The organism is Reichenbachiella faecimaris, from assembly GCF_900176375.1.
GTDB classification, from domain to species: domain Bacteria; phylum Bacteroidota; class Bacteroidia; order Cytophagales; family Cyclobacteriaceae; genus Reichenbachiella; species Reichenbachiella faecimaris.
In genome coordinates this window covers 1,038,090-1,095,760 of record NZ_FWYF01000001.1, presented here as the reverse complement: position 1 = coordinate 1,095,760, position 57,671 = coordinate 1,038,090, and the positions used below count along the sequence as shown (strand labels likewise).

Annotated in this window: 48 protein-coding genes and 1 tRNA gene (2 of these 49 cut by a window edge); 31 read left to right on the top strand and 18 right to left on the bottom strand. The window is 39.3% G+C overall.

Translation table 11 applies throughout. The annotated features are described in order from the left end of the window. Positions 1 to 529, top strand: the 3' portion of a protein-coding gene (mgrA, locus tag B9A58_RS04565; RefSeq protein ID WP_084371230.1) for an L-glyceraldehyde 3-phosphate reductase. It extends 464 nt beyond the left edge of the window; only the last 529 of its 993 coding nucleotides appear in the window; its start codon lies off the left edge, out of view; the stop codon is at positions 527 to 529. 57 nt (positions 530 to 586) lie between these two features. Here mgrA and B9A58_RS04560 read toward each other — a convergent pair whose 3' ends face one another. Then, complete coding sequence (locus B9A58_RS04560) at positions 587 to 2,038, bottom strand: flotillin family protein (RefSeq protein WP_084371229.1); 1,452 nt, start codon at positions 2,036 to 2,038, stop codon at positions 587 to 589. Further along, positions 2,038 to 2,625, bottom strand: coding sequence for a hypothetical protein (locus B9A58_RS04555; RefSeq protein ID WP_084371228.1), 588 nt, complete (start codon positions 2,623 to 2,625; stop codon positions 2,038 to 2,040). Before B9A58_RS04555 ends, B9A58_RS04560 begins: the two co-directional genes overlap by 1 nt. A gap of 150 nt (positions 2,626 to 2,775) precedes the next feature. Between B9A58_RS04555 and B9A58_RS04550 the strand changes: the two genes are divergently transcribed. Together B9A58_RS04550 and B9A58_RS04545 are read left to right on the top strand one after the other, a co-directional pair. Next, complete coding sequence (locus B9A58_RS04550) at positions 2,776 to 3,603, top strand: alpha/beta fold hydrolase (protein WP_084371227.1); 828 nt, start codon at positions 2,776 to 2,778, stop codon at positions 3,601 to 3,603. A gap of 3 nt (positions 3,604 to 3,606) precedes the next feature. Beyond that, positions 3,607 to 4,500: a 3-hydroxyacyl-CoA dehydrogenase gene (locus tag B9A58_RS04545; protein WP_084371226.1), complete on the top strand. Its 894-nt coding sequence runs from the start codon at positions 3,607 to 3,609 to the stop codon at positions 4,498 to 4,500. A 92-nt stretch (positions 4,501 to 4,592) separates the two neighbouring features. On the opposite strand, the gene B9A58_RS04540 is transcribed toward B9A58_RS04545, so the two are convergent. Further along, positions 4,593 to 5,276 carry a TPM domain-containing protein gene (locus B9A58_RS04540; protein ID WP_084371225.1) on the bottom strand — a complete coding sequence of 228 codons (684 nt, stop codon included), beginning with the start codon at positions 5,274 to 5,276 and terminating at the stop codon, positions 4,593 to 4,595. Between the two features lie 19 nt (positions 5,277 to 5,295). Continuing rightward, positions 5,296 to 6,171, bottom strand: coding sequence for a TPM domain-containing protein (locus tag B9A58_RS04535; protein WP_084371224.1), 876 nt, complete (start codon positions 6,169 to 6,171; stop codon positions 5,296 to 5,298). Positions 6,172 to 6,213: 42 nt separating this feature from the next. Between B9A58_RS04535 and B9A58_RS04530 the strand changes: the two genes are divergently transcribed. The 14 genes from B9A58_RS04530 to B9A58_RS04460 all read left to right on the top strand — a co-directional run bounded on the left by B9A58_RS04530 (position 6,214) and on the right by B9A58_RS04460 (position 17,233). Continuing rightward, a complete protein-coding gene (locus tag B9A58_RS04530) occupies positions 6,214 to 6,807 on the top strand; it encodes a LemA family protein (protein ID WP_084371223.1) in 594 nt (197 codons plus the stop codon). Between the two features lie 96 nt (positions 6,808 to 6,903). Beyond that, positions 6,904 to 7,200: a thioredoxin gene (gene trxA, locus B9A58_RS04525; RefSeq protein ID WP_084371222.1), complete on the top strand. Its 297-nt coding sequence runs from the start codon at positions 6,904 to 6,906 to the stop codon at positions 7,198 to 7,200. Between the two features lie 59 nt (positions 7,201 to 7,259). Continuing rightward, positions 7,260 to 7,691, top strand: a complete 432-nt coding sequence (locus tag B9A58_RS04520) for a rhodanese-like domain-containing protein (RefSeq protein WP_084372003.1) — start codon at positions 7,260 to 7,262, stop codon at positions 7,689 to 7,691. After that, a complete protein-coding gene (locus B9A58_RS04515; protein WP_084371221.1) occupies positions 7,691 to 7,987 on the top strand; it encodes an antibiotic biosynthesis monooxygenase family protein in 297 nt (98 codons plus the stop codon). The genes B9A58_RS04520 and B9A58_RS04515 overlap by 1 nt, the downstream gene beginning before the upstream one ends. 57 nt (positions 7,988 to 8,044) lie before the next feature. Beyond that, positions 8,045 to 8,116 (top strand) — tRNA-Arg (locus B9A58_RS04510). Positions 8,117 to 8,285: 169 nt separating this feature from the next. Then, positions 8,286 to 9,467: a site-specific integrase gene (locus B9A58_RS04505; RefSeq protein ID WP_176214672.1), complete on the top strand. Its 1,182-nt coding sequence runs from the start codon at positions 8,286 to 8,288 to the stop codon at positions 9,465 to 9,467. 2 nt (positions 9,468 to 9,469) lie between these two features. Then, positions 9,470 to 10,246 carry a hypothetical protein gene (locus tag B9A58_RS04500; RefSeq protein ID WP_084371219.1) on the top strand — a complete coding sequence of 259 codons (777 nt, stop codon included), beginning with the start codon at positions 9,470 to 9,472 and terminating at the stop codon, positions 10,244 to 10,246. Between the two features lie 88 nt (positions 10,247 to 10,334). Beyond that, a complete protein-coding gene (locus tag B9A58_RS04495) occupies positions 10,335 to 10,616 on the top strand; it encodes a hypothetical protein (RefSeq protein ID WP_084371218.1) in 282 nt (93 codons plus the stop codon). Between the two features lie 82 nt (positions 10,617 to 10,698). Beyond that, on the top strand, positions 10,699 to 11,127 hold the full coding sequence (locus B9A58_RS04490; RefSeq protein ID WP_084371217.1) for a hypothetical protein: 429 nt from the start codon (positions 10,699 to 10,701) through the stop codon (positions 11,125 to 11,127). Between the two features lie 51 nt (positions 11,128 to 11,178). Continuing rightward, positions 11,179 to 13,509 carry a primase-helicase family protein gene (locus B9A58_RS04485; RefSeq protein WP_084371216.1) on the top strand — a complete coding sequence of 777 codons (2,331 nt, stop codon included), beginning with the start codon at positions 11,179 to 11,181 and terminating at the stop codon, positions 13,507 to 13,509. Between the two features lie 397 nt (positions 13,510 to 13,906). Continuing rightward, positions 13,907 to 14,131: a helix-turn-helix domain-containing protein gene (locus tag B9A58_RS20775; RefSeq protein ID WP_084371214.1), complete on the top strand. Its 225-nt coding sequence runs from the start codon at positions 13,907 to 13,909 to the stop codon at positions 14,129 to 14,131. A gap of 85 nt (positions 14,132 to 14,216) precedes the next feature. Continuing rightward, positions 14,217 to 15,212, top strand: a complete 996-nt coding sequence (locus tag B9A58_RS04470) for a hypothetical protein (protein ID WP_139793740.1) — start codon at positions 14,217 to 14,219, stop codon at positions 15,210 to 15,212. A 122-nt stretch (positions 15,213 to 15,334) separates the two neighbouring features. Next, positions 15,335 to 16,000: a hypothetical protein gene (locus B9A58_RS04465; protein WP_084371212.1), complete on the top strand. Its 666-nt coding sequence runs from the start codon at positions 15,335 to 15,337 to the stop codon at positions 15,998 to 16,000. A 60-nt stretch (positions 16,001 to 16,060) separates the two neighbouring features. Continuing rightward, positions 16,061 to 17,233 carry a M16 family metallopeptidase gene (locus B9A58_RS04460; RefSeq protein WP_084371211.1) on the top strand — a complete coding sequence of 391 codons (1,173 nt, stop codon included), beginning with the start codon at positions 16,061 to 16,063 and terminating at the stop codon, positions 17,231 to 17,233. Between the two features lie 48 nt (positions 17,234 to 17,281). On the opposite strand, the gene B9A58_RS04455 is transcribed toward B9A58_RS04460, so the two are convergent. After that, the gene (locus B9A58_RS04455) at positions 17,282 to 20,758 is read right to left on the bottom strand and encodes a PIN domain-containing protein (RefSeq protein WP_084371210.1); all 3,477 of its coding nucleotides are present in this window, start codon (positions 20,756 to 20,758) and stop codon (positions 17,282 to 17,284) included. An 88-nt stretch (positions 20,759 to 20,846) separates the two neighbouring features. Further along, positions 20,847 to 22,382, bottom strand: a complete 1,536-nt coding sequence (locus B9A58_RS04450; protein ID WP_084371209.1) for a Fic family protein — start codon at positions 22,380 to 22,382, stop codon at positions 20,847 to 20,849. A gap of 397 nt (positions 22,383 to 22,779) precedes the next feature. Between B9A58_RS04450 and manA the strand changes: the two genes are divergently transcribed. Next, complete coding sequence (gene manA / locus B9A58_RS04445; protein ID WP_084371208.1) at positions 22,780 to 23,976, top strand: mannose-6-phosphate isomerase, class I; 1,197 nt, start codon at positions 22,780 to 22,782, stop codon at positions 23,974 to 23,976. Between the two features lie 50 nt (positions 23,977 to 24,026). Here the strand turns inward: manA and B9A58_RS04440 are convergent, their stop codons facing one another. The 4 genes from B9A58_RS04440 to B9A58_RS04425 form a co-directional block, all read right to left on the bottom strand. Then, a complete protein-coding gene (locus B9A58_RS04440) occupies positions 24,027 to 27,251 on the bottom strand; it encodes a M43 family zinc metalloprotease (RefSeq protein ID WP_084371207.1) in 3,225 nt (1,074 codons plus the stop codon). Between the two features lie 201 nt (positions 27,252 to 27,452). Next, complete coding sequence (locus B9A58_RS04435) at positions 27,453 to 28,703, bottom strand: cation:proton antiporter (RefSeq protein WP_084371206.1); 1,251 nt, start codon at positions 28,701 to 28,703, stop codon at positions 27,453 to 27,455. A 123-nt stretch (positions 28,704 to 28,826) separates the two neighbouring features. After that, positions 28,827 to 29,456 (bottom strand): response regulator, encoded by a 630-nt coding sequence (locus B9A58_RS04430; protein WP_084371205.1) that lies wholly within the window; start codon positions 29,454 to 29,456, stop codon positions 28,827 to 28,829. Continuing rightward, a complete protein-coding gene (locus B9A58_RS04425; protein ID WP_139793739.1) occupies positions 29,453 to 31,204 on the bottom strand; it encodes a sensor histidine kinase in 1,752 nt (583 codons plus the stop codon). Before B9A58_RS04425 ends, B9A58_RS04430 begins: the two co-directional genes overlap by 4 nt. A 96-nt stretch (positions 31,205 to 31,300) precedes the next feature. Between B9A58_RS04425 and B9A58_RS04420 the strand changes: the two genes are divergently transcribed. Then, positions 31,301 to 31,828, top strand: a complete 528-nt coding sequence (locus B9A58_RS04420; RefSeq protein ID WP_084371203.1) for a PH domain-containing protein — start codon at positions 31,301 to 31,303, stop codon at positions 31,826 to 31,828. A 2-nt stretch (positions 31,829 to 31,830) separates the two neighbouring features. Here B9A58_RS04420 and B9A58_RS04415 read toward each other — a convergent pair whose 3' ends face one another. Beyond that, positions 31,831 to 34,968 (bottom strand): WD40/YVTN/BNR-like repeat-containing protein, encoded by a 3,138-nt coding sequence (locus tag B9A58_RS04415; protein ID WP_139793738.1) that lies wholly within the window; start codon positions 34,966 to 34,968, stop codon positions 31,831 to 31,833. Between the two features lie 148 nt (positions 34,969 to 35,116). Here B9A58_RS04415 and B9A58_RS04410 point away from each other — a divergent pair, with 148 nt between their 5' ends. Beyond that, positions 35,117 to 36,604: a hypothetical protein gene (locus B9A58_RS04410; RefSeq protein ID WP_084371202.1), complete on the top strand. Its 1,488-nt coding sequence runs from the start codon at positions 35,117 to 35,119 to the stop codon at positions 36,602 to 36,604. 365 nt (positions 36,605 to 36,969) lie between these two features. Here the strand turns inward: B9A58_RS04410 and B9A58_RS04400 are convergent, their stop codons facing one another. The 5 genes from B9A58_RS04400 to B9A58_RS04380 form a co-directional block, all read right to left on the bottom strand. Further along, positions 36,970 to 39,369 carry an ABC transporter permease gene (locus tag B9A58_RS04400; protein ID WP_084371200.1) on the bottom strand — a complete coding sequence of 800 codons (2,400 nt, stop codon included), beginning with the start codon at positions 39,367 to 39,369 and terminating at the stop codon, positions 36,970 to 36,972. Between the two features lie 265 nt (positions 39,370 to 39,634). After that, entirely contained in the window at positions 39,635 to 40,810 is a 1,176-nt protein-coding gene (locus tag B9A58_RS04395) for a hypothetical protein (protein ID WP_139793737.1), read from the bottom strand. Positions 40,811 to 40,925: 115 nt separating this feature from the next. After that, positions 40,926 to 41,468, bottom strand: coding sequence for a GNAT family N-acetyltransferase (locus B9A58_RS04390; protein WP_084371198.1), 543 nt, complete (start codon positions 41,466 to 41,468; stop codon positions 40,926 to 40,928). Beyond that, entirely contained in the window at positions 41,468 to 42,946 is a 1,479-nt protein-coding gene (locus tag B9A58_RS04385; RefSeq protein WP_084371197.1) for a Na+/H+ antiporter NhaC family protein, read from the bottom strand. The genes B9A58_RS04390 and B9A58_RS04385 overlap by 1 nt, the downstream gene beginning before the upstream one ends. Position 42,947: 1 nt before the next feature. Then, positions 42,948 to 43,466, bottom strand: coding sequence for a TlpA family protein disulfide reductase (locus B9A58_RS04380; protein WP_084371196.1), 519 nt, complete (start codon positions 43,464 to 43,466; stop codon positions 42,948 to 42,950). A 96-nt stretch (positions 43,467 to 43,562) separates the two neighbouring features. Between B9A58_RS04380 and B9A58_RS04375 the strand changes: the two genes are divergently transcribed. The 4 genes from B9A58_RS04375 to B9A58_RS04365 all read left to right on the top strand — a co-directional run bounded on the left by B9A58_RS04375 (position 43,563) and on the right by B9A58_RS04365 (position 46,582). Beyond that, complete coding sequence (locus B9A58_RS04375; protein ID WP_084371195.1) at positions 43,563 to 44,141, top strand: YceI family protein; 579 nt, start codon at positions 43,563 to 43,565, stop codon at positions 44,139 to 44,141. 295 nt (positions 44,142 to 44,436) lie between these two features. After that, positions 44,437 to 45,930: a sodium-dependent transporter gene (locus tag B9A58_RS04370; RefSeq protein ID WP_084371194.1), complete on the top strand. Its 1,494-nt coding sequence runs from the start codon at positions 44,437 to 44,439 to the stop codon at positions 45,928 to 45,930. After that, positions 45,927 to 46,037, top strand: coding sequence for a MetS family NSS transporter small subunit (locus B9A58_RS20175; RefSeq protein WP_139793736.1), 111 nt, complete (start codon positions 45,927 to 45,929; stop codon positions 46,035 to 46,037). Before B9A58_RS04370 ends, B9A58_RS20175 begins: the two co-directional genes overlap by 4 nt. A gap of 74 nt (positions 46,038 to 46,111) precedes the next feature. Then, positions 46,112 to 46,582, top strand: a complete 471-nt coding sequence (locus B9A58_RS04365) for a pyrophosphohydrolase domain-containing protein (RefSeq protein WP_084371999.1) — start codon at positions 46,112 to 46,114, stop codon at positions 46,580 to 46,582. A 116-nt stretch (positions 46,583 to 46,698) separates the two neighbouring features. On the opposite strand, the gene B9A58_RS04360 is transcribed toward B9A58_RS04365, so the two are convergent. After that, the gene (locus tag B9A58_RS04360; protein WP_084371193.1) at positions 46,699 to 47,835 is read right to left on the bottom strand and encodes a glycosyltransferase family 4 protein; all 1,137 of its coding nucleotides are present in this window, start codon (positions 47,833 to 47,835) and stop codon (positions 46,699 to 46,701) included. A gap of 282 nt (positions 47,836 to 48,117) precedes the next feature. On the opposite strand from B9A58_RS04360, the gene B9A58_RS04355 reads away from it, so the two are divergent. From B9A58_RS04355 to B9A58_RS04345, 3 genes are all read left to right on the top strand, one after another. After that, positions 48,118 to 49,236: a phospholipase D-like domain-containing protein gene (locus B9A58_RS04355; protein WP_084371192.1), complete on the top strand. Its 1,119-nt coding sequence runs from the start codon at positions 48,118 to 48,120 to the stop codon at positions 49,234 to 49,236. Between the two features lie 96 nt (positions 49,237 to 49,332). Then, positions 49,333 to 50,286 carry a CDP-alcohol phosphatidyltransferase family protein gene (locus B9A58_RS04350; RefSeq protein WP_084371191.1) on the top strand — a complete coding sequence of 318 codons (954 nt, stop codon included), beginning with the start codon at positions 49,333 to 49,335 and terminating at the stop codon, positions 50,284 to 50,286. 78 nt (positions 50,287 to 50,364) lie between these two features. Further along, a complete protein-coding gene (locus B9A58_RS04345) occupies positions 50,365 to 51,099 on the top strand; it encodes a phosphocholine cytidylyltransferase family protein (RefSeq protein ID WP_084371190.1) in 735 nt (244 codons plus the stop codon). Here B9A58_RS04345 and dinB read toward each other — a convergent pair whose 3' ends face one another. Then, on the bottom strand, positions 51,100 to 52,185 hold the full coding sequence (dinB, locus tag B9A58_RS04340) for a DNA polymerase IV (protein WP_084371189.1): 1,086 nt from the start codon (positions 52,183 to 52,185) through the stop codon (positions 51,100 to 51,102). Between the two features lie 252 nt (positions 52,186 to 52,437). Between dinB and B9A58_RS04335 the strand changes: the two genes are divergently transcribed. From B9A58_RS04335 to trxB, 4 genes are all read left to right on the top strand, one after another. Beyond that, positions 52,438 to 54,189, top strand: coding sequence for an LptF/LptG family permease (locus B9A58_RS04335; RefSeq protein WP_084371188.1), 1,752 nt, complete (start codon positions 52,438 to 52,440; stop codon positions 54,187 to 54,189). A 71-nt stretch (positions 54,190 to 54,260) separates the two neighbouring features. Then, positions 54,261 to 54,536, top strand: a complete 276-nt coding sequence (gene rpsO, locus B9A58_RS04330; protein WP_084371187.1) for a 30S ribosomal protein S15 — start codon at positions 54,261 to 54,263, stop codon at positions 54,534 to 54,536. 119 nt (positions 54,537 to 54,655) lie between these two features. Beyond that, positions 54,656 to 56,803 carry a polyribonucleotide nucleotidyltransferase gene (pnp, locus tag B9A58_RS04325; protein WP_084371186.1) on the top strand — a complete coding sequence of 716 codons (2,148 nt, stop codon included), beginning with the start codon at positions 54,656 to 54,658 and terminating at the stop codon, positions 56,801 to 56,803. A 216-nt stretch (positions 56,804 to 57,019) separates the two neighbouring features. Next, positions 57,020 to 57,671 carry the 5' portion of a thioredoxin-disulfide reductase gene (trxB, locus tag B9A58_RS04320; RefSeq protein ID WP_084371185.1) on the top strand. Its footprint extends 299 nt past the window's final position, so only the first 652 of its 951 coding nucleotides appear in the window; its start codon is at positions 57,020 to 57,022; the stop codon falls past the right edge of the window.

The window sequence follows — 57,671 nt, the reverse complement described above, 5'->3', positions numbered from 1 at the left end:
TGCAGTGAAGCAAGGAAAGTCTTTATATGTTGGCGTGTCGAACTATCAGCCAGAGCAAACAGCAGAAATTGCTAAGATTTTCAAAGAGTTGCGTACTCCATTTATCATTCATCAGCCACGCTATTCTATGTTTGACAGATGGGTGGAAGATGGCTTGCTGGATACACTGGAATCCAATGGAATTGGAAGCATTGTTTTCTCTCCTTTGGCGCAAGGCCTTTTGACTGATAAGTATTTGAAAGGTATTCCAAAGGATTCGCGAGCAGCTAAAGACTGGGGCTTCTTGAAAAGTGATCACGTAACTGAAGAGAAAATCAACAAAGTATTGGCTTTAGAGAAAATCGCAAAGTCAAGAGGACAGGAAATTTCTCAGTTGGCCATTGCTTGGTTGCTACGCAATGACGTAGTGACTTCAGTACTCATTGGAGCCAGTAGTGTGGAACAGCTAAAACAGAACTTGACTAGTATTGATAACATCGAGTTTACTAGCCAGGAGTTGGCTGATATTGAAAGTATTTTGAAAGGGTAAAAAAGTGCCTGTTTCATTTTTATATGGAACAGGCACTTTTTTTTTGTTTTGAATATCTTATTCTACAATATCTACTGGAGCATCTCCCTCATTCTTATCATTTTTCTTTGACTTTTTAGGTGCTGTAGCTTTTGCTTTCTTCGATTCAATTATCGCTTGAACCTCTTCAGGCGACTTGCCTTTTAAATATTCTGGTAATTCCATACCAGCCATGTTAAACATTTCCTGCAGAGGAGGGACTGACTTATAAAGTCCAGAAATAAAATTCGCAGTCGAACTTTTATCTGACCCGTTATTTCCACCGTCCCAGACAGTGATTTTATCAATCTTAATATTCTTAATTGCCTCTGCCTGAGTTTTAACCAATTCAGGAAGTTTGTCTGCTACTAAAAGAAGAACAGCATCCTTCGAGTTGTCTCCGGCAGCACTTACGATTTGTTTTAAACCTTCGGCTTGCTTGGTCAATATTTCATATAAACCTTGTGCTTCAGCTTGCTTTTTGAATAGTATGGCATCGGCCTCTCCTCTGGCCTTTCTTCTGATCATTTCTGCTTCAGCCTCAGCAGCAATTTCTACCTTTTCTTTGTCGATTTGTGCAGGAATTACAATATCAGCGGTTTGAGCGGCCTTATCTCTGGTAGCTCTTGCTTTTTCTGCGGATTGCTCTGCTGCGTAGGCTTCTTCTAGTGCTTTAGCATGTTGAACTTTCTCTGCTGCTGTAGATATTTTTAATGCCTCGGCCTCTTTTTCCACTCTCAAAGCATCAGATTGAGCTACTTTGATTTTGGCAGTGTTTTCACCTTCTACCGCTCTGGCATTCGCATCAGATACCTGAACCCTTTGATCCTGATGAGCGTTGGCTTCTCCAATCGCTCCGTCTCTGTCTTTTTCGGCTACTGACTTCTTAGCGTCGTTAATAGCTTTTGCGGCGGCTTCTTTTCCTAATGCTTCAATATAGCCAGATTCGTCTTTGATATCCGTTACGTTTACATTGATCAACTTAAGTCCAATTTTCTTCAACTCTTGACCAACGTTTGAGGCTACGTTTTCCAGAAATTTATCTCTGTTACTATTGATTTCTTCAATATCCATGGTGGCAACTACCAGTCTCAACTGACCAAAGATGATGTCTTTGGCAAGGTCATGGATATTTTCTTGAGAAAGGCCCAAAAGACGTTCAGCTGCATTGTTCATTATACCAAGTTCTGTGGAGATACCAACTGTAAATCGAGATGGTACGTCTACTCGAATGTTTTGTCTACTCAGTGCGTTGGTAAGCATTACTTCAATCGAAATAGGAGTAAGGTCTAGAAACTCATAGTCCTGAAAAACAGGCCAAACAAAAGCTGCTCCACCATGAATACACTTGGCGGAACCATCTCCTACTTTGCCATAAACAACTAAAATCCTGTCCGAGGGACAACGTTTATACCTTCTGAAAAAGGTAACAAGGACTACAAAAACGAATAGCGCCGAAAGGGCTAATACAGGTAATGCGAATATGCTCATTATGATTGGCTTTTTGTAACGATTAAAATATTGTTGGTGGCTATTTCTTTTACGGTTATTACTGCTCCAGGACGTAAAGTTTCTTCATCATCCGTAATTGCTTCAAGCGTGCGAAGAGTTCCCTGAACCTGGATTTGTACCTGTCCTATGTTATCCCGCTTAGCACGAATTTCCATGTACACTTCTCCGACGGCTCCAATGGCATTTTTCATCTTGATAGTTCCGCTCGCATTGGCTTTACCAAGAAGGTATAAAATTCCTCCCATAACCAGCATCATCACGAGCCCAGAAATCATTGAAATAAAAATGGACCAATTGTTTGACAAACCTGAGTCTAGACAGGCTATACCAGTCCAAGAAAAAATGGTAAAGAAGGCAACCAAATTCTTCAAGGTGAAAAACTGAAAACCCATACCATCATCAGCTTCTACATCCGCATCAGCACTTCCATCATCAGGAATATCCCCGAAGAAAAAAGTCATAATTAATTGAAGCAAAAAGAATATGGTGAATGGAATGGCAATACCCCAATAAATTCTAAGTAGTGTATCCAGAGACTCCCACCATTCGGTAAAATTGTATGACATGTGGCTAGTGTAAAATGCGGTTGAAAATAGAGGTTTTATTTGAGAGAAAAAAATTAATTATGAGATGTTAGCATTCTTTTATTCTTAGGTACATTTTTGAATTCTCTGGTTATTAAAGTATCATTATGGATTCACATCAAACACCATTCAATGAAACCCCTGTTTTTTCTCTTCCATACAATTCTGTTTTCTACCATGGGTTGTGCTCAGAGCAAGGAGATTCCTTATGGCAACAACCCAGAGGTAGGAAAATACGCATCTGTAAATGGAATCAAAGTCTATTATGAAATCTATGGGGACGGAGAACCACTGCTACTCATTCATGGTAATGGTGGCTCGATTAGGTCGAGTACACCTAAAATAGAGTACTACAAGGATAAGTATCAGGTGATCGCAATGGATAGCCGAGCACATGGCAAAACCAAAGACATTGGAGACAGCCTGACTTATGAAAATATGACAAGTGACATCAATGCGGTATTGGACCAACTGAATATTGATTCCTGTTATATCATGGGGCAAAGTGACGGTGGAATCATTGGTCTGAAATTGGCTATAGATTATCCTGATAAAGTAAAAAGGTTGGCTGTTTTCGGAGCTAACCTGCGACCAGATTCCACTGCAGTCGATGCTGATAATGCAGAATTTGTAAAGAACATGGTAGCCAATGAAACGGATGATTATAAATTGAGGCTTTTTGGGCTGCTTATTTATCAACCACAAATACCTATCAAAGACTTGGCTAAAATCGCTGCCCCAGTTTTGGTGATGACTGGAGATAGGGACGTGATCAAATTGGAGCACTCCTTAGAAATATTTTATAACATTAAGCAATCCAACCTTTTTGTGATGCCTGGGGCTACGCACTTTGGTTCATACGAAAAGTCTGATCTTTTTTTTAAGGTATTGGATGATTTTTTCACCAAACCCGTTTCCACCACATCCACTTACGACATTATCAAAAACACGAAGTTTTAATCTATGAAAATCAAAAACGTGACCATTGCAGGTGGAGGGACATTAGGCTCACAAGTGGCCTGGCAAACAGCTTTCAAGGGTTTTCATGTAGTTGTTTATGATGCGTTTCCTGAAGGATTGGAAGCGAGTAAAAAATTTCATGAGCAGTTTGCAACCATTTTCCAAAAATCGTTGGGAGCTACCAGGGAAGAAGTAGAAGCTGCAAAGGAGAGACTAACTTACACGACGAACTTAGCTGAGGCTGTTGAGTCAGCTGATTTGATTAGCGAGTCCGTTCCAGAAAACCACAAGATTAAGAGTGAATTCTATAAAAAACTATCCCAAGTGGTATCCCCAGAAACGATCATTACTTCCAATTCTTCTACACTGTTGCCAAGCGATTTTGTAGATTCTGTGGTGCAGCCTGAGCGCTTTTTAGCCTTGCATTTTGCTAATATGATTTGGACCTTCAATGTAGCTGAAGTCATGACGCATCCTGGGACTGATCCTAAAGTGAAAGAGGAAACTATTGCTTTCGCTAAATCTATTGGTATGGTGCCTATCGTGCTCAACAAAGAACAAAATGGCTATGTACTCAATTCTATTTTAGGCCCAATGCTGACAGCAGCACTTGATCTGGTAGAACAAGGTGTGGTGGATTTTCAAGAAGTAGATCGCACTTGGATGATCTCTGGCAATCCCCGTGGACCTTTTATGATTATGGATATGATTGGATTGGAAACCATGTACAACGTGATGATACACTGGGGTGAGACCAACAAAGACAAGCAAAAATTAGCGAATGCAGAATATCTGAAAACCAATTATCTTGACAAAGGAAAATTAGGTATAAAAACCAAAGGTGGTTTTTATAATTATCCCAATCCAGCTTTTAAAGATCCTGAGTTTTTAAAGTGAGCTCCACAAATAAGTTGCAATCAAGGCATGTGTCATTTCGACCAAACCAGACGATAGGAGGGTGAAGGGAGAAATCTTGTCTTCATCGAGTTTTACTCCTCTATCCTCATATCATCAGACAATTCATTGTCTGGCTTCACCACATTCACAAAGTCATTGGCTAACAACAGCTCTTCGCACTTTTTGATGGCGCTAGCAATGCCCTTCGCGGGATGATTGGCTTTGATACCTTGGATCACAAGTCCCAAAACTTCATTCCAGTCTTCTTGTTGGATTTTGGCATTGATCCCCGAATCTCCCAAGACCTGCACTTGATGTTCCAATTCACTGATATAGATAAGAATACCTATTCGATCTGAAGTATTAAAGATTTCTTCTTGTAGAAAAATGTCCCTGGCTTTGGTCAGCACACGATGTGAAACAACAGAGTCAGGTGTAAAAGAGACTCTAAGTGTATGGATAAAATAGGGGATGGCAAACCCCAAAGTCGTAGTGCCAATGCCTATGAGGCAAGTGAATAAGATGCCAATGGAAGCAGGTAACAACCACAGATAAGAAAGCGTGGCAATGAGTGCTAAAAAGAGTACGCCAAATATACCAGCTAGCTTCCAACAGGCCATCAAATAGCTGTCGCTGTCACGCGCAAAATACACAACCATCTCACCAGCCGTTTTTTGTTCCAGCTCCTGGACGGCTTCTTTTACAAGCTTTTTATCCGCTGCCGAAAATTCAAATTTCTTTCTCATATCTCTCATGGCACAGTGCCAATTATTCATTAATAATTATTCAATCATACTACCAGCCACCTGATGCACCACCTCCACCAAAGCCACCACCTCCACCTGAGAATCCTCCAAAACCTCCTCCAGAAGAAAAGCCTCCACCAGAGCCACCATAATAGCCCCCGCCATAGTATCCACCACCACCTCTGCCCGAAGAGTTACCGAATAGTACAACCAGAGAAAATATGAGAGAAATGATACCCATCACTATGTTGGCAAAAAGAAAGCCCAACAAAATAGCGATTACAATGGCTACTACTATTTTCATTGGCGAATTCTTTATCATGGATTTAATGACACTCAATGCAATCAACCCAAATACAATAAGGAATATGGAAAACTTCTTACCCGATTTTTGGGTGCTATAATTGGTTTTTGTTACCACTGGTAAGTCCTCTCCATTGATCAAATCCATAATAGCATCTAATCCCTTATTGATTCCTGTAGAAAACTGTCCGTGCCTAAACTCGGGTGTGATAATATTTTCGATAATTCGCTTGGCATAAATATCGGGAATGGCCCCCTCTAGCCCATACCCCACGTCAATTCTGAGTTTGCGATCATTCATGGCCACCACCATCAATACACCATCATCCACTCCTCCGCGCCCAATTTTCCATTTTTCGGCTACACGAATACTGAATTGTTCGATTTCTTCGGGTTTAGTAGAGGACAGGATCAATACGGCAATTTGACTACCTTTGGTTTCTTCAAATCGTGCCAATTTGTCTTCCAAATAATCCAGATCATTACTAGAAATGGTCTGAGTCAGGTCCGTTACCCGTTGTTTGAGTTCGGGTATAGTCACATAGTCTTGAGCGATTGTAATATTGCTCAGAAAAATGAAACAAATAAGGACAAAAAGAGTTGGAGTATTCTTAATTTTCATTCCAGCTAAAGTAGTACATTTGATTTTTAACCAAGTAAGAAGATGAACAAAAAGACATTAATAATATTAGGCGCACTAGCCTTAGTAGTGATTTGGATGTATAGTTCCGTAACTGGAAAATACAACAATATGGTAGCCATGGACGAAGGAGTGACCGCACAGTGGGCCAATGTAGAAACACAATACCAAAGACGAGCGGATTTGATCCCTAATCTAGTAAGTACCGTAAAAGGGTATGCCGCACACGAAAAGGAAACCTTGGAAGCTGTGGTACAAGCCAGAGCAAAAGCCACCAGCACAACCATTGACGCAGGCAACTTAAATGCGGCTTCTATTCAAAAGTTTCAAGAAGCGCAAAGTGGACTTTCTTCTGCCCTGTCTCGCTTGCTGGTGACTGTCGAAAAGTATCCTGACTTAAAGGCTAATCAAAACTTTCTTGAGCTTCAAGCCCAACTAGAGGGCACTGAAAACCGAATCGCTGTAGAACGAAGAAGATTCAATGAAACCGTGCAAGGGTATAATACTTACATTAGAAAATTCCCTAATACAATATTCGCTGGATGGTTTGATTTCGAAAAGAAAACAGCCTTTGCCGCACAAGAAGGTAGCGAGAATGCGCCTAAGGTAGAATTCTAGAATATAAATCAAATAAATTCCCCTCTCCCAAGAGGGGAGTGGGTCAAGTTGCCGAACTTTTGAGACGGCCTTATTGTTTTTCATTTTTAACATAATATGGCGACATTTTCAGATATCATAAATTCCGATCAGCCTGTGCTGGTCGATTTTTATGCCGACTGGTGTGGGCCTTGTCAGCAGATGGCTCCTGTGCTTTCTGAACTCAAAAGCGAGGTGAAGGGCAAAGCACAAGTGATCAAAGTAGATGTAGACAAAAATCAAAAGGCCTCTCAAGTATATCAGATTAGATCTATACCTACCATGATTTTATTCAAGAAAGGGCAAATCCTTTGGAGACACTCAGGGACTTCCACTAAGCAGCAGCTCAAATCAGTCATTGAATCGCATCTATGAAAAGTTTAGCACTTACTTTTTTTATTCTGCCTTCATTACTATTCTATCCCCAAGACGATATGAAAAAGAAAGCTTTTTATGCTTTAATCAATTCCTTGATTAGCCATTCTGTAACTGAAGTGAAAGCAGATGAAATTAAAAAGACAGATGTGGTTTGGCTGGATGCTCGTGCGCAGGAGGAGTATGATATAAGTAGGATAGCAGGTGCTCAATTTGTAGGTTATGATGATTTTAAAATCAAATCAATAAAAGACATTGATAAGGATGCTGAAATTATTGTTTATTGCTCGATCGGGTACAGAAGCGAAAAAGTGGCAGAAAAACTGGAGAGGGCTGGCTACACCAATGTAAAAAATCTCTATGGAGGTATTTTTGATTGGTACAATTCAGGCCAACCAGTGGTGGATAGTTTGGGCAATACGACTAAGAAGGTACATGGCTATGGTCGTACCTGGGGCGTATGGTTGAATGATGCTGAAACAGTTTACTAGTGTACAGGGTCATCTGGCGATATCGTGTTGAATCAGAACGTATCAAGGATTTTTTGAAAGTATATGATTCGAAAGGGGATTGGGTTCAACTATTCTCCAAATCACCAGATTATGTTAAAACAGAGCTTTTTTGCGAAACAGAGACCAATCAAATGTTTATAACCATAGATTATTGGACGTCAAAAGAGGCCTACCAAGAATTTTATAAAAAACATAAGAAAGAGGTAGACCTTATTGACGCCTTGGGAGACAATATGACTTCTCTTGAAGAAAGAGTGGCAGAGCTGATGACTTAATGACCAATGAGCTTGTGAAGTTTCTCATTCCAATAAAATTTATAGATTTGCTGATATGGCCCCTTAGTTCAATGGATAGAATAGAAGTTTCCTAAACTTTAGATCCAGGTTCGATTCCTGGAGGGGCCACAATAACAACATCTAGCAAATACAAACAAAAGCTAAAACCTTGATTGTTAGTAAATAATCAAGGTTTTTTGATGTTTGTTCAATTGTTTATTGTTGCTTGTTTTTGGTATTTGTTTGCGCATTTGTTTTCACATTTTTTTGTCATAGGTTTGAATAAACCATGAAAAAAATGGGATTCTCAGTTACACCATTAATTAATCGGAATAATCGCAAAACAAAGTCAGGGTTACACCAGATCCAGGTTAGGGTTACAATCAATCGGAAATCCAAGTATTATAGTTTAGACCAAAGAATCAATCCTAAATTTTGGAGTGGTAAACCGGATAAGTGGGTTAAAGAATCTCATCCGAATAGCTTTGAAATAAACAGGCTCATCCAAGATCAGGTGGCTGCGATTAATTCGCATATATATCGTCTTAAAGCTTTTGGACATTCTATTCATCTTTCTTCTATTGATGATTTCATGCGGATGACTGGAAACAAGCAGCTATTCAACGATTACATCGAGAACTATCTTCGAACTGAAAAATTCAACAATCTTAATACAATCAAGAAATATAAGACGTTTCAAAAACATCTTAATTCTTTTAACAAGGAAATTCTATTTTGTGATTTATGCGAAGATTTATTCCTGAGGTTTGTTGAATTCTTAAAGGGTAAAGGACATACCGGGGCCACGGTGAAGAAGTATTTTGATGCCTTCAAAAAAATCACTAGAAAGGCAGTGAAGCAGGGACACCTAGATCGAGATCCGTTTTATTTGGTGGACTTAGGCATTAAGCTCTCAAAGCCCAGGAGATCATACCTTGAAACTGATGAGATTCTACAACTAAAGAACTGTAGGTTGCCACTGGATAGACAGGATCTAGAAGACACAAGAAATCACTGGTTATTTTGTTTTTATGCGGCCTTTTATTATTCGGATCTAAAAAAATTAGAGTGGCCTGATTTGGTGGCGAGTGACCAGGGCTATTTTATTCGAGCCGACCGCTATAAAAACAATCAAAGCTACCTGGCGCCCATATACAAATTTCCGCATGCTATTGCTTTGGTATCTGAACAAAAAGGAAAACACAGCAAGTTTATATTTCCTAGTCTGATATCAGAACCGAAGTATAATGGAAAACTAAAAGAGATAGCAGCTGCAGCTGGGATCAATAAAAAGCTAAGCAATAAAATGGCCAGACATTCAGCTGTTCAGTTCTGGGAAGCTCAAGGCCTGGAAACACAATTTACGGCAAAGATTGTAGGGCATACTAAGGAAAGTACTACGAAGAGCTACTATGAACTGTCTCTTAGAGAAATGGGGGAGAGAGTGGATAAAATTGATATCAGTAGTTTAGGTTTGTAATTATGGCTCGAGAAAAGAAGTTTACAGTAAGACATTTTTTGAATAAACGTCTCCCTCCGGAAGTTGACGTAAATAATAATCCAAGGTATCCGCTATATATTAGACTGAGATATAATAATAAACCAGTTGAAATAAGAAGCCACCTAGCGTCATACTCCGAACATGTAGAGCGCGATGAGTATTCAATTCAAGAATTTTCTAGCAGCGTTGAATTTTGGGATTTTGGATATTTAACGGAGCAGCAATTTTCAAACCCATCAGAAATGCTTCGTAATACTCTTGAAAAGGAGGTAGAGCTTTGTCAAAAGATATTTAGAAATTTCTATGATAAGGGGGAAAACCTACTAGACTTAAATGTAAAGGGTATACTTGATATTTATTTGAATCCTATTTTTCTATCTGTAGACTTTTTCTTAGGTGCTATATTGAAGGACAAATTAGTCTCAAGTGGCTACTCAGATGTAAAATACAAGCTTCTGTCTACACCAAATAAGTTTTCAGAATTTTTCACACCTCTTCGAAGTATCTCTTCGGATAGTAATGGACAGACTGCTTTTTACCTAGAAATCCTTAAGCCGTTTGAAGTTGGTTTTGCCTTGTTAGAAAGAATGCTTGAAACACAAAGGAGTGGTAATATTATTACAACATACGAAATGTGTCAAGTGGATGCCATTGAGTCTGTAAATTTCTTGAGTACCGATTATAGAACTGAAGAGATAGAGTTACTTCAGCAGACTTGTGAATATTATCTAAGAACTTTTGAAATCGTGAAAAAATAAAAAACATTTCACGATAATATTCACATTTCAATATATTCTCATTATGTTTGAATTATGAAATAACTGTAACATTCATAATAAAACGAAAATGGAAGGCTCATCAGTCAAGCAAATAATTGAATTACCTTCAGAAAGGTTCGAAGAATTCATTGAAAATCAGAATAAGATTTTAGGAGCACTTGAAAATCTAAAAATGGTGCCACGTCCAGAATTTTTAACGGCATCTGAGTTCATGTTTCAAGCTAAAATTGGTCGATGGAAGTTTGATCAACTCAGAGATCAAAATAGGATTAAAGTCATTCGGAGAGGTAAAAAGCTCTATGTCCCCGAGAGCGAAGTCAATCGATACTTTCTGGAAGAGGATGAATAAGAAACCCTTGTGCGCGTAACACAAGGGCTAATTTTTTTATCGCATACTGGAATATAATAATCATTACTAAATTTTATAAACCATGGGTAAACCTACTAAAAATCCTTGGGTATTAAAAATGCCCGGTGTAGAAAGCAGATCAGATCTGAAAGAGTTCTACAGTCAATTAATTCAAGCCATAGAGACAATTACTGCTCACGGTAGCGAGATTTCACCTAGAGAAACACTGGATAAAGTCGCCTTTCTTTCGATGCTGGCCAGGTCAATATTCAGGACACTTAATAGCAAGGAAGACACTATAGAAATTCACTTTGATGAATTTGATACAGCTCCCATGTTGCTGGAGTTTCATGAGTATATGATAGAAAGTATGAGTATTCTTTCTTCGAACTTTGCAGACAATTGCGATGATCCATTAAAATGTTTTGATGCGATTAATGTCATTGCCAGGATCGCTCAATCCTGCCGACCATCGAGTCTTGAAAAGATGATCTTAGAACATGTTGGTTGATAATAACAGCTGCCTATTCAAGGCAGCTTTTTTTTTAGAAAAGATGTATAGATGGAGTCTTTGAAAAATAATCAGAGCTATTTTGAGCAGCGCATGAAGGCGCTGGGTGTGACCGACCAAAACAATGTCGTAAACCTCAAACGAAAAGGCCATATTTCGAATGAAGATATCGAGGTATCAAACCGATACTTCGAAACCGACGACGAAGACAATATTGTAATCAATTATTTCAAGCTCAATAAGTCACGGGTCAAATACACCAAGCCAGGCAACAAATGGGCGGAACCCTTCAGCAGAAAGCGATTGAAAAATCCTGAAGGTGATATGAAGTACTGGCAGCCCAAAGGATCAGGACATCACCCGTTTTTTCCTCCTGGTATATTGGCTAAATACGCCAAGAAAGAAAACATTGATACTTTGGTACTCACCGAAGGTGAATTTAAAGCCTGGATGGGCGATACGTGCGGATTTGATATCGTAGGGTTACCATCTATACACGGATTCTACAGCGGCGATATGCCAGGCGAATTACACCACGAACTAATCGAACTCATTACCGTCTGCAAGGTCGAAAAACTGGTCTACCTCACCGATGCCGACACCCTCACAGTCAACTGGAAGAAAGACAAAGACCTAAGCCAGCGGCCGCAGTCTTTTTATAGTGCTGTCAAGTACTTGCGTGAATCGGTGGAGCTGCTACTAGACGACGACCAGGTGGCTTTGACCAATGTGTATTTTATGCACATTCGCAGCCGCTACATTCAGGAAGATGCCAAAGGGCTGGACGATCTGCTGGGCAAATACACCGCCGGAAAGCCACGAGAAGAAATCAAAAATGATCTGCTCAAATTTCAGTTTGCACAGAAGTATTTCACGGGTCACATTCTCACCGATGGCAAGCTCCAGCGCATGTATGCCTACTTCGGTCTGCGCAACGAAACCGAATTTTACACTACCTACAAGGCATTTATAGGATCACGGGAATTTCTCTTCAAAAAACGAAGGTATGAGTTCAACGGTGAAGCTGTGAAGTATGTCCGACACGAAGACACCGAAAAATATATGCGTATAGGCCCTGATTGGGTAAAAGTGATTACCACGCCAAACAAATACGGTGAACCTGAAGAAGATTTGATACGATGGAAAATTGGAGAAATACAGCGTGACTACAAGTTTTTTCCTGACTTCCTGGACAACGTGCCTAAATACGATGCTTTCTGTAGTGAACCGTGTTGGAATGAGAACTATAAACGAGTGCATTACGATTGCTACAACCTTTATAGTCCGCTCACCCATGACCTTGTAGAAGGGGAGTTTCCTAATACGGCCAAATTTCTAAGGCATATCTTCCAGGGCGAAGGCACTATAGAAAACAATATCATTGGCGATCAGTTTACTGTGGCATTGGATTACCTGACTTTACAGTTTCAGCGACCCAAACAAATGCTTCCTGTACCTATTCTAGTAAGTCCTGAGAACGGCACAGGCAAAAGTACTTTCCTCAAATGGCTACAGGCCATCTACGGGTCGAACATGGCTATCCTGGGCAATGATCAATTCAAAATGAAATTCAACGCCCATTATATAAATAAATTCATCATTGCGATAGACGAAGGTTTTCTCGAAGTAGACAAGAAAGCGGAAAAAGAGCGACTAAAGCAGCTCGCCACGGCCGATACCTCCTATATGGAAATCAAAGGCATGGACGTGAAAAAAACGGCCTATTATGGAAAGCTAATCATTTGCTCGAACGATGCCGACCGTGTGATGAAGATCGAGGACGGCGAAAGCCGCTGGTTTGTGGTACGGGTGCCAGTGATACCCAAAGAAGACAAAGACCCGGATCTGGAAATGAAGCTGAAAAAGGAAATTCCTGCTTTCCTTCATTTCATCGCCAATAGATCAGTGGCGCACGACAAAACTGATAGGCTTTGGTTTAGCCCTGACCAGTTCGAAACTGAGCAATTTCGCATCATCGTAGAAACCACCAAAAACCGATTGGATAGAGTTTTTGAAGATTGGATTAAAGACCAGTTTCTTACTTTCAAATTACCTGTTCTAAAGTATTCAATCAGTCATTTAGTGGAAGTATTGAACGATCCTAAAATGTCAAAATATAAGGTTGATACTATTGAGTTGAAAACATACCTCAAAGACAAAAGAAAATTAAAGCCAAACGATCCTAGAGATATAAAAATTCCCATTGGATGGAATAATGTTGATTCAACGATTCCTGGAGTAGCTCCAACGATATACTACAAAGATGAAAAGGCTAGAGCTTACCATTTTATCGTACAAGAATGGCTCAATGAAGAAGAACTGGAAGAGTTTAATAGAAAGGAATCCGATGATACCGACGAAAGTACTGATTTACCATTTTAAGACTGAATATGAAATCAAAGCAATTTTAGATTATTAATATCATGATTGTAAATAACGTAGTTTTTGTAGTTTTTGTAGTTTTTCCTAAAAATAAGCCCTATACATTCAATAATGATGTATTTGGGTGTACTACAAAACTACATTCCTATTTTAAAAATGTAGTATACGTAGTTTTTATCCAATATAATTGGAATCCATTACTACAAAAAACTACACACATATTTTTGCTTTGTAGTTTTTTTAACTTGCCTAATTATTTGATAATCAATTTGTTATTTCTCGAAACGACGAAAACTACAAAAACTACGCATTTTTTAAAATTGCTACATGAGACGCAAATCAGTTTTCGTCAGCTAAACAAGGCCACAAAATAATATCTCAGCTCCAGCACTGAATTATGGTTATACTTCCAAACAATAAAAACTTTTTCAACCGTAAAGAATTGGCTGATATGTTAGGTGTATCACAACCCACATTGAGAAAATCGATTGAGAGTGCTGTCAATTCTAGGTCTGAAATTAACATAAAGAAAAGGGGGTTGATTTCCAGCGGCCAGATGATAAAACTGCTCAAACACCTGGATATTGAATGGGAATATGAGAAAAAGATGGAAAGGGAATGAAAATTAATGCAAGAATGCAAAAATTCTAAAAACCAAATCAGATCCGATATTATTCATTTGTTTCATGTTTTATAAACCTGAAATCATGAAAGGAAATAAAGAATTAAGAGAAGAGGCCAGAAAGTTATTTGAAGAAGGACGTAACGCAAATGAAATTGAACGCCAGCTAGAAGGACAAGTATCGAAGGCCACAATATACAGATGGATCAATCAGTTCAGTTCGGATGATGAAATTGAAGCCCTGACTCAATTGGAAAATGAACTAGTAGAATCCCAAAGTGAACCAACGGAAGTCGAAAATGAACCCAAACAAGTTCACAGTGAACCACAAGAAGAACAAAAGGAGCTCATTAAATTTGACGCTAATTCAGCTTCAAATGACTTACTAAATTCTGCGGCAATAGAGTTGCGCAAGAAAAAAAGAATTGCCTTGAAAGGCTTTAAGAAAGTTTTGAGACGATTGATAGAGCTACCTCCTGAGTATGCGCATAAACTGGAGGAAACCGATCATTACATAAATAGTCTTGAAGATATCCAAGATGCTGTTGAGGACATTTATGATTATGATGCTGATCAATACACAGAGAATCTAATTTGGAACCAGGCTACCAGATTTATCGAAAGGTTTGAGAATATGAAGATTAAACGCTTGGAAACCAATCTTCACTCTGATGTTATTACATTATCAGACCAGTTTCAAATTGAGGTTATTTTAGAGAAAGAGGACTTCGATGAAAAAGGCAATGCCAATCTTCAATTTACCGGAGATTTTAAATCTCTAATTGTTGAAATACTCAGTTTACAAGATCAAAAATTAACAGTTGAAGCTTGCGACTCCCTACTTAATAAAATCAATGCAGTGTCAGCGTTAGGAGAATTCAACGATTTATATGATGATATTCCAGAAGAAAATGAGCTATTAGAAAGGTTGAGATTAACAGTTGAATCAATCCAGGAACATGTGAAAAATGATTGGTGGTCAGACCATAAACGTCTGTGCTTAGATCTGGATCTTAAGGATAGCCTTGAGTATTCCCTCGGCAAATCAATTTTAGCGTCAAATATTCTGTCTCAGGAATAAATTTAAGACATTCTAATGCCAATTCTGTGTTGGCAGATATTGAAGAAGAAAGAATTCAGGTTTTTAATAGTTGGTTGATCTAACCTGAAATTGTAATTAATAAAAAATATAATCTCAAAATCATGAAAGTTAAAAATTCTATTACTGTAGTTACGGGAATGGGAAGATGTGGATCTTCTTTATTAATGAAAATGCTGAATCAAGGAGGACTTCCTGTTTTTGTTGATCCTAAGTTTCATCCCTTTTTTGAATCTCCTTTACAGATGGCATTGCCCGAAAAATCCTCTTGGCTAAATGAATGCAAAGGTGCAGCTGTCAAGGTATTATTTCCGTTTTGTTTGAACTTGCCAAAGGGATATTCTTATAAATTTATTTGGGTATTGAGAAACTCAAAAGAACAATCTAAGAGTATAAAAAAAGTCTCGAACTTACTATTCGGTCTTCTTAAGGATAAAGAAAAGACTAATGACCCGAAAGTTGATTTATTAAAATTGAAGTCTCAATTGGTTGATGTGTCCGATATAGAAAGAATGACTTTTTCCACACTTCAAAGTTTAAAAGATTATAAGATGCCAATCTTAATAATCAATTTTGAAGATTTGATAAATCATCCCTTGGAAAGTTCAATTCTGATTTCCAAATTCTTGCCAGAGCACAATTTAAATGTAGAAGAAATGGCTAATGTCATGATTCAAAGACCAGTTTCAAATTATAATGGATTCTTGGAGGATAATTTAGCTGGCCTTATTAATAAGACAACTCGATTGATGCATGAATACTTACAATAAACCTAGTACTGATCATTGTATAGTTTATATCTCATAATATGTAATAAGAAGTTGGTTTCAATGTCCAATGAGATAAAAGCATATTATCAAAGAAACCCAGGTATACAGGGTGTTTATGTTTGCTTTACTCTTGGGTTTGGTAGCAGGGATGAAAGAAGCGATGAACAGGGTTATGCCCACTTTCTGGAGCATTTGATAATGTCCAATCAAAAGCTCAGCGAAGTAGTTGAAGCGAGAGGTGGACAATTAGATGCAGGAACCGGTCATGAGGAAATGACTTTCCAATTTGTTGTACCTAAGCAATTCTTATCTCAAAGTTTAGATTCTTTAAAAAAGGAGGTTTTTGACTTGTCTATTGATAGTGATATGGTCTCAAGAGAAAAAGAGATCGTTTTGTGTGAGATTGACGAATCAGATGAGATGATTGATGAGTATTACGAATTGTTTTTTCGCAATCATGACCTTGGGAGAAGTATACTTGGCACAAAGGCCAGTATTCAAAAGATTGGCGTTGATAAGATGTCAGCATTTTATTCCAGGATCTTTAGTACATCGAGGGCGGTAATCTCAATTATTTCGGATTTGCCAGATGCAGAAGTAGAGGCCATGTTTAATGATGCATTTGGTACAGTATCACTAGAGGCAAATCACCGAGTGAGAAAAGCATTTTACTATTGCGACAGCTTTGAAATTTGGGATAAAACGAATCTGCCAGAAGATCCAGATCATGTAATTTTAGGTTTTCCAATACCTAAATATGATCATGAAGATGATTTGTACATTCAGCTGGCCATTTGCATGTTCGAGGATCGGGTTTATCAAAGACTGAGAGTCGAAAATCAATTGATTTATGATATCGATCTGAATGCTCCCCGTTTTTCCGATTGTGGACTTCTTTACCTCGAATTTGATGTAGAGAAATCAAAGACCAAAAGAGCTATAGCATTGATAAAATCTGAAATGAATAGGTTGACCAAAGGTATTTCTAAAAATGATTTTGAAAAACTAAAAAATAGGTTTGCCGGCCGGGTGTTATTGCGTCAGGATGATTATTGGGCTCTGTCTGAAAAATTGGCTAAAAACCTACTGTTTAATGGTAATTGTGTTAGCCCTGAGAATGAAATTGAGAATATTAGAAACCTCGAATTATCTCATTTTAATAGCGTTTGCTTGTGGTTTTTTCAAATTCACTTTTTGAGAACGTTAGTTCATACGAGTAATTCATTATTGTAATTGCTAACAGTATCAGAAATGGGTGACAATTAGAACTTCCTGAGTCTGTTAGTCTGCTGCAAGATTTCTTGATTTGTTTAGAATTTCTAATGACTTGGTTAGCGCATCGATAACGTCGAGACCAATGTCTCCCATTAGGCAAAATTCCTTTTTGATAAATTCACTAAATTTAGTGCCAGAGTTAAGTGTAATTGGGTAACCTTTTAAAGCTTCAGTAAACAAGGTTTGAGCTAATCTCTGCTTGAAACCCCTTTCCAATTCGAGTAAGTAAATGTTTTTTACGGTAACTATTACCTCATAAATTAGGTTTGGATCACCATGTTTATGAAATGATAAGTTGTTAACTGCTTTTCTGAAGAGGTTATTTGATGATTCAATCATCGGGTTTTCTTCGAAACACTGCGTTATTACCTTAGAATCTAATGTCAATCCTACCTGGTTAAATTCGAGTAAGCTGAGCTGGTACTCTCTTAATTGGTCTGGTTTATGAATCCTGAGAAAGTGTTCGACACTAAGAGGGTTAGTGAAAGGCCGTTTTTCTTGAAAGTACATTAGATCATCTGAGATAATAGACCTATTTGGTCTATTTGCTATTAGCAGATTATCCAAACAAAGTTGAAAATGCCAATCTTCTCTATCAAGCAATGTAGGGTCTTTCATAAGTAAGTCCAGCTTGTCAGGTGCAAACTCAATTTTACAATTTTCAGATATCCAACTTGTCAAATTTGAAAGTTGCTTTAGCAATTCTGCTCTATAGTTTTCAGGGTAGAAGAATGGTTGAACGCCCAGAGAGGTAATATTTAGATTCATAGCCTCATCGGGCATATGTCTTACCTCTTGTGTCTTGAATTCTAAATAATCTATCAATATTTGAGACACCAGTAGAGTTATATTTTCGCTGTCGATTTTGGGTTTTAATTTTGAAAGGATCAACAAAGAGGTGATATCAAGGACATATTCAGTTACTTTAGAAAAATCTGCTTGATTAAATAACGACTTCGGTACAATATGAATACTGGCAGTAGAGTCGCTTATCAAGGAACGATAAATCTCTATTGAACTTGATGAATTCACATTTAGTACCAATTTTGTGAAACTAATTTTTCCCGAATTGAAACTGCTAAAGGCGTTTCCTTGAATGATCTGTCTTTTATCACCCATTTTACCGAAACTATTGGAAAGGACTCTATTAATTGAATCAATATCATCTTGTTTGTATGTTACAGATATTATGTCATACCCTAATGACTTGCTCGTAGATGAAATTTCATTCATGATTTCTGTCATTAAACCTGAATATTTATTTACCACCTTTTCAATGGTCAATTCACGACTTTGATTCGTGGCTTCGTCCTTATTAATAAAGGAAAAGCCAGCTTTCTGGTTTAGAATTTCACGAACAATTTTATTTCCAGATATAGTGTCGGCATTAATATGGATAATATGTTTACTTTTTTCTCCTATTAGAATTACTGATGAATCGAGCTCTACTTTGCCGGGATCAGTGATTTTAGAAGAGTCTAAAAATTGCGCAACTAATGCGAAATAATGTTGTTTTATTTGAATATTGTCTGGTCGGCTCTTAGTTTTCCTGTAAGCTAGTTCAAATCCAATTTCGTAAAACTCATGATTTAAGCAAATGCGTGCTACATGAAACGCCATTTGCCAACTGAAATCACAACTCAATGCGTCCTCGTTTAGGAGTTTTTTCAGGGTATCAATCTTGTGTGATTCACCATTTAATGCAATTATTAAATAGTATATTAGGGTTGTTTTGTAGCTTTGGTAGTGTACTAATCCGTAATTACATACTTCTTCCAGTTTCTCATAGTTTCTAAGGGTATGCTGAAGTTCGATTTCATAGGTCATCAATATAAAAACGGGGGCATGATTTAACCTCCAGTATTCAAGCCCTTTTATCAAATCATCGTACTGGCTCCTATTTTTATAGAGATTATCTAAATATAGATAGCTCATTAATGATTCTTTTGAAATGTCTAAGTCATCCATGAGAAGTTTATTACTCTCATCGAATTCACCGATTTGATTTAAGCATAGACATAAATATTCTTTGTTTTCTATACTGAGTAATTTATGCTCAAGGTTTGGGGAAAGAATTAGTTTTTTTAATTCTTCATTTGGAATATGGTCTTTCTTGCAAGCAATATTAATTAGAAGCTTATCTACTTCATATTCATATTTTTTAGTTGCTAGCTGATTGTCAAATAAATCGCTTGTATTAATATCGTTAAGCCTAAAATATTCAATGGCCAATGTGATATTTTTAACCGCAAAGCGTTGAACTAAGTTTAAACCTTGAATGTATCCTTTAAAGAAACTGATAGCCTCATCTTTTGCTTCCGTTTCAACACAGGCCAGAGCGAAAATTACTTCTAGATTTAATTTTTTGACGTAATCATGATTTTTAAAATTCAGTATCATTTCTGGAAGCTTGACCTTTCCCAATAGAGCAATTGTTGTTATAAACTCATTTTCACTAATTACATAGCCTTCTTGAGTTATAACTTTAACCATTTTGTTGGGGATATTTGAATCTTGATAAAGTAAATATTTTATATGAAGGCTAATAAACTCAATAGATTTGAGTGTTTGACTTTGTTCAATTAGTTCAGAATTTTTCGTGGCATTAAGAATGATTTCTGAAATTGAACTAATATTTGAAATAAGGGAAGTTGAGGAGTTTAATTTATCAGGATTTGGCTTTGAATATACCAGCGGATTTTCTTGTAAGAATTTTGAATAACTATGCGAAAGGATAAATACCCAATAGTGATAGTCTTCTGAACTTAAGGTATCTGGCACTATTATAGATTCCAGATCGATAAGTTTTTTGTCAATATTTATCTGATATTGTTTCGATACTATATTGCCGAATATTTGATTAAATGTTTTATCCGTTTTTAGGAAAGGATGTATACTTTCTATGTCAAAGTTTTTATCAATAATTAGTTTTATTGCATTTGCGCGTGGATTTAAGGGGTCTTGTTCAAGAATGTCATTGGCTATTTCAAGTGCATTATTTTCTTCGCCAGCATGATATGTGATGGTGCATTTTCTTTCTAGATATTTTATGTCCGTTTTCAGTGATGCTGCTTGAAGGAAACAAGGAAAGCCATTGTCATTGTCTCCAATATGACTATAGCATTGGCCTTTAAGATAGAATGCCCTAGCTTTTAATGTTGTACCAAGTGTCCCTGTTAAGGTAGACGTATCAATTCTCTTTTGGATTTCATCGAGTCTTTTTATGCATGATCTGGTGAAATATGAAATGAACAAATTTTCAGCTTCATTAATTTCGTTCTGAAAATTTGAAAAAAGTTCATGATTTATATTGTTAGCGTGCTTATTGAGTAGATATCCAGCTAAAGATAGAACGAACAAAGGGAGTACTGTGAATGGCTCGAAACCACCATCAAAATAAAAGTGCCAGATAAGAGCTAATACTATCGACAGTGTATAACAAGCTATACTAAAGTTTCGAAAGGAGAAAATTGATTTGATCAAGTTGGGTTTTCGTCTATGTACATCTAAATTATTTAATACTTCAAGTAAAGATCTATATAATTAGAGTTAATAAGATCTAGGGTAAAATTTAACGCTTATTTGATGAATTAATAAGTTTTACTTGTTGAGAAACAAAATGAGCAAAGGGTTGAATGTCTTGATTGATACTGGCTTTTTCTAGAGCATTCATATATTCATTTCTTTTCTCTACAGGAATAATTGTCCATGGATACCCCCCAGAGGCCAACATTACGTTCATCAAGAAGCGGCCAATTCGACCATTTCCGTCAATATAGGGGTGAATGAAAGTGAAAATAAAATGTCCTAAAATGGCTCGTACCGAAGCTTCTGATTCATTCGACAGTAGTTCGAATAAGACTGGCATGCAATCTCGGACGGCATCCCGGTTCAATGGTACATGCTTAGAATTTTTGATATAAACAGGGCTATTGCGATACCCTGCCAGATCTGAAGGTTTTATGATACCTGCAGCAACACTCGGTTGAAAAAGTGCCCGATACCAATCTCCATGATCCAAATCAGCTACTCCTCCTGGGGGTTGACCATCAAATATTTTTTCAATACTTGTTTTCACGGACTGAAAGGCTAGCCAGTAGCCTCTTGCGGCCAAGGCATTTTTTTGATCCTGATCTTCTACGTTACTATCGGGATTCCAACTACCGGATCTGACCCTTTCTATAAGCTCTGAAGTGACTTGATATCCTTCTATGGATAGGGAGTGATAAGCGTCAGTTGTATAAAGTTCCTCAACTAATTTCAGGTAACTTTCTTTGTTCTTTACATCAGGAGCTTTTGGGAAAATGTCTATGATTTCATCTCTCATTTGCTGCCAGAGCAATTTTATACGTTGTACATAAGGAGATACTTCTCTAGTATTGATCGAATGTTGTAATTTTTCTTCAAATGGGTCGGTCTCCCTTACGTCATAGTCAGCTGCCCTCATGGTTTTGATTATGTCGTTTGCCACACGATCGTTACCTATATTTCTAAATGCACCAGCTAGCCGGCCGGCAATTGTCGAATGCCCCCCATCTAATAATAGCGTTAAAATATCTGATGAATCTTTAATCAAGCTCAGTGCGGTTCGGCTATCTATCGGATGTAGACGATAGAAATTTTCAGAAATTGAGATTAGGGCTGACGGCAGAGTGTTAAGTTTAAGCCCGTCAATTTCAATAATTGAGTCATGGGCTGGCAAAGAAAGCCTTGTGTCAAAGATAGAAGTTCCATAAAGGAGAGTGGTCTGATTATTTTGGCCTTTTGTGGCTTTTACCAATAATTGATTTGGTATAGTCCAGTTGCCACTGTGTAATAGTAAAGATTGCTCAGGATATAAGCACCATTCATTTCCAAATCGATCATTTAGATAGTTAGAACAAAAGTCCCAAAATGAGGTGTACCAACTTGTGCTGTCTCCTGGAACTTCATCTGGTCTTGAAGATATATACCATCCTTTCATTACTTCTTTGATGAAGCCATGTTTTAGTAACCTTTCTCTATGTGTTCTGGTGAGGTTTTTAGCTTTGATTGTTTTCGAACCATTGCTTTGTATTTCTTTCAGAACTTCCAGAGATTGTGCTAATTTTTCGGATGGTAGTGCCATTGATAAGGTTTGTGTTTATTTAAGTATTTATTGATGCGTTAAATTTAGTTTAATATGTTGTACGTAATTTAGTTTAATAAGTTGTTCTTGATTAAGTTTTTGGAGTTTTATTGTCTAAGAGAACGTTTCTTCCCACAATGAGAATAACCTAATTAATGGAAATGTTTGATTATTTTTTTTCTAAATTCTGGTTTTAAGCTGAGTTTCAAATATTTACGGTTTCCTGGAGGGGCCACAAACGTTTCAGCTCGGATTAGTTCTAACTTTAGATCTGGTGTGGAGCTCGTGCCATTCGATTTCTGACAAGAACAATTATTAAGTTTCCATAATTTCAAAACCCTTCTTAAATCATTATTAAATTGCACGCCAAACCTACAAATTCATACATTGGTATTTAATGTCAAAATTACATTCACTTAAGGGGAAAGTTCAAAACTACGCTTGGGGAGGGAAGAGTTACATTCCAAATTTGCTTGGTATTCGAGCTGAGGGAAGGCCCTGTGCAGAATATTGGTTGGGGGCACATGTGAATGCTCCTTCAGTTTTAACAGACACAGGGACTAACCTTGACTCATTTATTGAAGCCAATGCCAAGGAGGTGTTGGGTGAGATCACTGAATCCAAATTTGGCCGATTACCTTTTCTGTTCAAAGTCTTAGATGTGAATGATATGTTGTCTATTCAGGTGCATCCAACCAAGGCAGAAGCTGAAAAGGGATTTGCCAATGAAAATGAATTGGGGATTGCACTTGATGCCCCAAATAGAAATTATAAAGACAACAACCACAAGCCAGAAATCATGGTGGCCTTGAGCGAGTTTTGGTTGTTGCATGGTTTTTTGCCTGAAGCTGAGCTAAAGAAGACGCTACAAACGACGCAAGAATTGACCCCCTTGGTTTCGATTTTCGAAGAGGCTGGATACAGAGGATTGTATCAACATGTGATGGAAGAACCTGATGAGACCACTAATCAAGTGCTTCAGCCTTTGATTAACAGGGTTTTAAAAAGGTTCGAAGACGGAGAATTGAACAAGGCTTCTGCTGATTATTGGGCAGCAAAGGCCTACAAGACTTTTTGCTCAGATGATAAAATAGACAAGGGACTCTATTCCATCTACTTTTTCAACGTTGTAAAGATGATGCCTGGACAAGCAGTCTTTCAAGACGCTGGCATCCCGCATGCTTACATGCAAGGCCAAAATATGGAACTGATGGCAAACTCAGACAATGTGATCAGGGGAGGGCTTACACCAAAACATGTGGACGTGCCAGAATTACTCAAACATGTAGCCTTTGAGAAAACCCACCCTCATATCATGAAAGGTGAGTTACAACCAGATGGACTGGAAAGAATTTATAAAAGCCCAGCACCAGACTTTCAATTGAGTAAAATTGAACTGACTGCAGGCACTACTTATAAATCTGAGGCGAAGACTGCTGAGGTTCTGATGGTCATTGACGGTGAAATTGAAATTACAGAACGTACATTGGCTTTGAAATTAAAAAGAGGTGAATCCTGCTTTTTGGAGTCAGAGAGTACTTATGAAATAAACTCTTCATCATCTGCGGTTATCTATAAAGCTACGACACCTTGAAACGAATTTTAGAAGAGAGAAAGCTGGGATCACCAGCTTTCTCTCTTTAATTATTGATCTGATTTAACTATGTGATGTACTTCGCGTAATTGGTCAGTTTTTACATGGAGGACATAGAACCCATCTTCCAAATTTGTCCCAATTCTTAAATGACTTTCTGTAGAAGATATCCTCTGTTGATATTTTATTGCACCAGTGAGATCAAATAAAGTAATCTCAACTTCTTCAGCAGAAAAATCCGTCAGATCCAATTGAATGAAATCCTTAAATGGGTTTGGATAGAGCTTTACATTGCCATATACACCTATGTTGTCAGTAGGCCCTGTGACTCCAGTATTCACATCTATAGAATAATCCTCCACCTCGCTGAAGTATTCATCGTCACAAGGAGTAGCTGTGCCACTATAAAGCGCACGAATACGGAGTCTGGTTATTCCATCAACTGCACCAGCTGGCACACTTACAGTGGCACTGTAGCTTCCGCCACTTCCTGACCCAGACAGCACTTCTTCATTCGCATCATTAAAGTCACCATCTCTGTTCCAGTCTATCCATGCTTTTGCTCCTGTAGCTCCCCAAGTGTTGTGTGGTGTGATCGTCATAGAAGTGGGTGAGCCAGCTTGAATAGTAGTCGTTTGGGAGGTGAAATCTGAATACCCTCCATTTTCATAGTTGGAGCTGTTATCTATATTCCCGAATTGAAATCTTTTGATATACTGACCATTAGGTGCACCATTGGTGACTTCACAGTATTCGGCAGGTGGAGTGGTGTCATTGCTTATATTGACTGTATAATCCTCTACCTCACCATCACCCAGATTGCCACAGTAGGTAGGGGCGGAATTATACTTCATGGAGACTCGCATTCTTGTGCTACCTAATAATGCTGAAGTTGGAGGTATAATGGATCCATTGACTGTGGTGTTGGAAGCGGCCCCTGCATCAAAGGCCACTTCACCTGCATCTTCAAAGTCACCATCTTGGTTGTAATCAATCCAGATCTTGAAGTACTCGTTGTACGCTGATCCAGAGAATCCTGGGGTCAGTGCAACTGCATGACTTTGTCCTTTGGTAATTGATATAGTTTGATTCGTAAAATCTGAATAGAGTTGTGCGTCCGAAGGATTGGAGAAATTATTCAGGGTCACATTCGCAATCCATTCATAAGAGACACGACTTCCGGCAGATTCACAATACGCTGAACCAGTAGCTTCGTTTACAGTGATGTAGTCAGTCATTGTGATGCTGTCATTTCCACTCGAATTTGATGCATTCAGGGTCACTTCATAGACTCCAGCTGTAGTATAAGTTACTTCTGGATTTTGATTAGTGCTTGTCGCAGGCGTACCTCCCTCAAATGCCCAACTCCAACTCGTAGGTGTGTGGGTGGATTCGTCTGTAAAAGAAATTGATTCCCCTTCAATGATTATGGTGGAAGAAGCTGAAAAGGCTGCCACAGGAGGGTTTCCTGTATTTGCTGTAGTTTGGCCCGCAGTAATGGTACCGTTAGGATCTTCATTGTAGGCATAGTCATGAATGGTGAATGAGTTGCCATTGGCCGCCACTGTTATGCTGAACCATCCATTGATATTCAAACCCTGATTATTGGTTACTTGAAACCCTAGATACCCAGAAGAGCCATCCCAGACCGTGTATTGATTGGATCGTATATCATGTTCATCAGGATATGCGCCACCGGCCACCCAATTAGACGTAGCATTGATAGGGTCTCCGAAATCTAGCTTGGTAAGATTTCTCGAAGAGCCTTCACAAATCATTGATTTGGTGTAGGTTTCTAATCTTAATTTCCCATTATCATACCAGGCGCCATAAGCATGCCCACCTGTATTGATTGTAAAATACGTCCAAGTGGCAGAGGCACTGGCAGATACATCTGTCATGTCTTCGTACACAATTTGATAGGGATCAATAAATTCGATGGACATGGTGAGCGTAGGGCTGAATAGACTATTTGCACCTCCTGTAATAGTTGGATCAAGAAAAGTGACAGAGAGATCATTCAGACTATTGGACTGGCTGTGATTATTTGCCGCACCGGAGATATTGAAAGTAGCTGTTGTGCTATTGGTGACTGTAATAGAAATATTCAGGCCATTGGGTAAGTTTGTTGTCGTGTAGTGTATGCCCTCAGTCAGGGTTCCAGAAGCTGCGAACGAAGCTCCATTTTCGGCTGTGATACTGGTTTGACCGTTTATCGTGCCATCATTGGTTTGATCTTCTGAAAAAGAAGAAGAGGCCAATAGCACGTGCGCACCTATACCATCCACTCCTGTTGCGACTAAGTTCGAAGCTTGCCAGAGTGGCTGTCTGGCCGAATGATTTAAGGCAGCTTCCATACGTGCTACTTGACCTTGGGTAAACATCCGATAGCACTCAGAGTAATCCATGAAATTTTCGCCATTGGCGGGTCCGGCACCACTACAGGTTTCTACTGTATAGTTACAAGTTCCAGAGTTGGAAGTGGTAGATGGCGTATCGCTCACATGGTCTCCAGGAGCGGAACAGCCATTGTCAAAGGTATGCGCCAGATTCAAGTAGTGTCCAAATTCATGAGTTAGCACTCTTCTGAAATTTTCACTAGTGTTTGTTCCCAGATAGCGACCATTGTACACCACACGAGCGAGATTATTGTCTGTCATCCACTGATCTGGATACCAGGCTACACCAGAGTTGTTAGTGGCACCATCATCGTACAAGTCCAACATGATGTAGATGTTCATATACTTGTTGTTGTCCCAGGCATATTGCTGGATTTGACTGTCATACCCTCCTCCATTTCCAAACCCAGATCTGGCTGAGTTGAAAGTGATGCCAGTAGTTGCGTTTCCATTAGGGTCAATTTTGGCTAAAGCAAAATCAATATCCAATGTTGATTTTCTGCCACTGAAATAGGCTGACACGTCGCCGTAATCAGGGTTAAGTCCATTGAAATCTTCATTTGTTTTTTGTAGCGCATCTTCAATGATGGACTGTGTCACAGAAGCACCTTGAAAATCCGAACCAAATACATGGAAAACTACGGGTATGGTATAGCCAGAAGCGGCCTTGCGTTGTGCCGACTGCTGTACCTCAAATGTTTTGGTAAATTGATTGAACTCCTGAGCCTTTTTTGCTGCTTCAGGCCTCGCTTTGTATAGCTCTTCCATCGCTTGGGAAGTTCCACAGCTGATGCCGCTGGTTTGTGCCAAAAGACTTTGCTGGTTGATAATAAATGACAACAAGATGGTCATCATAATAGATAAAATACCTCTCATAGATTTGTTGGTTAATGAAAAAATAATTTTTACAAACCGTAAATTCTATGCTTTAAGAAGTACTATCAAGTAATAAATTGGCGACTGCTAATAGGATTTTATCCGAATGGGACAAAATTTCGAATTTGATGATGAAACATCTTTAGGCATTGGGTCATGGCCTTATTGAGAAATGAATATTTTGAAATATAATGGTCAGATTTATAACTGCTGAGACTGGTAAGATCTGACTACATGACCAAGGGTAAATCCTTGATAAATCACAGAACATACCACCACCACATAGGTCATGGTGACAATGATTTCCTGTCCAGGAAAATCAGAGAGAGCCAATGACACCGCAACGGGCAATCCTCCCCGCAACGCGCCCCATGAAAGTACGGATATAGTGCCTTTGTCAAATGCATGACTGGAAGACATCATTTTGATCGGGAGGAAGACACTCACCCAACGGGCAAATAATACGATGTTCAGAGCAAAGAATCCAGCTGCGAAGTAATCGAGTCTCAAAGGAATAACAAGCATTTCGAACCCTATGAGAACAAATAACATAGCTGCCAAAGATTCCTCCATCAGTTGCCAGAATTTGAATACATAATAACCTACCGCACTTTCTCCATCAGCAGATTTTTCAGAGTTGCGAATCACCAAACCAGACATGACAGCCACAAGCATGGACGATACATTGAGATAGTTGGCGATATAAGAGCCTACCATCACCAAGGCCATGGTAATCAGTACTTCGACCTGTGCTTCGTCATTGTCAATATATTTTAAAGCTTGATATCCAAGCCATCCAAAGAAAAGTCCAACGATTAAACCACCTCCTAATTCTCTTAAAAATACCCAAATGGAGCTACCAATACTAAGTGTACCCACTACGGCTTGTTCTCTAAATAAACTTACAAGAACCAACGCCAGCACAATCGCAATGCCACCATTAAGCAGAGCTTCTCCTGATATTTTGTTTTCTAATTCTACTGAAAGTTTGTGCCTATGAATGATTTTGGTAATGGCCACGGGGTCGGTTGATGAAATGAGTGCACCAAAAATGAGGCAGCCAATGTAGCCTAACTCTATGTTCATAAAATCCAGCAAGTAGTAGACCAATGTCCCGATAACAAAAGTTGATATGAGAACGCCGAGAAACGCTAGTACAATAACTGGGACAAGTTGATCTCCCAATTTCCCAAAATCAATATTTAAAGCACCAGCAAATAACATCACACTCAGCACGAATCGCACCAGCACATCTTCCATGTCATAGGCCTTTACTTGCTCTGCCAGATGAAATTCAGGAAATACCTTGCCGAAAATGAGGACTATAAAAGAAAGCAATAGTGCCAAAATACTCAATCCAATAGAGGAGGGTAGTTTGAGGTAGAAAGTATTAACGAAAATGAATAATCCAGAAAAAAAGATTAGTACAGCTATGATGTCGAATATGTGCATAGTTCAAACTTTAGTTGAAATTAGCGATATAATGCCTGATTTCAAGCTACTAAGTTAGTTTTTTGTCGGATATGCCTATCTCTGCAAATATTTGTATTCTTCAGTCAGTATAAATACGGAGGGCTAGATGAGCTTGAGGTGAGCAGCTTTTTTGATCAATTCGGCTGTGTTTTGTACACTTAGCTTTTTCATCATATTCACCCGATGTGTGTCCACAGTCCTGGCACTTACAAACAATTGATCTGCGATTTCTTTGGTGGTTCGTCCTTCTGATACCAATTCCAGTACTTCCATTTCACGATCAGAAAGTTTTTTGTGCGATTCCCCCTCCAGAGCCATATTACCTATCATGAGTTGTGAGATTTCACTATTGAAGTATTTTTTACCCAATGCCACAGCTTCAATGGCAGCTATCAATTCGTTCTCGTCTGCGTTTTTGATCAGATAGCCAAAAGCACCATTGCGTACGGCTTTCACCACATACTGACCTTCTGCATGCATAGTGAGCACGATAAATTTGCATTCTGGATATTTGTCTTTGGCTACTTTGATGGCATCCAATCCATTGGTTTCTGGCATGGAAATATCCATCAGTACGACGTGCGGCACGCTTTTGTCCATCAATTCAAATAACTCATTGGCAGATGCAGCTTCGCCAATAATGTCCAGCGAGTCGTTTTTTGCGAGCAAAGCAATAATGCCTTCCCGAAATAACTGATGATCGTCTGCTACTATGATTTTAATCTTACTCATTCGATTGGAATTTCGATTTCTAAAGTGGTGCCATTAGATTGGCTTTCAATTTCTAGTGTACCATTGGCTAATTTAACACGTTCCTTCATATTGCGAAGTCCATTGCCTTTGGTGTTTTTTTCTGGGTCAAAGCCTACACCATTATCTGAAACATAGAAACTTACGCGATTGTCGAAAGCTGTTATAGATAGTTTGATCTCCTTGGCTTTAGAATGCTTGATGGCATTGTTTAGAGACTCTTGAGCAATGCGGTACAAGGTGATTTGTATTGAATCATCAATCTTGGCTTCGCTAGGCATGTCATTTTTGTAGCGAATTCTAATGTTAGAACTTTCATTGATCTGATCCACCAAATTGCCAATGGCTTCACCTGCACCAAAATCCGCCAACACGCTTGGCATCAGGTTATTCGACATGCGTCGAACTTCTCTGATCGTCTCATCTGTTTGGTTCAATAAACTTTTTTTGGTAGAAGGGGAAAGCTCTGCAGACTGAATACTCATTTTCATAGTGGTGAGCATGGGGCCTAGGCCGTCGTGCATTTCTTTAGACAAGCGTGAGCGCTCTCCTTCTTCTCCATTTAGAATGGATCTTTGATTTTCAAGTAGTAGATGTTGCTCATTTTTCTGGTACTCTTGTAACTTTTCTTTCATCTGCATCAGGGCCTGACCGAGTTTGTCGTCTTCACTAAGTAGTTGGTATGAAGCATGAAAATTACCTGCTCCGATTTTCCCTGCAAAGACAATCGTTTCGTTCAATGCATTTACCAATTTATTAAGTGCTTCAAACATGTGTCCAATCTCATCGTGTCTGGTTTGAGTTGATTTGATGGGGTCTAGGATGCCCTTTGACATGTCGATCAGTTTTTGTTCCATTTCCACAATTGGGCGAACCATTTTATTTGATAAATAATAGGAGCCAATTGGTACAATTAGGATGATCACCAGAAGCATGATCATCAGTTTGTTTTTTAATTCCTCCAAAGGGAATAGAGCCTCCTGATGGTTGATTTCTGTTAGGATAACCCATTTGAGGCCACTCAATTCTATTTTTTCGTAACTACTAAATACCTGCGTGCCTCGGTAATCATAAATCAAATCTTCACCAGGTTGATTCTCGAATGCGCGGATGACACCATCTGATTTTACTGTGACATTCTTTGGGCTGTCTTTCAGAAATCTAGATTTGGTTCTTAGTTTATAATCGCTCCCCACAATATAGGATTCCCCAGTTTGTCCAAGCCCAGTTCGCTCCAAGAGAATGCCTTGAATTTCAGGCTCTTCGGCCAATGCAATCAAAAAACCACCATTAATTTGAGTGACCAGCCCAATGGTGATTTCATGGGATGGGTTGTGATGTGTCAGGTCAAACATGGTGATGCTACGCCCCACTTCACTGAGCATACTGGCTATGGGGTAGCCAAGAAGTGAATCTGGAAGTGATGCATAGATGCCTTCGTGAAAAAAAAGTGCTGATGGTTCTGTATCATTGGGGCTTTTAGAACGCATGCTGAAGGCGTCGTATCTTTCATTGAGCTCTTTTCTAATTTTCACAATCTTGAGCTGCTTCACTGAAGAGAGCTGAAGTAGTACCCTTTCCTTCAGGGCAGCATCAAACTGTACATAAAACAAATAAGATAAGAAGGCTGATACAGCTAGTGACAACCCAATTATAATGAGCGCCAATTTATTGCCAATATTGAGTCGATTGAACAGCATAGTACAATAATAGACGTTCTTTTGGATCAATTAAAGTGTGTCTTTCAAAATTATACAAGCTCGGCACAGGGTAGGGTGATTGACGAATGTTTTATATCTTTCGAAAACTCAAAATCTGGATCGTATATGTCAAAATCTACACAACCATTACTTATAGCAGCATTTAGCCCCAATATCAAACTTTACACTTTATTGATAGTTTCCTTTTTCATTACCTTATCTGTTTTTGGAATTGTATTATTACCCATTTGGTTTTTGGGCTTAGGCCAATATATCAGTAGAAGGTATTATGAAAGTTTAAGTTGTTCACTGACGTCCCATCATCTCCAATTTAAAAAAGGTGTGATGTTCAAAGTAGAGAAAACGATTCCTTTAGAAAATATTCAAGATCTGACGTTTATTGAAAATCCTCTGCTCAAAATGCTTCAACTTAAAATTCTCAAAATAGAAACTGCCAGCCAAGGTCATCCCATGAAAAGCGATATGCAACTTGTGGGGATCATTGAGGCTGGTGCCTTCAAAGACGCAGTGCTTGCTCAAAGGGAAAAGCTGTCTAACAGAAAGTCGTCAGAAGATCTTACGAAAGAATCTTCTGAGGTAGTTTCCTTACTTCGTGATATTAAAGGGCTATTGCAGGAGATGAGAAGCAAATGAAATTACTTCTTCTTCACCCTGACTGCCCCTATACCTGCTTCCCAAAGTATTTGATTAAATGCCGGAATTTCTTCTTCAATAATTGAAACTGCTGTTTCATTTAGTTTTTTCCATTGCTCCTCTAGTTCTTTTCGTCTGGTTTTTGAACTGCTTGTGATTTTAGCCTGAGGGCCATAGGTTTGATTGATCAGAAAAAGATACTCTGCCGTAAATTTGTTTTCATAATTCTCTACGTCATCATAGGCTTTCGCTTTTCTTTGGATCATTAGATCGTCCCAGTCCTTCATTCGTTTTCTTAGCAAGTCGCCTTTAATTTTTATCTCCATTTTTGAAGTGTCATTAGTCAAAAAAACAAGTACCTCATCAAGCTGATTGCGCATGGTCATGATAGTATTCACTTTTTCATGCATATCATTGAATGTAGCCTCCATTTCAATCATATAGCTGTGATAGCTTGCATATTCTTCTGCTGTTACCTTATAGAGAGGGTTAGGTTCAATGGTGCACTCCACACTGTCCTTAAAACTCCCGGCAGACAGCACCAGATTATAATTGGAAGGCGGGACTTTATGCCCTTGATAACCACCTTCAATATAAGCAGTTGGGGCACCCTTCATTGTGGCCACGTGCATATCCCAAACAAATCTGTTTAAGCCTTTTTCCGCTGATAAAGTAGGCGCTGCTGAAGGGCCGCCTGGATAGCTTAGAAAGGAGTCGTCACCGATAGAGCTGAATTTTCGTAGCACATTTCCCTTTTCATCTTTTATCGTTAGCATCACATCTGCTGTATCAGCCAAGTGGTAGTAAATGGTTACACCATTGGCAGGGTTAACTCCAGCGGTTGCGTCAGTACCTTTTACTTCTGGCCCACTGCTATTTAGGCTACTGTACCATTCACCTATAATGGCATTTGATGGCTTGAAGAGTTTATTTTTCTCTTGATTTTTCCATTGACGGATCAAGCCCAAATCATCTAATATCCAAAATGAACGTCCAGAAGTAGCAACTACCAAATCGTTACCTTTTACCGTCAAATCATTAATAGGAACCACGGGCATATTCAATTGCAAGGATTGCCATGTGGAGCCATCGTCCCAAGAGACATAAATGCCCAGTTCTGTCCCAGCATACAACAATCCCTTGATTACAGGGTCTTCGCGTACGACTCGGGTGTAGGCTCCGTTGGGAATGCCATTAGAAATATTAGTCCACGTCTTACCATAATCTTTGGTTTTATAGAGCCCGGGACTGTGGTCATTGAACTTATATCTGGTGGTAGCTATGTAAGCACTGGCTGGATGGTGAGATGATACATCAATGGTATTGATCAAACATTCTTGTAGTTTTTTAGGAGTGACATTCGCCCAACTGGTACCACCATTTTTGGTCAGTTGCACATATCCATCATCACTACCTGTCCAGATCACTCCATGCTCATGAGGAGACTCCACTACATAACTGAGTGTGCCATAATTTTCCGCACCTACAGCTTCATTGGTATATGGGCCGCCACCTTTGCCTTGTTTGGAGTCATCATTTCTAGTGAGGTCAGGTGATATCTCTTGCCATGATAGGCCATTGTCTTGTGTTTTTAATAAGATCTGAGCACCATGAAAATATGTGTTTGGTTCGTATTGTGATTTGACAATAGGCGCATTCCAATTATATAAGTACTTCATGTCTCGAGCCTCTTTGCCCAGGTATTGAATTGGTGCAGCCATGACATTAGTTGTTGATCCTGATTTGGTATCCAAAAGACCAATTGTTCCCAAATAGCTCCCGCCCATGACGAATCTTGGATGGTCAGGATCAAAGGCTAAGAAGGCACTTTCACCACCTGCAGATGCTGACCAGTGGTGTTCATCTATTCCGGACCATCCTAGAGTTTGTGATGCTATTTTGATGGAGGTATTATCTTGTTGACCACCATAGATATTATAAGGAAAAAGGTTGTCTGTTGCTACTCTGTAAAACTGGGCAGTAGGCATATTTTGTTGGGTGGACCAGGACTGTCCGCTATTGAAACTGATGGAAGCACCACCGTCATTGGCAATGACTAGGTGTTTTGAATTCTCTGGATCAATCCATAAGTCGTGAAAATCCCCATGCGTTCCCGATAATTTTTGCCAAGTTTTTCCTCCATCTATGGACTTGAGTGCTGGAGCGCTGAGAACATATACTGTATTCTCATTAGTTGGATCTGCAAAAACTTCAATATAGTACCAAGCGCGCTGGGTCAGCTGATGATCTCCACTGACTAGAGCCCACTTTTCGCCACCATCGTTTGAAGCAAATAAACCACTTTGCTCTTTCTGAGTGTCGCTTTCTACTAGTGCATAAACCTTGTCAGGATTAGACTGGCAAATCGATACGGCCATTTTACCTTTTTCTTTGGGTAGACCATTTTCTTTTTTAGTCCATGTTTCACCACCATCTGTGGACTTGTACAAGCCGCTACCTGCTCCACCACTGATTACTTTCCAGGGCTTGCGCTGGTGCTCCCATAGGGCGGCATATATCACTTGAGGATTGCTCAGATCCATGCTCAGCTCAGAGCATCCTGTCAAATTGTTAACGAATAGTACTTGTGTCCATGATTTACCTCCATCTGTTGATTTGTATATTCCACGTTCATTATTAGGCCCATACAAAGCACCTTGAGCAGCTACAAAGACAATGTCGGGATTTTTTGGATGAATAATTATTCTTGAAATATGTTGAGTCTTTGACAGCCCCATGTGCTGCCAAGTCTTGCCCGCATCATAAGATTTATAAACACCATCTCCATACGAGGTCATGACGCCTCGCGGGGCATGTTCTCCCATACCACAGTAAAGAATATTGCTATTGCTTGATGCTACGGCAATGGCTCCTACAGACCCAGTTTCAAAATAATCGTCTGAAATGTTTGACCAATGTTGACCAGCATCACTGGTTTTCCAAAGTCCACCTCCTGTAGTGCCCATATAGGCTATCAAGGGATCACCAGCTACACCAGAAGCAGCTACTGAGCGGCCGCCTCTAAATGGGCCAATGTTTCTGTACTTTACTTCTTCAAGAAGGTTATTGAGTTCTTGAGCTTGAATGGTTAAGCTTATTAATAAGCAGCATACTGCAGTTGGTGTAAATCGTTTTATCATGGCGAGCAAATTGGTATTAATCATTTGAGCAATATAATTCATAGATCCTGAAAATATTATGGAAATGGAAATAGGAGCAATGTATCAAATTTGTTAGCTTACTAAAGGGACTAAAAATTCGATACCAATCAATTATAACTAGTAAAAGATGAAAAAAGTACAAATAATACTTAGCCTAATGGTAATTACCTCCTTGACGATATCAGCAGGCGCTGGTGGAAAAAAAGGAGAGCCTGATGCAAATAAAACAGAGTCTAAAACAATAACTCCAGTAGAAATAAGCAAGGTGGATGCGAAATGGCTAAATGGAGATCAGCCAAAGCTATTAACTGCGATGGCAAGCTCAGGTACTTCCAAAGAACAGCTGAATGGATCTAGCATGGATGTTAAAGCTGTTTTAGGAGGATGGCATGCACAGGCAGTCGGCCAATACAAAAATTATATCTATGTAGCTTTTAGTAGTGGAAAGGTGTCGTCAGACAAAGTTGAAGCCTCTAAAAGTGTGAAGATGGGTGAGTTCGCAAAGCTCTGGATTTATAACACAACGTCAAAGCAGGGCAAATTGGTGGAGCTGGAAAAAGGTTATCCACACCCATGTTCAATTCAAATTACAGGCAATTACCTAACCATTGCTATAGAAGCTGAGTATGGCGTAAGCCAAGCTGCATTGGGATCTACTCGAGAAGCTAGATCCATGGCGAAAATATTTGACCTGAGTAAAGATCCCAACTGTTCGGTTGAGGCTGGTAGAATCACTCAGGAAGGCATGAATAGTGGAGGAGCAGGGCTGACTTATCACCCTGGGCAGAAATGCTGGTATATGCTAATGGATCAGGACATGCCTAATGGCAAAGTAGCTGTATATAAAACAGCAAATGAAAATTTGAATTCTTGGCAAAAAACACCAATAGCTTATTATAATAGATTTGGATCTGGAGCAGGGCTGAATTTAATCACAGCAAGTGATAATTCTATTTGGGGGCTCTATTATGATACTTCACATGAAAACTTACCTAGCTTCTCTAAGGTGCAAATGTCTTCGGATCAAGTGATGTTGTTCAAGTTGATCACTCCTGGTGGCAAGCCAGTTGAGTCACGCGAGGTTTTTACACAAATTGTAAATATTGAAGCACCTAAAATTGAGGCTGCAGGAGAGTTGTTGGCCAGTAGGCCAGGCATGAGATTTGGAGCTGGATTCAGATATGAGAATGGCAAAATGGAAGTACTTACTTGTCAGCGAAATATGGCGAAGGAATTTTATATCAACAGAACTAAAATCTCTGATGCCAAGAAAACTCAGGTCATGTTTGTGAATATGGCAACGGCTAAAGGTGAGATTTACTGTAATTCAGTGAGCAACACCAAGCAAAAATACCATGAAGAGAGAAACCAGACTGAATCATGGAGTGGTGTATTACAATCTCCAGTGAAGGCCAATATCAACTACTTTGGTGCAGGCAGTGTCAGCAAAGGAGGGTTTGGCAGCTTCGCAAAAGCATTGCCCAAATGGTCAGATGCGATTGAAAAGACTACAAGTGCTCCAATGGTACTTTTTTATCTAGAAGGCACAAAAGATGTGGTAGGAAAAATGGTGGAATTCACCCCAACTAAAAGCACAGATAAGAAAAGGAAATAAACGACTTATTTGACATGAATGAGGGGTGTGACCATCTGGTCACACCCCTTTTTTTGTGGGACTCATTTGATGAGGAAATTTACTGGTATAAATCTTGAGTTTAATTTTTTCTTTTTAATAAGATATGTCAATCAACTTATGATTGGTATTCACAGGCTGGTAGTAATGAAATTTGTTAGAATCTTTTGGGCAATGGTAGAAGATGTTGAGGGCGGAAAAACTCCAGAATGTCCTCTTGGAGCAGAACTTACTTCCATGTAGATACAAAAAAAACCTACCATCTTTTGTCGCTAGCGACAGGGATGATAGGCTTATCAATTTGAGTAAATGACCTATAGTTTTTTATTACTGAGATGGAGAACCAACTACTCGTCCTTCAGCACATCTACAGGGTTTAGCCTGGCGGCGTTGATCACCCTGTAACTCACCGTGAGGAAAGTAAAAAGCATCACAACTAAACCGGCTATTAGAAAAACTACTACTGAAATAGTTTCTTTATAGGTGAATAGGCTCGACCATTCGTTGGCGAAATAGAAGGCAAATGGTGTAGCCACACCAAATGCGATCAGTACCTGCTTGCCATAGGATCTGAATAGGAGGGCAACCAGTTGTACACCTGTTGATCCTAGTACCTTTCTCACCCCAATTTCTTTTTTGCGTCTGTCGATCATGTAAGACGTAATTCCAAACAAACCAAATCCAGCAATAATGAGCATAATTACGGCACCTATGCCGAAGAGCTGACCTATGCGTTGGTCATTTACATAGAAATTATTGAGTTGGCTGTCCAGAAAGTGCCACTCGATAGCTGTCTCACTATCGAATTGATCATGAATGGCTGTAATCCCAGCCAGCGTTTCGCTGAAATTGGTCGTGGATAATCTAAGCGAGAAGTAGTCTATTACTGTGACTGGATTCGCCCAGTAGCCAAGTGCTATAGGTGCAATGTCATTGTGCAGGGATTGATAATGAAAATCTTTGACCACCCCTATGATTTGCATAGGGCCAGAGTTTCTAGCAGATAAATAGATGGTTTGTCCAATAGGATTTTCTAAGTTCATGGCTTTCACTGCAGCTTCATTCAGGATCACTTTGGTAGAATCCGTCACTTTGTTACCTGTGAAGTTGGTACCCTCAAGCAATTCAAAATCATAAGTTTCTAGCATTTGTTCATCAAAACACATGAAGTAAGAATTGACAGAATCCTGTGAGGCTTGGTGAGGTTTGAAGTCTACCCGTCTGATTCCTTTCCATTCGCCAGGTACTCGTGAGGAGGTGGCCACTTTTTCTACACCTGGTACTTGAGCCAGTTGGGTTTTCATGGCTTCAAAATTTCTTCTTACGTTGCCATTATTTATATCTACCACCAGCATGTTGTTCTGGTCAAAACCAAGTGCCTTGTTTTTGATGTATTCCATTTGCTGGTAAATCACAAGCGCCCCCACCAACATTACAATACTGATGGCAAACTGGACTACTACCAATGAGCTTCTTACACTCATAGAGTTTGATTTGACTTCTCCTTTGAGACTGGCCACGGGTTTTAGGTTGGACAAAATCAATGCTGGGTAGAAGCCAGATGCTGTGCCTAAGAAAATGGTAATGCAGAAAATGATGAGAGAGATGTTGAAAATATTCTCTCTATTCAGGTCAAAGTGTTTACCTGCTATTTCGTTGAAATATGGTAAGAGAATTTCAATCAACAAAACCGAGAGCAGAAAGGAAAATATGGCCAGAACGATCGATTCAATCAAAAATTGAAAAATCAACTGACCTTTGCTCGCTCCACTCACTTTACGAAGTCCAATTTCTTTTGCTCGCTGAGTAGCTTTGGCAGTGGATAAATTTACATAATTGATGCAAACCACTACCATGATAAAAATGGCAATGCCTATAAATAAATTAATGTAAAATATATTGCCATTGGCTTCCGTGATACCATATTGGATGTCCTTTGAATTCAGATAAATGTCACTCAAATTTTGAAGAGCAAATTGTCTGATTTCTGGTGTGTTCCTTTTATCATATTTGGTAACCAAACCAGGAAAGTTTGACTCAATAGATCCAATGTTTGCCCTTGGATCAAGCAGGACATAACTATAGGCTCCATAATCTTCCCATGTACTTAAATAAGCAGATAATCCCTCTTCGTCTATAGAATTCATTGAAAAGAGAACTGTAAATTGGATGTGCGAATTTTCTGGTAAATCTTTTAGAATGGCAGTGACTTTCACATCATTCATCTCTGACCATTTCATGGTTTTGCCAATTGGATTTTCATTTCCAAAAAACTGAGTGGCGGCTGACTCTGTGAGGACTATAGAATTATACTCTTTGAGTGCACTATTTTTATCACCTGCTACGAACTCAAAATCAAAAAAATCAAAAAAATTGGATTCTGCAATGAGGTAGCTTCTTACCTGTACCTTGTCCCCATTCCATAAGATATCTCTATGCCCCCCTGGCTGAAATATGCGTGTGAAATTGCTTACCCCAGGTATGTCATTTTTCATAGCCGAAGCTACTGCCGGAGACGTTTGTCCGTAATATTGGACATCTGAAGGGTCGGAATGGTCGGATTCTATCACGCGATAGATCTGATCATGTTGGGTGTGGAATTGGTCATACGTCAACTCATCTTCTACATAAAGGAGGATGAGAGCAGCACAAGTGATCCCTACGGACAGCCCTAAAATATTGATCAGTGCATAGGTCTTGTTCTTAATCAGGGTGCGAAGTGCGATTTTAAAGTAGTTTTTCAGCATGGTGATGGGTTTTAGCTACTCTGCCAAAATACGTGCCGATACCCGTAACCAATAGATAATCAGTGATATATGATATTTGCTAACTACTGAATCTGTTCACATTCGTGCAATGGGTGTGCGATTTAAAGCGTATTTGATCGTCTGTAACTGCGGTTTTACCTCATCTGCATAACGCCACTATTAATTAGCAAATACTTTCAATGACGCAAAATCAGAACATTCCCATTAGTTAAGTTGAATAGTGAGAAACCAAGTCTCACCAATCTCACATACGCCGTCTTTCCTTTTCAATGATTTTCCAAATGGCTTTGTTGTAGTCTTTTTTTGAGATACCTGTCAATTGTTCCAATGCTATGTAATAGTTGGTATTCCCATTTTCGTAAGGGCCACAGTTGAGAAATTCCCAAACACCAGCAAAGCCTTTGTCTTTTTCAATTTGTTGAACGATTAAAGCATTGACCACATAGTCGGCCATGAGGTGGGTGGCTCTGCTCTCGCCAAAATTCATGGGTTCCTCCTTGATCTGTGCCCAGTCAGTTTTTTTGTTGCTCGCCACTTTTTTGTAGAATCGATTGAATATTTCTTCCCAGCTCAGTCCCCAACTGCCGCCATATAAGTATGCGCAAGCTTCATCTACAGGTTTGTTTACTTTCCTTCTAGAAATAACCAGGCTCAGACGATCATGCCAAAGGTCATGCTCATCCAGATTTCCGAAAGTAGCATTGTCATTGCCGAGGATGATGAGCTTTCGATTGTCTAAAGTCGAACTGAAGTTGGACTGTTGTAGGCCATTGTAGTCAAGTTTATAATTCACGCCCATGAACTTCAGTAAGGCAGTGAGGTTTTCAGTGCAGTAGAATTCAGTGATTGTGTTGTCAACTTTTAGTTTTTTGTCAAACTGTGCGGCTAGTGCTCCAAAGGTCTCGACATTTCCTTCATTGATGGTTTCGGCATAGTGAAATATGTTGTTGCTCACTTTGACCGTTTTCCAATCACGCGTGTTTCTCAGTAGAGGAGAAGAGAACTTAAATGAGCCATCAGTTGGATGAGCTATAAGCTCAAAGCTGGCTCGCAAGTGACTTTGATCCCCTTTCAGTCCTATATAGGACAGTTGGATCAGATATTGGGTTTCTTTTAGAGCAATTACGTTCTGGAGATAAGGCTTGTAGAAATTGTCGTCTTCCTGAGTTTTACTTTTTTCAATGTCTTTAAATTCATCCAACAGGATATGGGTTTCGATCCTTTGCGATTCCAGTACCCAGCTGTTTTTCTCGTTGGGTTGGGTGGCTGCAGCTAAAAAGCCATTGAGTGCAGACACCAGTTGTTGGCTAATGATGCTGTCTTGTGGCATTCGGATTTGTGGATGAACTTGTATCTGAGTGGTTTGTGCAAACGTGAAAAATGTAGGAAGGATTAAAAGAGCGAATAATTTGAGTTTCATGAGTTCAATGATTGTTTTGAATTCAAATAAAGCCAAATCTCTTCTTTGAGTTTGTTAATATTTTCCTATCAATTGTTAACGAAAAGTTAAATGCTTGTGGGCACAAAATGCTTCATTACATGTCATAAACCAGCCCAAAATACTGATGGCCATTATACTCGAACTCATCTACAATTGTCCAACCAACCTTCAAATGGGCTTTGGTAGAGACCAGGTTGGCTTGATTGATGAAAGTGACAGCCAGTGGATAGGTTTTGATGAAATCTTTTCGCATGACCTCAAAAAGGTGATTGATGATTTTCTTGCCTCTATGATTAACATCAATACACACGGGGCCATATTGAAAACTGTTTTCTGTAGTGATTTGCCATTCTTTATATTTCCAATCAGGGAATCTGGAAGTCATATAGGGGAAGATTGGCCACTTTTCGTAATAGGGCCATGAGCCACCAAACAGATATGCCACGATCTGACTGTCTATTTCAGTAACAAAAGCCCAATCCAAATCAATGATTTCTTCTAATAATTCTGGAGTGAATGGTGTAGTGACAAAACCATTCGTAGCTTTCTGCTCTTCACTCAGTTCACTGATAAGATTTTGAGCTTGCAGGGCTAAAATGCCTCGAATGTCTGATTTGGTTGCTTTTCTAGAGATCATCACATCAAAAATCCAAGCACCAAATAGAGGATTAAAGTGACCCCACCAGCAGTAAGCGCATAGGGCAGTTGTGTGTTCACATGATCTACATGGTCACTCGCAGAGGCCATAGAGGAGATGATGGTTGTGTCGGAAATTGGAGAGCAGTGATCGCCAAACACACCACCACCAATAGCGGCTGCGATCGCAATATGTGGGTCTGTTCCCATTGATTGAGCCATGGGTACGGCTATCGAAATCATGATGGCAAAAGTTCCCCAAGAAGTACCTGTACTAAAGGCAATAAAACAACTCACCAAAAACACAATGGCAGGCACCAAATTAGGCGAAAGCCAGGCTTTAGATACTTCAGCCACATATAATCCAGTTTTCAATTCTTTACATAAGCTACCTAGGGCAAATGCAAACACCATCAATATGGCAAGTGATACCATGCCCGACATGCCTTTGAGGGAGAGGTCTACCATTTCTTTGACGCTCAATAAGCCTTGAGCTTTGTATAAGGTAATAGCTACCAAAAGTGAGGTGGCAACTGATGTGAGCACAGAAGTAGAACCAGAACCCTGTCCCATAGCTCGAAGTGCTAAGTCTAAGAAGTTTCCATTGGTATCACTAAGACTTCCCCATCCAGTATAAACCAACATAACAGGCATCATAATGATCATGGTGACTATCGGTAAGATCATGTTGGTACTTCTGTGAGCGATGCCGTCTTTGGCATCCAGCATAGATACTTCATCTGAGATCATTGGAGTAGATCCATCAGCAATCAGCTTGCCTTCATCTTGTGCTCTTCGTTCTGCATTTTTCATTGGGCCGTAGTCCTTGCCAGTGTAAATGATATAGCCCACAACACCCAGTGCCAGGAATGGATAAAAATTGTATGGCAGGGAACTCATCATAGTGGCGAAAGGGCGATCAAAGCCTTGCATGACTAGCAGCCCCATGATATAGGCACCCCAGGCATTAAATGGGAAAATGATGCAGGAAGGAGCCGAACTGGAGTCAGCTAAATACGCCAGCTTTTCTCTGGGTATTTTCAGATTGTCGAATATGGGTCTGTAGAGTGTGCCTACAGTTAGGATAGAAATGTTCGATTCTACGAAAATTACAATTCCCGTCATGGAAGCAAATAGTTGTACTAACCTGCGATTGTTGCGATTTTTCTGTTCTTGCTTTTCAAGTATATGTTTTACGGATTCGATAAATCCAGCCACACCTCCCGATCTTTGTATGAGGGCGATTAAAGCACCAATCAGCAGTGTGAATATTATGGTTCTGGTATTGCCAGCATCTTCAAATACGGCTACAAATGCATTGAGTGTAGCGAACGATCCCGAAACAGGATTTCCGCCTTCTATAATCACCCATCCGATCCAGATGCCAAGTGTTAGGGATAGAAAAACTTGTTTGGTTCTCAGCGCAAGTCCAATGGCAACTAACGGAGGTACTAATGACCAGAATCCATATTCACTCATATTATTCTACTGCTCTAAGTGACTTCAGCATGCCTTCACTGTCCCATTTTACGGCACCTGCTATTTTTTGAACTCGTTTGCCTGTGGTAGTATATATTTCGGTCGTTGGCAAGGACTGAATTTTTAAATCCTGAATTTTTCCGTTGAGTTTGGCAAACGTCAGGTTAAATTCTTTATCTTTTTCAAACTTCATTATTTTATCCATTTCTTGATCAGAAACTAAAAAGAAAACGTAGCCTTCTTTTTCAAGAATCTCTGCTGCAGCCTGGATATCCGGCATTTCTGCGATACACGGTTTGCACCAAGTAGCCCAATAGTTGATAAATACCTTCTTGCCTTTCAGTTCTTCTAAATAGTAATAAGTACCATCCGTACCTTGCATGAAATAATTTTCATTAGGTGGAGGAGCAAACTTTTCAGACTCTGTGGCAGTTTCATTGCTCGATTCTGTGTTATTTTTAGGAGATGAGCACCCGATAGCGAGTACGGCAATTAGACAAGATAGAAAAATAATCTTCATAAGCTAGCTGTATATATCAAATTCCAAACATACATATTTTTCATAGGTTATGTTTCTAAAAATGATTATATTCAATCAAACAAACATTAACCCAAAATGAGAAGAGCTTTTCTATTACTATTATCGATTTTCGTAGTTTATTCCGTCCAATCTCAAACCCGTTGGAAGGCTGATCCAGCCCATTCTTCCATTCAGTTTGAAGTATCACACATGACCATTTCTACAGTGAGTGGGAAATTCACGGATTTTAGCTGTGAGTTAGAGGCAAAAAAGAACTCATTTGAAGGCGCAAAAGTAGAAGCGAAGGTAGAGGTAGAAAGCGTTTCGACAGAGAACTTAACTAGAGATAAGCATTTGAGAGAAGATGATTTTTTTAATGCAGAACAATTTCCACAGATGTCCTTTGTGAGCGAGTCTTTTAAGAAAAAGGATGGTGATCAATACGAAGTAACTGGCGTACTTACCATAAGAGATGTAAGCAAAAAAATAACATTCCCAGCTACTTTTAGTGGCATGATCAATATGGGAAATCGTACTATTAGTGGATTCAAAGCCAATTTCACCATCAACCGTTTTGATTATAAATTGAAGTGGGACGACACCTTAGATACAGGTAGTCTGGTGGTAGGTGAAGACGTGGATGTTACATTGAATCTCGAACTCGTGAAGATTTGACGAGTAAATTAATTATTTTGAATTGGTGGAGGCCTTCGAGAGAAGGCCTCTTTTTTTGATACCATTTTCACTAATTCTTTGCTTATATAAGTATTCTTTTTTTCTGTCGATTTTTTCTATAATATTGGCCATTGTTACAAATTAGGGTGGCTCAAATATCCCAATGGGTCAAGCTGAGCGGAACGCGCGCGGGCGCTTGAATTCTTACTACGTCTTAGCAGACGAACATTTCGACGTAGCATTGTGACAAATTCCGAAAGGGTCAGCCTTTGGAACTCAAACAAATAACCAAAATATGAGTCAAACAGATCAGTTTAGTAATCGGTGGGGAATTGTATTGGCCTCTTTAGGCATGGCCATAGGTGCTGGAAACCTTTGGAGATTTCCAAGACTAGCAGGGCAATATGGCGGTACTTTTATCATCCTTTGGATTCTTTTTTTGTTTATTTGGTCGATTCCATTGTTACTGGCTGAATTTTCAATAGGTAAAAAGTTTAAAAAAGGGGTCATAGGTTCGTATGCTCAACTGGCAGGTGAGAAATACACTTGGATGGGTTTTTTTGTTACCATTTGCACATTAGGCATAGCTTTTTACTATTCTATCGTTACGGCTTGGGCACTCCGTTATTTGGGATTTTCTATAAGCAATATATTTGACTCTCAAAGTTTAGGCGACAAATTGGTCGAGAATCCAGAATACCTCAATCAGTTTTGGAATACCATCTCCAATGGCAACTGGACGACCATAGGTCTTTACATTTTCAATATATTCTTAGGCGTATTTGTTCTTTCAAAAGGCATCCAGAAAGGGCTGGAAAAGGCAAACCGAATTTTGATACCTGGCTTGTTTTTTTTACTTCTTATCATTGCGGCTATTGCGCTAAATATGGAGAATGGCATTTTAGGATTGGAGTATATGTTTTCAATTAATTGGAACGACTTTTCTAATTCAAGAATCTGGATAGAAGCCTTGACACAATCGGCGTGGTCAACAGGTGCGGGCTGGGGACTGATGATGACGCTTTCTTCTTATTCAAGAAAAAATGAGGAAGTGACGCTCAATACCTTCATTAGTGCTTTTGGAAATAATACTGCGTCTTTGGTAGCAGGTATGGCGATACTTCCAGCTGTATTTGCTCTTGCACCATCTTACGAAGGGGCAGTGTCTTACTTGCAGTCCGGAAATCAAGCATTGACGTTCACAATTATTCCTAAACTGTTTTCTACTTTTCAGGGTGGGGGCATCTTAGCCTTGGTCTTTTTTACTGCGTTATTTCTAGCGGCATTTAGTTCCTTGTTGCCCATGATAGAGTTGTTTGCTCGCAATTTGAGTGATCTGGGTTTTACTCGAAAAAGTGCCATGACCAGAGTAGTCATCTTCTTTATCATATTTGGTTTCCCTTCGGCCTATTCGTTGGATTTCTTTTCTAATCAGGATTGGGTTTGGGGAGTTGGTTTGATTGTGACTGGCTTGTTTATTCTATTTGCTGTAGTCAGATCTGGGGCTAAAAAATTCAAGGAGGAGTTGGTAGATGAAGACTCTGATTTCAAAGTCTCTACCAATTATTTTGTGATTTGCATGAGCGGCAACATTGTGCTTGCCTTGTTCTTGATCTACTGGTGGCTCTCTCAAGGCTACAGCAAATACCCGTGGTTTAATGCTGAAGGAAACTGGAATTTTTTTGATGTCTATAGCAACGCCTCAATTTTGACACAATGGGGCGCGGTCATGCTCATTGGATTTCTAATGAATAAATTTTTGTACAACAAATTCGCGGCTAAAAAATGAGTGCTTCAGCAATAATCGGAATGATCGTTATACTTGGAACCGTAGTTGGTGGGTTCGTTTACTTTTTGTCTTTGGCGATTCGAAACGAATCCAAAAAGAAAGAATAGATACTTTTCCACAATTTTTGGGAAATAGATTCTGAATGAAGAATTTCGAGTTTTCAATTTCAACAATCAAATTCATGGAGAAAATAGATTCACTCAATCAGGTAGCAGAATTTCACAAAACATTCAAACACCCCATTGTGCATACGCCAGCTATTCCAGATGCCAAAAGATGTGCGTTAAGAGTAGAATTGATTTCTGAAGAATTGAAAGAGCTACAAGAAGCCATTGACCACAATGATTTGGTAGAAGTGGCAGACGCACTTTGCGACATCCAATACGTACTGTCAGGAGCGGTTTTGGAGTTTGGTTTAGGGAATAAGTTTGTGGAGTTATTCAATGAAGTGCAGCGCTCCAACATGAGCAAAGCCTGCAAAACCATGGAAGAAGCTGAAGCTACTGTAAAACATTATAAAGAAAACAAAGGCACGGACAGCTACATCACAGAAGCAGACGGTTTGTTCTTGGTCTATCGCAAAGAAGATGACAAGACTTTGAAGTCCATAGAATATTCTCCAGCAGATTTGAAAGGGATTTTAGAGAGGTAATTCATTATATCGGTCATTGCGAACGGAGTCGATAGCGGAGTGAAGCAATCTTAAGCTCAATTCCTGATTATTAACTATGAGATCGCTTCGCAAAACTCGCGATGACGAATATAAGCTTACTTCCGTTTCATCACCTCATCATAAACTGCATACACCTTATTAGTAATGTGCTCCCATTCGTAAGTCTTTGCTTCAGCAATGCCCCATGTTGACATTTCTTCACGAATATCTTCATTGAGATAGAGTTTTTCAATTTTGTCAGTAAGCGTTTGTAAATCTCGAGGAGTAGGGAAGTACTCATCCCAAGGTGATTGGATCACGTTGAGATAACCTTCATTACCAAAACCAGCCACAGGCGTGCCACATGCCATAGCCTCCAGCAGTACAATGCCAAAGCTTTCTCCATAGATAGCAGTAGCCAAAAGAATATCTGCTGTACGAATCAGATTGGCTTTTATTTCTTCATCAATGAAACCCAAGAATACGACATCTTCTAGCTGGTTTTCAGCTACAAAGTCTAATGCTTCCTGTTTTTGTTCTCCATCTCCAGCGATCAACAAACGAATGTCTGGATATTTAGCTTTGAGTGTTTTAAATGCTTTCAATGTATAGAACAACCCTTTTCTCTCTTCAAATCGACCTAAGAACAATAAGTTGAATTTACCATCCTTGTATTCTGGGATTGGTTCAAAAGTGGTATTGAATTGATCCGGATTGATTCCATTTGGGATAATTGTTGGGTCTTTGGCCAAAAAAGATTTTACATATCTGGCCTGAGACTCAGATACTGAGATCATGTGGTCAGCTACTTTCCACACCAAACTGGCTGCCAACGGCATCAAAATTGGGCCTACGAACTTCTGCATCAAAAAATTATCAGCAGGGGTATCATGAAAGGTCCCGACGTGTTTTGCCTTAGAGTAGTATCGCACCTGATAGGTCATAAACGGCGTCCAGCCATTATGGAAATGAAGTAAATCAAATTGTTCTTCTTGTAGATAGCGCTTGAGTTCTTCCACTTCTTCGCCTTTGGCAATGTTGATATCAATCTCTGTTCCGCCCCAGAGTGTGGTGCTTCGCCCCTTTCCAATCAATTTTACATTTGGGTCATTGATTTGATCGGCGTTCACATTGGGTGCAATGACCTTCACCTCATGTCCCATTTTTCTCAGATAGATAGCCAGGTTTTCGATATGGGCTTTTACGCCTCCAGGTCTGGACCAATCATAGGGACATACTTGCGCGATCTTCATAGCAATAGGGTGCTTAGTTTGGACGCAAAAAAACAATATTTTGAATAGTACCAAGCATGACTTGCTATTTTTTAGTATTAGTAGGGTGAGAGCAGGAGGGATTTGAGCTTTTCAGCTAATTTTAAGATGCGCCTCGTAGGGACTTTGAGTGTAGAGCGCAGAATCAGAGTTCTCTAGCGAGCATCTCTGATTGGTAGAGTGAATTACCTAGGCGAAGTCAAGCTGAATTGAGCATTTAAACTAATTTTGCTGCTTTGTATTTTTTCACCTTCAACTAATCAAATGACAGGACAAGTATTGGTAGATTCAGGCGCATTCAAAACGCGATTTGAGACATTAGCCGCCAAGGCGCAAAAAAGTATTTATATCCAAGCTATGTCTTTTGAAGGGGACTCTGTAGGCGAATGGTTGATTGATACTCTGATAGCCTCACCAGCCAAAGACGTTCGGCTCTGTCTGGACTCTTATTCCCAATTTGTGATCAATGACAGGTTCATTTATAGCCTAGGCTATTTCAAAGACGAAGCCTTCCGTGCTGAGGTGAAAAACACTGCTGCGATTGTCAAGAAAGCTCGCGAACACGGCATCAAGGTGAAATATACCAATCCCCTTGGATTCCTCTTTTTGAAATATCCACATCGCAATCATAAGAAGATGGTGGTAATTGATGACGAGATTTCGTTCATTGGTGGACTCAATTTTTGTGAGCACAATTTTGAATGGCACGATATGATGGTGGAAATGAATAGCTTGGACATGGCCAGTTCGCTGTCCAATGACTTTCATAGATCAGTAGCAGAAAATGACCAGTCCACAGTTAATGACTTAGGAGATACCAAGATGTATTATCTGGATGGCTATAGAAGCAAGGAGATATACAAGGACATTTTCAAAAATATAGATGGGGCTAACGAGTCGATTCAAATTTTCTCACCTTATGTATCTGATCCCTTGTTGACATACACGAGAAACCACAAAGCAGAGGGCGTACGATTAGATATTGTATCTCCAGGTATTAATAACAAGAACATTTTCAAGGCCATTCTGACTAATGAATTGATGAAAGGTTACTTCAATTTCTATGAGTATCAGGGTAGGATGTCACACCTCAAAGCCATTCTGATAGATGGCAAAAGACTGATTTGTGGGAGTAGCAATTTTGATTTTATCAGCTATTATTTCGAGGAAGAAGTTGTTATGATTACTGATAATCAAGAAATAGTACAAAGTTTTATTGATAAAATTTCAAAACCAGACCTGGCTGATAGTATTTTGAAAAAAAGTTTGGGGGGGAAACGTAGCTTCTTTGTCCCATTATTGTTCGCTGGCATCAGCAAGCTTTGTCATATCGTTGCTACAATAATAAACGTGCTGCAACCTAAGTCAAAGCGAAACGTGTGATGCATTTATTAAGTTGCTGTTAAATTAGTTAAATTTGCGGCGGCAAAATCAGAATCAGCGTTCGACAAAGAACACGACAACAATAATATACTTTAAATGTTACGTAGCGTAAGGAACCACTTCAGTAATCACAACGCAGAAGTTCAGTCTACCATCAAACTAATTGATATTGAAGAGAGATTTGATCTGGCTTTCAGCCGATTCTTTGGGTTGTATTTTGCCAAGCTGGGTAAATTTTTCAATATGACGCCCACTCAGGTATCCATTATTAGTTTGATTATTGGGGTGACTGGTGGATATATGCTATTCTATCAGGACAGTTGGGTGATTACAGTATGGGCTTCCGTGCTTATTACATTAGCGGGCGTTTTGGATAGTGCTGATGGCCAATTGGCAAGGATGACAGGTCAATCCACTGAATTAGGAAGATTCATTGATGGTTTTATTGATAGTGCAATTTTTATCGCTATTTATCTTTCTGCTTGTGCTTACTATGTACAGGGCGAAATGGGATGGTCGATTTTTCTCTTGGCTATACCGGCAGGTATAATTTCCCATATTTTCACTTCTCAGATTTATGATTTTTATAAGAGCGAATTTCTCTATTATGTGGCGGGATCTGAAAGTTCTAAAGTAAAGAAAGTAGAAGAGCTGCCAGATGCATCAGAAGAAGAAGGTTTTTGGAATAAATTCTTTAGAAGGCTTGAAATAGACTACACCAAAAGACAGTGGCTGTTGGTGACTCGAACAGAAGAAATGAGAGATGTCTATGAAGAAGTGGCTTTTAATGAAGATACCAAAGAGCAATTCAGGGAAAAATATAGAGCTACTTTCAATCCTATCATGTTTTGGTGGGCACTAGTTGGCGGTACCAATACACATAGAACTTTAATCATGCTATTCAGCATCATGGGTCGTTTCGATCTGTATCTGATTGTTTGCCTTATCAAATTGATACCTATAGCTATCGTCATATTGGCTCAGAAGTTCATGGATGAAGACTTTATGAAGGAGTTGAAATTCCAGTTTGCCACACAAGAATCTGCCTAATTTCATTGCAAATTCCATAATAAATCGTTGATAATTTGCTAACATTGCGCATTCCTATCAATTGATTACAATCACTCTATGGTCTGTGTAATACTCGCCGCTGGCAAAAACTTACGTTTAAATTTGGGACAACCTAAATCTGCTTTGACAGTGGGTGGTCAGAGCTTGATGGAGAGGCACATAGATCAGTTTCAGAAGATAGGAGTGACTGACTTTGCAGTGATTACTGGCTTTCACAAGCCGGCGTTGGAAGAAATTTGTGAAGATCTTCGAAAGAAGTACGATGCCAACATTACTACGATTTATAACGAAAAGTACGAGTTAGAGAATGGTTATTCTTTGTATGCAGCCAAAGATTGGGTGCATGAGTTAGGTGATGAAGAATTTTTCTTCACCATGGCAGATCATTATTACGAAGAAGCTTTCCTCAATGATCTAAAAACGAAGTTGATTTTTGACAAAGGGGCTTATCTTAAACTCGCTGTAGATGTGCCCGGAGATCATAATGAACACATTGATTTGGATGATGTGACCAAAGTTGATGCTGAGGATTATATCAACAGAATCGGTAAAGAGATCGAAGGCTACAACTATTATGATACGGGCTTGTTTTATGTGAAAAAGGACGTGTTTGACGTGCTAGATCATATCGCGACCAATCAAAAGCTGTCTATTTCTAATCTGGTAACGCATTTGTCAGATCAGAAAAAAGCTCGTGTGATAGAGGTGGTAGGTTATTACTGGAACGATATTGACACTCCCGAAGACTTTAAGAGCTCACAAGAGCATCTTGCATTAAAAGCTTCTGAATAGTTAAAATTCCAGGGTCAATTGTAGGCCTTGATTCTCCTTCTCTTCCGTATTTAGGTTGGACAGCCCTAGACCAAGTAGCCGGATTGGTTTTTGAACGAGCCTTTCATCAAGCAGTATTTCTTTCCAAAGTGGCTGGTAATCAGTGCTTTTGCTCAACCAATATTGCGAAGTCTTGCTTCTGGTCACTTGTTCAAAATCAGCATATTTGATTTTGATGTTGATAGTTTTACCCTGAATCTTATTTTTTGCTAGCCGAGTTTCCAAAGATTCAGATAGTTTTTCCAGTTCAGTTTCTATATGAGAAATATCAGAAAGATCATTGTCGTATGTATTCTCAATACTTACTGATTTTCTAATTCTATTTGGGTTGACTGGACGATCATCAATACCGCGACTGATATTGTAGTAGAAAGAACCACTCTTTCCAAAATTCTTGGTCATGAAGCCCAATGACTTATTTTTTAAATCCAACCCAGTATGGATTCCCATGCGCTTCATTTTTTCAGCAGTTACTTTTCCTACCCCAAAAAAATCTTTGACTTTCAAAGTTTCTATGAAAGCCATAGCTTCTTCTGGTTTGATCAACTTCATCCCATTGGGTTTGTTGATATCAGAAGCCGTTTTAGCTAGAAATTTATTGATGGAAATTCCCGCAGAGCAAGTGAGGGCTGTCGAATCAAATATTTTCTTACGAATCTCTTCTGCTATCAAAGTCGCGGAAGGGAGCCCTATTTTATTGTTGGTGACATCAAGATAGGCCTCGTCAAGAGAGAGGGGTTCTACGAGGTCTGTATATTCAAAGAATATGTTTCTAATGATTTGAGATACCTCTTTGTATACTTCAAAACGAGGCTTTACAAAAATAATGTCCGGGCATTTTCGAAAAGCCGTTACGGATGGCATGGCAGACCGTATGCCAAATTTGCGCGCTTCGTATGATGCTGCAGCCACTACACCTCGCGAACGACTGCCCCCTACTGCCACGGGTTTGCCTTTCAGTTCAGGATTGTCCCTCTGCTCTACAGAAGCATAAAAGGCATCCATATCTATATGAATGATTTTCCGTATGGCTAAATTGTCTGACAATCTTTGATTTGACTTTATATTATCATTTATTAATGTGAAATTTGCTAACTGAGTATCTAGAGATATACGAAGTAAACCAAATGATGAATAAGTCTAAGAAAATATTTTTTGTGGCAGTGTTTTTGTTTTTGCTTGTACTGCTTTGGGTTGTGATTGATTTTGCAAAACATACAAAATTTCGTGGCTCTACAAATATGATTAATATTATTCAGGTACTTTGATTTTAACAATTTCCCCTTTTAGACTTCAAAAATGAAAAAACTCGATAAGCTTATCCTCAAATCTTTTATCGGGCCATTCGTCATTACTTTTTTGGTAGCGGTATTTATTCTGTTACTGGTTTACATGATGAAGTATTTTGACGACTTTATTGGGAAAAACATTGGTTTTGCCACTTTGGGAGAACTGATGGGTTATTTCAGTATCAATCAAATGCCCATGGCCCTCCCACTGGCTGTTCTGATTTCGTCGTTGATGACCTACGGAAAACTCGGGGAGCATTTCGAATTGACCGCAATCAAAGGGTCTGGTATATCCTTGATTCGTATCATTTTGCCAGCCTTTGTTTTTTGTGTGATGCTAGCCATTGGAGCTTTTGTTCTTAATGATCGAGTGGTGCCTACTGCCAATTTACGAGCCTTCAGTTTGCTCTACGACATTAAACAAACCAAGCCTGCGCTTGACTTGAGAGAAGGCCAGTTTTATAGCGGGATACCCAAATACAGCATTAAAATAGATAAGAAGTATCCTGATGGCATTTCCATTAAAAACATTGTGATCTACGACCATACGGAGGGCAATGGGAATAAACGTGTCATCATTGCCGACTCATGCCGTATGTATTCTTTCATGGGAGATCGATATTTGAAAATGGATTTGTTTAATGGCAACCACTACATAGAAGAAGAAAAGAAAAAATCAGGACGAAAGAAAAAAGATGAGGTTCCTCAATTTGTACGCACCAAATTTGCCAACATGGACTTGGTGTTTAGTTTGGCATCTTTTGATTTGAATGATACAGACGAAAGTCTGTTTGCTGATAATCGATATATGAAAGGCATTACTGAATTGACTGAAAGTATAGACTCCATGGGGCATTCGATGGTTGATTCTAAAGTTAAAGTTTATGGTTCAGTTGCCAGCTCTTATAAGTATCATTTGGCTGGGTATCTAGAGCCGCCAAGTGATCTGTTGAATAGAAAGGAATACTTAGATTCTCTGAAAGAAACGAGAAAGCAGATCAAATCAGATACAACCCGAAAAATGAATGATGACGGATCTGCCCAGTTGGGCCGTGAAGACAAAGTGGTTGAAAACATAAAGGCTGATTCTGGGAGGAGTTATGCTTCAAGAGCCAAAGAGGAACATGTTGTTTCCTTTTTGGAAAACAAAAACAGATCAACTGAAACCAGAGAGCAGCAGAAACGAAAGAAAGAAAAGAAGGAGAAGTATGATAGTTTATTCATTTCTGAGGACTCGCTTATATTAGTCGTAAAGCAACAAATGGATAGTTTATATATGAGACCAGAGCAGAGGGATCAAGTACTGTCCAGAGCAGTGGGAAACGCAAGAAATATTAAGTCCACACTCAATAGTAGTGTGCTGAGAATGAAAGGACTTAGTGTTTCGTATGATTCACACGTGGTAGAGAAGTACAAAAAATATGCACAGGCGTTTTCCTGCATTGTCATGTTTCTTATAGGGGCTCCTTTAGGAGCGATTATAAAAAAAGGAGGATTAGGCGTGCCAATTATAATTTCAATTTTCTTTTATATCATTTTCTTTGTGCTCACGAGCATGGGAGACAAGTGGGCTAAAAGTGGTGTAGTGGATGGATTATATGCCGCTTGGATGGCCAATGCTGTCTTGTTTCCCATAGGTGTATTTTTTCTCAAGCAGGCCCGCAAGGATGCCAAAATTTTTGACGCAGATTTCTACAATGTATGGATAGATAAAGTTAAAATGTGGTGGGTCGCTCGCATGGCAAAAAAGCAAACTACATAAGGTTTTGTTTTATTGAATTGAATACCTAATTTTGCCGTTCGAAAAATAAATAATTAAACTTTTTACTAAGCATGTATTTAGCAACAGAAAAGAAAGAAGAATTGTTCGAGAATCATGGTCGGTTGAAGTCTAAGAAGGATACAGGTTCTGCGGAATCTCAAATCGCTCTCTTTACTCACCGAATCAATCACTTGACAGATCACTTGAAGTCACACAAAAAAGATCACTCTACTAGATTGGGTCTTTTGAAATTGGTAGGTAAGAGAAGAAGCCTTCTCGATTACCTATACAAAAAGGATATCGAAAGATATAGAGCGATTATCGCTGAATTAGGATTAAGAAAATAAAAATATGCGCAAAAGGAAGTCTCTCACAGACTTCCTTTTTTGTTCTTTCTCACTCGTTAATAACAAATTTTGACATTCACTCACACTCAATTTTTTAGTCAAAATTTAAAAAATTACTTATGTCATTAAACGTAGTAACTAAGTCCGTTAAGTTGAAAGACGGCAGAGAGATTACTATAGAAACTGGAAAATTGGCCAAGCAGGCTGATGGTTCTGTAGTAGTCAAAATGGGTAACACCATGTTGTTGGCCACAGTCGTGTCTAATAAAGACGCAAGAGAAGGAGTTGATTTCCTTCCAATGTCTGTTGATTATCAAGAGAAATTTGCTGCAGCTGGAAAAATCCCTGGAGGATTTTTAAAAAGAGAAGGTAGATTGTCTGATAACGAAGTATTGGTTTGTCGATTGGTAGATAGAGCTTTGAGACCGTTGTTTCCAAGTGATTATCACGCAGAGACACAAGTGATGATTTCATTGATCTCTTTAGGAGAAGATGATCTTCCAGATGCACTAGCTGCATTGGCTGCTTCTTCAGCATTGGCAGTATCTGATATTCCATTTGGAGGTCCAATCTCAGAAGTTAGAGTCACGCAAAAAGATGGTGAATTTATCATCAACCCTACCAAGAGTCAATTGGAAGGCGCTGCCCTAGATATGATTATCGCAGGTACTAAAGACGATATCATGATGGTAGAGGGTGAATTGCTTGAAGTTTCTGAGGAAACGATGATTGGTGCGATCAAAGCAGGTCACGAAGCCATTATCGAGCAGTGCAAAATTCAGCTAGAGCTTACTGAGGCAGTGGGCAAAACTGAAAAAAGAACTTACGACCATGAAGAAGCTCCAGACGAAGCGTTGAGAGCGGACATCAAGGCAAAAACTTTTGATGCTGTATATGCAGTAGCTAAAGAAGGTAATCCAAACAAAAGCATCCGTAAGGAGAAATTTGCTGCGATTATTGAAGAATACAAAGCAGCGTTGCCTGAATTGCCAGAAGGCGAAGAGTACAACGAAGGTTTGATCGGAAAGTACTACCACGATGTGGAAAAAGAAGCGATCAGACAATGTGTATTGGATACAAGAAAAAGACTGGATGGACGTGATCTAGACGAAATCAGACCGATTTGGTCTGAGGTAGACTACTTGCCATCAGCGCACGGATCTGCAATATTCACCAGAGGTGAAACACAGTCTTTGACTAGTGTAACCTTGGGTACCAAGCTAGATGAGCAAATGGTGGACGGTGCAGTGCACTCGGGATACAACAAGTTCTTCTTGCACTACAACTTCCCTGCATTCTCTACTGGAGAAGCAAGACCAAACAGAGGGCCAGGACGTAGAGAAGTAGGTCATGGAAACCTGGCTTGGAGAGCCATCAAACCTATGCTGCCAGCTGATGACGAGAATCCATACACGATTAGAGTAGTTTCTGATATCTTGGAGTCGAACGGTTCATCTTCTATGGCTACAGTATGTGCTGGTTCACTAGCCTTGATGGATGCGGGTATCCCGTTGAAATCACCAGTGTCTGGTATCGCTATGGGAATGATCTCTGATGCAGAGACTGGAAAATATGCGATTTTGTCTGATATCTTGGGTGATGAAGATCACTTGGGAGACATGGACTTCAAAGTAACTGGAAACGATAATGGTATCACTGCTTGTCAGATGGATATCAAAGTGGATGGTTTGTCTTACGAAGTATTGACAGAGGCTTTGATGCAGGCGAAAGCGGGTAGAGCTCATATCCTTGGAGAGATGAGAAAGACCATGACTGAATCTAGGGCAGACATGAAATCTCATGCACCAAGATCTACCATGATCAAAATTGAAAAAGAAATGATCGGGCCATTAATCGGGCCAGGTGGTAAGATTATTCAGGAGATTCAGAAAGAGTCTGGTGCAACTGTGACAGTGACTGAAGATGATAAAAACGGTATTGTCAACGTATTTACTGCTGATGGAGATGCCATGAAAGAAGCCTTGAGAAGAATCAACAACATAGTGGCTACGCCAGATGTTGGGGAGACTTACGAAGGTAAAGTGAAGTCGATCATGCCATTTGGTGCATTTATCGAATTCATGCCTGGCAAAGACGGTTTACTACACATCTCTGAGATCAAGTGGGAGAGAGTAGAGAACATGGATGGAGTACTAGAAGTGGGCGAAGAGATCAAAGTGAAATTGATCGAAATCGACAAGAAAACTGGTAAGTTCAGATTGTCTAGAAAAGCGCTTTTGCCAAAACCTGAGAAGAAAGAAGGATAAGTACGCATTGATATTATAGATTAAAACCATCTTGAGTAGTCAGGATGGTTTTTTTATGTGTCATGGCAGTAAGCGTTGGTATTCGACCCAAAGAAACTGTCTATTGGCTCATAGATAACTATTATCTATTTGGCGTAAACTTTTTTTGATATTAAATGTTTTAATGTCGATTAGCTTCATGCTAAATTGCAAAACCTATTTTTAAGAAGAGAAATAATGACTCAAGAGAACGTAAAAGTATTGATCATAGGCTCTGGACCTGCGGGTTATACAGCAGCCATATATGCCTCCAGGGCAGGCTTGAATCCTGTGCTATACACGGGTGGTGAACCTGGAGGACAATTGACTACTACCAACGACGTGGAGAACTTCCCTGGCTATCCAGACGGTGTAAATGGCCCTCAGATGATGACTGATCTGCAAAAGCAAGCAGAAAGATTCGAAACTGATGTCCGATTTGGTATGGTGACTTCAGTGGATTTTTCTGGCTATCCACACAAAGTAATTGTAGACGAAAAACATGAAATCACTGCAGAAGCAGTAATTATCTCTACTGGAGCCAGTGCCAAGTATTTGGGGCTTGATTCAGAGAAAAGACTGTTGAATGTTGGGGTTTCTGCATGCGCGGTATGTGATGGCTTTTTCTATAGAGGAAAAGAGGTAGCAGTAGTAGGAGGTGGAGACACAGCCGCAGAGGAAGCAACCTATTTGGCTAACATTTGCCCTAAGGTTTACCTTTTGGTAAGAAGAGATGAAATGCGCGCTTCTAAGATCATGCAGCAAAGAGTTTTAAATACACCAAATATTGAAGTCCTCTGGAATACTTCTACTGATGAAGTTTTAGGTAAAGATGAAGTAGAAGGTATGC

Bases quoted from the DNA above. Each gene is read 5' to 3' on its own strand.
- B9A58_RS20175 (WP_139793736.1), top strand. From the start codon at position 45,927: ATGAGTGCTTCAGCAATAATCGGAATGATCGTTATACTTGGAACCGTA.
- B9A58_RS04555 (WP_084371228.1), bottom strand. From the start codon at position 2,625: ATGTCATACAATTTTACCGAATGGTGGGAGTCTCTGGATACACTACTT.
- B9A58_RS20775 (WP_084371214.1), top strand. From the start codon at position 13,907: ATGGTTATACTTCCAAACAATAAAAACTTTTTCAACCGTAAAGAATTG.
- B9A58_RS04540 (WP_084371225.1), bottom strand. From the start codon at position 5,276: ATGAATAATTGGCACTGTGCCATGAGAGATATGAGAAAGAAATTTGAA.
- B9A58_RS04450 (WP_084371209.1), bottom strand. From the start codon at position 22,382: ATGGCACTACCATCCGAAAAATTAGCACAATCTCTGGAAGTTCTGAAA.
- B9A58_RS04440 (WP_084371207.1), bottom strand. From the start codon at position 27,251: ATGAGAGGTATTTTATCTATTATGATGACCATCTTGTTGTCATTTATT.
- B9A58_RS04470 (WP_139793740.1), top strand. From the start codon at position 14,217: ATGAAAGGAAATAAAGAATTAAGAGAAGAGGCCAGAAAGTTATTTGAA.
- B9A58_RS04435 (WP_084371206.1), bottom strand. From the start codon at position 28,703: ATGCACATATTCGACATCATAGCTGTACTAATCTTTTTTTCTGGATTA.
- B9A58_RS04490 (WP_084371217.1), top strand. From the start codon at position 10,699: ATGGGTAAACCTACTAAAAATCCTTGGGTATTAAAAATGCCCGGTGTA.
- B9A58_RS04395 (WP_139793737.1), bottom strand. From the start codon at position 40,810: ATGAAACTCAAATTATTCGCTCTTTTAATCCTTCCTACATTTTTCACG.
- B9A58_RS04345 (WP_084371190.1), top strand. From the start codon at position 50,365: ATGGTCTGTGTAATACTCGCCGCTGGCAAAAACTTACGTTTAAATTTG.
- B9A58_RS04485 (WP_084371216.1), top strand. From the start codon at position 11,179: ATGGAGTCTTTGAAAAATAATCAGAGCTATTTTGAGCAGCGCATGAAG.
- B9A58_RS04365 (WP_084371999.1), top strand. From the start codon at position 46,112: ATGGAGAAAATAGATTCACTCAATCAGGTAGCAGAATTTCACAAAACA.
- B9A58_RS04390 (WP_084371198.1), bottom strand. From the start codon at position 41,468: ATGATCTCTAGAAAAGCAACCAAATCAGACATTCGAGGCATTTTAGCC.
- B9A58_RS04465 (WP_084371212.1), top strand. From the start codon at position 15,335: ATGAAAGTTAAAAATTCTATTACTGTAGTTACGGGAATGGGAAGATGT.
- B9A58_RS04380 (WP_084371196.1), bottom strand. From the start codon at position 43,466: ATGAAGATTATTTTTCTATCTTGTCTAATTGCCGTACTCGCTATCGGG.
- B9A58_RS04505 (WP_176214672.1), top strand. From the start codon at position 8,286: ATGGGATTCTCAGTTACACCATTAATTAATCGGAATAATCGCAAAACA.
- B9A58_RS04550 (WP_084371227.1), top strand. From the start codon at position 2,776: ATGAAACCCCTGTTTTTTCTCTTCCATACAATTCTGTTTTCTACCATG.
- rpsO (WP_084371187.1), top strand. From the start codon at position 54,261: ATGTATTTAGCAACAGAAAAGAAAGAAGAATTGTTCGAGAATCATGGT.
- B9A58_RS04500 (WP_084371219.1), top strand. From the start codon at position 9,470: ATGGCTCGAGAAAAGAAGTTTACAGTAAGACATTTTTTGAATAAACGT.
- B9A58_RS04495 (WP_084371218.1), top strand. From the start codon at position 10,335: ATGGAAGGCTCATCAGTCAAGCAAATAATTGAATTACCTTCAGAAAGG.
- B9A58_RS04335 (WP_084371188.1), top strand. From the start codon at position 52,438: ATGAAAAAACTCGATAAGCTTATCCTCAAATCTTTTATCGGGCCATTC.
- trxA (WP_084371222.1), top strand. From the start codon at position 6,904: ATGGCGACATTTTCAGATATCATAAATTCCGATCAGCCTGTGCTGGTC.
- B9A58_RS04520 (WP_084372003.1), top strand. From the start codon at position 7,260: ATGAAAAAGAAAGCTTTTTATGCTTTAATCAATTCCTTGATTAGCCAT.
- B9A58_RS04400 (WP_084371200.1), bottom strand. From the start codon at position 39,369: ATGCTGAAAAACTACTTTAAAATCGCACTTCGCACCCTGATTAAGAAC.
- B9A58_RS04530 (WP_084371223.1), top strand. From the start codon at position 6,214: ATGAACAAAAAGACATTAATAATATTAGGCGCACTAGCCTTAGTAGTG.
- B9A58_RS04355 (WP_084371192.1), top strand. From the start codon at position 48,118: ATGACAGGACAAGTATTGGTAGATTCAGGCGCATTCAAAACGCGATTT.
- B9A58_RS04415 (WP_139793738.1), bottom strand. From the start codon at position 34,968: ATGATAAAACGATTTACACCAACTGCAGTATGCTGCTTATTAATAAGC.
- manA (WP_084371208.1), top strand. From the start codon at position 22,780: ATGTCAAAATTACATTCACTTAAGGGGAAAGTTCAAAACTACGCTTGG.
- B9A58_RS04560 (WP_084371229.1), bottom strand. From the start codon at position 2,038: ATGAGCATATTCGCATTACCTGTATTAGCCCTTTCGGCGCTATTCGTT.
- B9A58_RS04410 (WP_084371202.1), top strand. From the start codon at position 35,117: ATGAAAAAAGTACAAATAATACTTAGCCTAATGGTAATTACCTCCTTG.
- B9A58_RS04420 (WP_084371203.1), top strand. From the start codon at position 31,301: ATGTCAAAATCTACACAACCATTACTTATAGCAGCATTTAGCCCCAAT.
- B9A58_RS04360 (WP_084371193.1), bottom strand. From the start codon at position 47,835: ATGAAGATCGCGCAAGTATGTCCCTATGATTGGTCCAGACCTGGAGGC.
- pnp (WP_084371186.1), top strand. From the start codon at position 54,656: ATGTCATTAAACGTAGTAACTAAGTCCGTTAAGTTGAAAGACGGCAGA.
- B9A58_RS04545 (WP_084371226.1), top strand. From the start codon at position 3,607: ATGAAAATCAAAAACGTGACCATTGCAGGTGGAGGGACATTAGGCTCA.
- B9A58_RS04350 (WP_084371191.1), top strand. From the start codon at position 49,333: ATGTTACGTAGCGTAAGGAACCACTTCAGTAATCACAACGCAGAAGTT.
- B9A58_RS04460 (WP_084371211.1), top strand. From the start codon at position 16,061: ATGTCCAATGAGATAAAAGCATATTATCAAAGAAACCCAGGTATACAG.
- B9A58_RS04430 (WP_084371205.1), bottom strand. From the start codon at position 29,456: ATGAGTAAGATTAAAATCATAGTAGCAGACGATCATCAGTTATTTCGG.
- B9A58_RS04375 (WP_084371195.1), top strand. From the start codon at position 43,563: ATGAGAAGAGCTTTTCTATTACTATTATCGATTTTCGTAGTTTATTCC.
- B9A58_RS04385 (WP_084371197.1), bottom strand. From the start codon at position 42,946: ATGAGTGAATATGGATTCTGGTCATTAGTACCTCCGTTAGTTGCCATT.
- B9A58_RS04370 (WP_084371194.1), top strand. From the start codon at position 44,437: ATGAGTCAAACAGATCAGTTTAGTAATCGGTGGGGAATTGTATTGGCC.
- B9A58_RS04535 (WP_084371224.1), bottom strand. From the start codon at position 6,171: ATGAAAATTAAGAATACTCCAACTCTTTTTGTCCTTATTTGTTTCATT.